The 57671-nt window shown below is 37.6% G+C and carries 60 protein-coding genes and 1 tRNA gene (1 of these 61 only partly in view); 19 read left to right on the plus strand and 42 right to left on the minus strand.

Going from position 1 to position 57671, the window contains the following annotated elements; all coding sequences use genetic code 11:
- Both PCI70_RS02445 and PCI70_RS02450 read left to right on the plus strand, forming a co-directional pair.
- On the plus strand, nucleotides 1-906 hold the 3' portion of the coding sequence (locus PCI70_RS02445) for an SGNH/GDSL hydrolase family protein (protein ID WP_269913767.1). The gene continues 150 nt to the left of window position 1, outside the view; 906 of the gene's 1056 nt are visible here — the last part of the coding sequence; its start codon lies beyond the left edge, outside the window; it ends in the stop codon at nucleotides 904-906.
- Complete coding sequence (locus tag PCI70_RS02450; RefSeq protein WP_269913768.1) at nucleotides 903-2015, plus strand: GDSL-type esterase/lipase family protein; 1113 nt, start codon at nucleotides 903-905, stop codon at nucleotides 2013-2015. Before PCI70_RS02445 ends, PCI70_RS02450 begins: the two co-directional genes overlap by 4 nt.
- Here the strand turns inward: PCI70_RS02450 and PCI70_RS02455 are convergent.
- Together PCI70_RS02455 and PCI70_RS02460 are read right to left on the minus strand one after the other, a co-directional pair.
- Complete coding sequence (locus tag PCI70_RS02455; protein ID WP_269913769.1) at nucleotides 1993-2760, minus strand: nucleotidyltransferase domain-containing protein; 768 nt, start codon at nucleotides 2758-2760, stop codon at nucleotides 1993-1995. The genes PCI70_RS02450 and PCI70_RS02455 overlap by 23 nt on opposite strands.
- 85 nt (nucleotides 2761-2845) lie before the next feature.
- A complete protein-coding gene (locus PCI70_RS02460; RefSeq protein WP_269913770.1) occupies nucleotides 2846-4252 on the minus strand; it encodes an FAD-binding oxidoreductase in 1407 nt (468 codons plus the stop codon).
- Between the two features lie 86 nt (nucleotides 4253-4338).
- On the opposite strand from PCI70_RS02460, the gene serA reads away from it, so the two are divergent.
- Entirely contained in the window at nucleotides 4339-5571 is a 1233-nt protein-coding gene (gene serA / locus PCI70_RS02465) for a phosphoglycerate dehydrogenase (RefSeq protein WP_269913771.1), read from the plus strand.
- A 76-nt stretch (nucleotides 5572-5647) separates the two neighbouring features.
- Complete coding sequence (locus tag PCI70_RS02470; RefSeq protein WP_269913772.1) at nucleotides 5648-6553, plus strand: EamA family transporter; 906 nt, start codon at nucleotides 5648-5650, stop codon at nucleotides 6551-6553.
- Nucleotides 6554-6563: 10 nt separating this feature from the next.
- On the opposite strand, the gene PCI70_RS02475 is transcribed toward PCI70_RS02470, so the two are convergent.
- From PCI70_RS02475 to ispH, 19 genes are all read right to left on the minus strand, one after another.
- A complete protein-coding gene (locus tag PCI70_RS02475) occupies nucleotides 6564-7328 on the minus strand; it encodes a sulfite exporter TauE/SafE family protein (protein WP_269913773.1) in 765 nt (254 codons plus the stop codon).
- 13 nt (nucleotides 7329-7341) lie between these two features.
- On the minus strand, nucleotides 7342-8253 hold the full coding sequence (truB, locus tag PCI70_RS02480) for a tRNA pseudouridine(55) synthase TruB (RefSeq protein ID WP_269913774.1): 912 nt from the start codon (nucleotides 8251-8253) through the stop codon (nucleotides 7342-7344).
- A gap of 149 nt (nucleotides 8254-8402) precedes the next feature.
- Nucleotides 8403-8771: a 50S ribosomal protein L19 gene (rplS, locus tag PCI70_RS02485; protein WP_269913775.1), complete on the minus strand. Its 369-nt coding sequence runs from the start codon at nucleotides 8769-8771 to the stop codon at nucleotides 8403-8405.
- A 105-nt stretch (nucleotides 8772-8876) separates the two neighbouring features.
- Nucleotides 8877-9617, minus strand: a complete 741-nt coding sequence (gene trmD / locus PCI70_RS02490) for a tRNA (guanosine(37)-N1)-methyltransferase TrmD (protein WP_269913776.1) — start codon at nucleotides 9615-9617, stop codon at nucleotides 8877-8879.
- A gap of 15 nt (nucleotides 9618-9632) precedes the next feature.
- Nucleotides 9633-10181, minus strand: a complete 549-nt coding sequence (rimM, locus tag PCI70_RS02495; RefSeq protein WP_269913777.1) for a ribosome maturation factor RimM — start codon at nucleotides 10179-10181, stop codon at nucleotides 9633-9635.
- Between the two features lie 16 nt (nucleotides 10182-10197).
- Complete coding sequence (rpsP, locus tag PCI70_RS02500; protein ID WP_269913778.1) at nucleotides 10198-10455, minus strand: 30S ribosomal protein S16; 258 nt, start codon at nucleotides 10453-10455, stop codon at nucleotides 10198-10200.
- A 119-nt stretch (nucleotides 10456-10574) separates the two neighbouring features.
- A complete protein-coding gene (locus PCI70_RS02505; protein ID WP_269913779.1) occupies nucleotides 10575-10994 on the minus strand; it encodes a type IV pilin protein in 420 nt (139 codons plus the stop codon).
- Complete coding sequence (locus PCI70_RS02510; RefSeq protein WP_269913780.1) at nucleotides 10995-11438, minus strand: type IV pilin protein; 444 nt, start codon at nucleotides 11436-11438, stop codon at nucleotides 10995-10997.
- Between the two features lie 12 nt (nucleotides 11439-11450).
- The gene (locus tag PCI70_RS02515) at nucleotides 11451-14999 is read right to left on the minus strand and encodes a pilus assembly protein PilY (RefSeq protein ID WP_269913781.1); all 3549 of its coding nucleotides are present in this window, start codon (nucleotides 14997-14999) and stop codon (nucleotides 11451-11453) included.
- Nucleotides 15000-15177: 178 nt separating this feature from the next.
- On the minus strand, nucleotides 15178-15948 hold the full coding sequence (locus PCI70_RS02520; protein WP_269913782.1) for a pilus assembly PilX family protein: 771 nt from the start codon (nucleotides 15946-15948) through the stop codon (nucleotides 15178-15180).
- On the minus strand, nucleotides 15948-16832 hold the full coding sequence (locus PCI70_RS02525) for a prepilin-type N-terminal cleavage/methylation domain-containing protein (protein WP_269913783.1): 885 nt from the start codon (nucleotides 16830-16832) through the stop codon (nucleotides 15948-15950). The genes PCI70_RS02520 and PCI70_RS02525 overlap by 1 nt, the downstream gene beginning before the upstream one ends.
- Nucleotides 16832-17356, minus strand: coding sequence for a type IV pilus modification protein PilV (gene pilV / locus PCI70_RS02530; RefSeq protein WP_269913784.1), 525 nt, complete (start codon nucleotides 17354-17356; stop codon nucleotides 16832-16834). Before pilV (PCI70_RS02530) ends, PCI70_RS02525 begins: the two co-directional genes overlap by 1 nt.
- On the minus strand, nucleotides 17353-17646 hold the full coding sequence (locus PCI70_RS02535) for a hypothetical protein (protein ID WP_269913785.1): 294 nt from the start codon (nucleotides 17644-17646) through the stop codon (nucleotides 17353-17355). Before PCI70_RS02535 ends, pilV (PCI70_RS02530) begins: the two co-directional genes overlap by 4 nt.
- A 265-nt stretch (nucleotides 17647-17911) precedes the next feature.
- Nucleotides 17912-21511 (minus strand): PilC/PilY family type IV pilus protein, encoded by a 3600-nt coding sequence (locus PCI70_RS02540; protein ID WP_269913786.1) that lies wholly within the window; start codon nucleotides 21509-21511, stop codon nucleotides 17912-17914.
- Nucleotides 21512-21555: 44 nt separating this feature from the next.
- Nucleotides 21556-22290 (minus strand): hypothetical protein, encoded by a 735-nt coding sequence (locus tag PCI70_RS02545; RefSeq protein WP_269913787.1) that lies wholly within the window; start codon nucleotides 22288-22290, stop codon nucleotides 21556-21558.
- 12 nt (nucleotides 22291-22302) lie between these two features.
- The gene (locus PCI70_RS02550; RefSeq protein WP_269913788.1) at nucleotides 22303-23043 is read right to left on the minus strand and encodes a PilW family protein; all 741 of its coding nucleotides are present in this window, start codon (nucleotides 23041-23043) and stop codon (nucleotides 22303-22305) included.
- Nucleotides 23043-23537: a type IV pilus modification protein PilV gene (gene pilV, locus PCI70_RS02555; protein ID WP_269913789.1), complete on the minus strand. Its 495-nt coding sequence runs from the start codon at nucleotides 23535-23537 to the stop codon at nucleotides 23043-23045. Before pilV (PCI70_RS02555) ends, PCI70_RS02550 begins: the two co-directional genes overlap by 1 nt.
- A gap of 24 nt (nucleotides 23538-23561) precedes the next feature.
- Nucleotides 23562-23978, minus strand: coding sequence for a GspH/FimT family pseudopilin (locus tag PCI70_RS02560; RefSeq protein WP_269913790.1), 417 nt, complete (start codon nucleotides 23976-23978; stop codon nucleotides 23562-23564).
- Between the two features lie 124 nt (nucleotides 23979-24102).
- On the minus strand, nucleotides 24103-25053 hold the full coding sequence (gene ispH / locus PCI70_RS02565) for a 4-hydroxy-3-methylbut-2-enyl diphosphate reductase (protein ID WP_269913791.1): 951 nt from the start codon (nucleotides 25051-25053) through the stop codon (nucleotides 24103-24105).
- A gap of 90 nt (nucleotides 25054-25143) precedes the next feature.
- On the opposite strand from ispH, the gene gmk reads away from it, so the two are divergent.
- From gmk to bfr, 6 genes are all read left to right on the plus strand, one after another.
- On the plus strand, nucleotides 25144-25758 hold the full coding sequence (gene gmk / locus PCI70_RS02570) for a guanylate kinase (RefSeq protein ID WP_269913792.1): 615 nt from the start codon (nucleotides 25144-25146) through the stop codon (nucleotides 25756-25758).
- A 77-nt stretch (nucleotides 25759-25835) separates the two neighbouring features.
- A complete protein-coding gene (gene rpoZ, locus PCI70_RS02575) occupies nucleotides 25836-26114 on the plus strand; it encodes a DNA-directed RNA polymerase subunit omega (RefSeq protein ID WP_269913793.1) in 279 nt (92 codons plus the stop codon).
- A gap of 187 nt (nucleotides 26115-26301) precedes the next feature.
- Nucleotides 26302-28386 (plus strand): RelA/SpoT family protein, encoded by a 2085-nt coding sequence (locus PCI70_RS02580; protein WP_269913794.1) that lies wholly within the window; start codon nucleotides 26302-26304, stop codon nucleotides 28384-28386.
- Between the two features lie 13 nt (nucleotides 28387-28399).
- Nucleotides 28400-28777, plus strand: coding sequence for a RidA family protein (locus PCI70_RS02585; protein ID WP_269913795.1), 378 nt, complete (start codon nucleotides 28400-28402; stop codon nucleotides 28775-28777).
- 113 nt (nucleotides 28778-28890) lie between these two features.
- Complete coding sequence (locus PCI70_RS02590) at nucleotides 28891-29085, plus strand: bacterioferritin-associated ferredoxin (protein ID WP_269913796.1); 195 nt, start codon at nucleotides 28891-28893, stop codon at nucleotides 29083-29085.
- Between the two features lie 88 nt (nucleotides 29086-29173).
- Complete coding sequence (gene bfr, locus PCI70_RS02595) at nucleotides 29174-29647, plus strand: heteropolymeric bacterioferritin subunit Bfr (RefSeq protein WP_269913797.1); 474 nt, start codon at nucleotides 29174-29176, stop codon at nucleotides 29645-29647.
- 4 nt (nucleotides 29648-29651) lie between these two features.
- Here the strand turns inward: bfr and PCI70_RS02600 are convergent, their stop codons facing one another.
- Nucleotides 29652-31301, minus strand: a complete 1650-nt coding sequence (locus tag PCI70_RS02600; protein WP_269913798.1) for a PglL family O-oligosaccharyltransferase — start codon at nucleotides 31299-31301, stop codon at nucleotides 29652-29654.
- A 121-nt stretch (nucleotides 31302-31422) separates the two neighbouring features.
- Here PCI70_RS02600 and PCI70_RS02605 point away from each other — a divergent pair, with 121 nt between their 5' ends.
- A complete protein-coding gene (locus PCI70_RS02605) occupies nucleotides 31423-32106 on the plus strand; it encodes an META domain-containing protein (RefSeq protein ID WP_269913799.1) in 684 nt (227 codons plus the stop codon).
- Between the two features lie 40 nt (nucleotides 32107-32146).
- Here the strand turns inward: PCI70_RS02605 and PCI70_RS02610 are convergent, their stop codons facing one another.
- The 14 genes from PCI70_RS02610 to tpiA form a co-directional block, all read right to left on the minus strand.
- Complete coding sequence (locus tag PCI70_RS02610; protein WP_269913800.1) at nucleotides 32147-33394, minus strand: glycoside hydrolase family 68 protein; 1248 nt, start codon at nucleotides 33392-33394, stop codon at nucleotides 32147-32149.
- 1641 nt (nucleotides 33395-35035) lie between these two features.
- Nucleotides 35036-37447 carry a DUF927 domain-containing protein gene (locus PCI70_RS02615; RefSeq protein WP_269913801.1) on the minus strand — a complete coding sequence of 804 codons (2412 nt, stop codon included), beginning with the start codon at nucleotides 37445-37447 and terminating at the stop codon, nucleotides 35036-35038.
- Entirely contained in the window at nucleotides 37444-37716 is a 273-nt protein-coding gene (locus tag PCI70_RS02620; protein WP_269913802.1) for a hypothetical protein, read from the minus strand. The genes PCI70_RS02615 and PCI70_RS02620 overlap by 4 nt, the downstream gene beginning before the upstream one ends.
- Nucleotide 37717: 1 nt before the next feature.
- Nucleotides 37718-38008: a hypothetical protein gene (locus PCI70_RS02625; RefSeq protein WP_269913803.1), complete on the minus strand. Its 291-nt coding sequence runs from the start codon at nucleotides 38006-38008 to the stop codon at nucleotides 37718-37720.
- On the minus strand, nucleotides 38001-38339 hold the full coding sequence (locus PCI70_RS02630) for a hypothetical protein (protein ID WP_442865148.1): 339 nt from the start codon (nucleotides 38337-38339) through the stop codon (nucleotides 38001-38003). The genes PCI70_RS02625 and PCI70_RS02630 overlap by 8 nt, the downstream gene beginning before the upstream one ends.
- A gap of 375 nt (nucleotides 38340-38714) precedes the next feature.
- On the minus strand, nucleotides 38715-39083 hold the full coding sequence (locus tag PCI70_RS02635) for a hypothetical protein (protein ID WP_269913804.1): 369 nt from the start codon (nucleotides 39081-39083) through the stop codon (nucleotides 38715-38717).
- Nucleotides 39076-39585: a BRO-N domain-containing protein gene (locus tag PCI70_RS02640; RefSeq protein ID WP_269913805.1), complete on the minus strand. Its 510-nt coding sequence runs from the start codon at nucleotides 39583-39585 to the stop codon at nucleotides 39076-39078. The genes PCI70_RS02635 and PCI70_RS02640 overlap by 8 nt, the downstream gene beginning before the upstream one ends.
- Nucleotides 39582-39797 carry a helix-turn-helix domain-containing protein gene (locus PCI70_RS02645; protein ID WP_269913806.1) on the minus strand — a complete coding sequence of 72 codons (216 nt, stop codon included), beginning with the start codon at nucleotides 39795-39797 and terminating at the stop codon, nucleotides 39582-39584. Before PCI70_RS02645 ends, PCI70_RS02640 begins: the two co-directional genes overlap by 4 nt.
- Nucleotides 39798-39799: 2 nt before the next feature.
- Nucleotides 39800-40072, minus strand: coding sequence for a helix-turn-helix transcriptional regulator (locus PCI70_RS02650; RefSeq protein WP_269913807.1), 273 nt, complete (start codon nucleotides 40070-40072; stop codon nucleotides 39800-39802).
- A gap of 156 nt (nucleotides 40073-40228) precedes the next feature.
- A complete protein-coding gene (locus PCI70_RS02655) occupies nucleotides 40229-40819 on the minus strand; it encodes a hypothetical protein (protein ID WP_269913808.1) in 591 nt (196 codons plus the stop codon).
- 118 nt (nucleotides 40820-40937) lie between these two features.
- Nucleotides 40938-42065 (minus strand): tyrosine-type recombinase/integrase, encoded by a 1128-nt coding sequence (locus tag PCI70_RS02660; protein WP_269913809.1) that lies wholly within the window; start codon nucleotides 42063-42065, stop codon nucleotides 40938-40940.
- Between the two features lie 198 nt (nucleotides 42066-42263).
- Nucleotides 42264-42348, minus strand: a tRNA-Leu gene (locus tag PCI70_RS02665).
- Nucleotides 42349-42399: 51 nt separating this feature from the next.
- On the minus strand, nucleotides 42400-42702 hold the full coding sequence (gene secG, locus PCI70_RS02670) for a preprotein translocase subunit SecG (RefSeq protein WP_269913810.1): 303 nt from the start codon (nucleotides 42700-42702) through the stop codon (nucleotides 42400-42402).
- Nucleotides 42703-42721: 19 nt separating this feature from the next.
- A complete protein-coding gene (tpiA, locus tag PCI70_RS02675) occupies nucleotides 42722-43498 on the minus strand; it encodes a triose-phosphate isomerase (RefSeq protein ID WP_269913811.1) in 777 nt (258 codons plus the stop codon).
- Nucleotides 43499-43761: 263 nt separating this feature from the next.
- On the opposite strand from tpiA, the gene pilB reads away from it, so the two are divergent.
- The 4 genes from pilB to coaE are packed head-to-tail and all read left to right on the plus strand — an operon-like array spanning nucleotide 43762 to nucleotide 48162.
- The gene (pilB, locus tag PCI70_RS02680; protein ID WP_269913812.1) at nucleotides 43762-45468 is read left to right on the plus strand and encodes a type IV-A pilus assembly ATPase PilB; all 1707 of its coding nucleotides are present in this window, start codon (nucleotides 43762-43764) and stop codon (nucleotides 45466-45468) included.
- 20 nt (nucleotides 45469-45488) lie between these two features.
- Complete coding sequence (locus tag PCI70_RS02685) at nucleotides 45489-46715, plus strand: type II secretion system F family protein (RefSeq protein ID WP_269913813.1); 1227 nt, start codon at nucleotides 45489-45491, stop codon at nucleotides 46713-46715.
- Complete coding sequence (locus PCI70_RS02690) at nucleotides 46715-47572, plus strand: prepilin peptidase (protein ID WP_269913814.1); 858 nt, start codon at nucleotides 46715-46717, stop codon at nucleotides 47570-47572. The genes PCI70_RS02685 and PCI70_RS02690 overlap by 1 nt, the downstream gene beginning before the upstream one ends.
- Nucleotides 47569-48162: a dephospho-CoA kinase gene (gene coaE, locus PCI70_RS02695; RefSeq protein ID WP_269913815.1), complete on the plus strand. Its 594-nt coding sequence runs from the start codon at nucleotides 47569-47571 to the stop codon at nucleotides 48160-48162. The genes PCI70_RS02690 and coaE overlap by 4 nt, the downstream gene beginning before the upstream one ends.
- A 326-nt stretch (nucleotides 48163-48488) precedes the next feature.
- On the opposite strand, the gene PCI70_RS02700 is transcribed toward coaE, so the two are convergent.
- From PCI70_RS02700 to ppnP, 3 genes are all read right to left on the minus strand, one after another.
- A complete protein-coding gene (locus PCI70_RS02700) occupies nucleotides 48489-49403 on the minus strand; it encodes a DMT family transporter (RefSeq protein WP_269913816.1) in 915 nt (304 codons plus the stop codon).
- Between the two features lie 2 nt (nucleotides 49404-49405).
- Nucleotides 49406-50158 carry a 23S rRNA (guanosine(2251)-2'-O)-methyltransferase RlmB gene (gene rlmB / locus PCI70_RS02705; protein ID WP_269913817.1) on the minus strand — a complete coding sequence of 251 codons (753 nt, stop codon included), beginning with the start codon at nucleotides 50156-50158 and terminating at the stop codon, nucleotides 49406-49408.
- Nucleotides 50159-50233: 75 nt separating this feature from the next.
- Nucleotides 50234-50563, minus strand: a complete 330-nt coding sequence (ppnP, locus tag PCI70_RS02710; protein WP_269913818.1) for a pyrimidine/purine nucleoside phosphorylase — start codon at nucleotides 50561-50563, stop codon at nucleotides 50234-50236.
- A gap of 168 nt (nucleotides 50564-50731) precedes the next feature.
- Here ppnP and recN point away from each other — a divergent pair, with 168 nt between their 5' ends.
- Genes recN through ruvX form a run of 3 tightly spaced genes read left to right on the plus strand, consistent with a single transcriptional unit; the run spans nucleotide 50732 to nucleotide 53351 of the window.
- Entirely contained in the window at nucleotides 50732-52387 is a 1656-nt protein-coding gene (gene recN, locus PCI70_RS02715) for a DNA repair protein RecN (protein WP_269913819.1), read from the plus strand.
- Nucleotides 52388-52390: 3 nt separating this feature from the next.
- Nucleotides 52391-52942 (plus strand): YqgE/AlgH family protein, encoded by a 552-nt coding sequence (locus PCI70_RS02720; RefSeq protein ID WP_269913820.1) that lies wholly within the window; start codon nucleotides 52391-52393, stop codon nucleotides 52940-52942.
- Nucleotides 52935-53351 (plus strand): Holliday junction resolvase RuvX, encoded by a 417-nt coding sequence (gene ruvX / locus PCI70_RS02725; protein WP_269913821.1) that lies wholly within the window; start codon nucleotides 52935-52937, stop codon nucleotides 53349-53351. The genes PCI70_RS02720 and ruvX overlap by 8 nt, the downstream gene beginning before the upstream one ends.
- Here ruvX and PCI70_RS02730 read toward each other — a convergent pair.
- The 3 genes from PCI70_RS02730 to PCI70_RS02740 are packed head-to-tail and all read right to left on the minus strand — an operon-like array spanning nucleotide 53341 to nucleotide 56614.
- Nucleotides 53341-54345 (minus strand): HlyD family secretion protein, encoded by a 1005-nt coding sequence (locus PCI70_RS02730; protein WP_269913822.1) that lies wholly within the window; start codon nucleotides 54343-54345, stop codon nucleotides 53341-53343. The genes ruvX and PCI70_RS02730 overlap by 11 nt on opposite strands.
- Nucleotides 54342-54539: a DUF1656 domain-containing protein gene (locus PCI70_RS02735; RefSeq protein ID WP_269913823.1), complete on the minus strand. Its 198-nt coding sequence runs from the start codon at nucleotides 54537-54539 to the stop codon at nucleotides 54342-54344. Before PCI70_RS02735 ends, PCI70_RS02730 begins: the two co-directional genes overlap by 4 nt.
- Entirely contained in the window at nucleotides 54536-56614 is a 2079-nt protein-coding gene (locus tag PCI70_RS02740) for an FUSC family protein (RefSeq protein ID WP_269913824.1), read from the minus strand. Before PCI70_RS02740 ends, PCI70_RS02735 begins: the two co-directional genes overlap by 4 nt.
- Nucleotides 56615-56785: 171 nt before the next feature.
- Here PCI70_RS02740 and PCI70_RS02745 point away from each other — a divergent pair, with 171 nt between their 5' ends.
- Complete coding sequence (locus PCI70_RS02745; protein ID WP_269913825.1) at nucleotides 56786-57544, plus strand: IclR family transcriptional regulator; 759 nt, start codon at nucleotides 56786-56788, stop codon at nucleotides 57542-57544.
- The last annotated feature ends 127 nt before the right edge of the window (nucleotides 57545-57671 follow it).

Below are 57671 nucleotides of genomic sequence, written 5' to 3' on the forward strand. Positions count from 1 at the left end.
AGCCCTTTAAAAGCACTTGATGATTATGCCGTTTGGCAAATTGGAGGGGAAATTGGCGATTGGCTTTATGTGCAAAAAGATACCATCACCACATGGATAGATAAGCAAAATAACGCAGTTATTGACGCATATAATGCCGACCTGCAACCGCAACCGCAACCGCAACCGCAACCGCAACCGCAACCGCAACCGCAACCGCAACCGCAACCGCAACCGCAACCGCAACCGCAACCGCAACCGCAACCGCAACCGCAACCGCAACCGCAACCGCAACAAGCTATCCAACTTCACCCTCAAGATGAAGTCTTTTTTGTGGGTGATTCTTTAATGCAAGGCGTTGCCCCGTATGTGCAAAAAGAGCTAACGCAAACCCATAACATTAAAACCATTAATTTAAGCAAACAAAGCACAGGGCTTACCTATCCAAAACTTTTTAATTGGCAAAAAACCATTAAACAGACATTGCAAAGCAACCCTAAAATTAAACTAATAGTTTTATTTTTAGGACCAAATGACCCATGGGACATGCAAGACCCACAAAGTCGTAAATACCTAAGCTTTGGCTCAAATGAATGGGCAACATTGTATCAATCGCGCATGCAAGACATTATTACAACCGCACAACAACACCATGTTCAAATTATGTGGCTGACTCCACCCAACATGAAAAAAGATGACCTCAACCAAAAGATGATTTTCTTGCGCCAAACCATGCAACAAGAACTACAAAACAATCATGTTCTTTCGGTTGATACTCGGGCATTGTTAGGCGGTGTCGGCAATACATTTAACGAACATCGTATGAATATTAAAATGAGAACAGCAGATGGCATCCACTTTACTGCCGAGGGGCAAAAAGTAATTGCTCAAGAGGTTTTAAACCATTTAAAGGTCGTACAGCAATGAAACTACTTCCTTTATTGATGCTCGCCTGTTCATTTAGTATTTACGCCACACCCATTGAAAATTTTGGCGAGCCTCAAACCATAGCACTGGTCTCGGCTATTCAAAATAAAAAATTACATGTGATACAGCTAGGCGACTCACATACCGCTGCCGATGTCATGACAGATGCCATGCGTACTTATCTACAACAACAGCTTGGACAAGGTGGACTCGGTTGGTCAATGCCCCTATATATTTCAGGGCAACGACTCAGCCAATACGGTTACGACAATATAGGTTGGCAAGCAACTTCAAGCCGTACTCAACCTACAGGTAATTACACACTCGGTGGTTTTTTAGCAACACCACAATATGCAGGGGCAACCCTAACAATCAAGTCTAGACAAACTGCACCATCTCAAAATATGGTCGTGAGTCTTCGACAAGGTAAAAATGACCAACCCTTACAACTTATCGATGCCAACCAACAACGCATACAACTGAGTGCACCAATAAAAAACAATACATGGCAATTTATAAAATTTAAAGCACAACTGCCCATCACTGTACAAGCACAGCAAGATACACAAACAGCAATTGGCGGATGGTGGGCATTACAACCTACAGGTGCGACTGTTTCTGCCCTTGGTATCAATGGTGCAGAGCTTTCTTATTGGCAACGTTGGCAGTGGCAAAAAGAATTTTCAGAAATTTCTCCACAACTGGTAATTTTGGCATACGGCACTAACGAGGCCTATAACAACCACGACATCAGTACGGCACAAAATGCGCTTATTGATACCATCAATCAAATTCGTATTGCTTCACCACATACCGCTATTTTAATTTTATCTGCACCTGAAAGCCTTAAAAATACTCGTGGTGACTGTGGTACACGTCCAACTTCGCTTAGTGCTTTTCAACAAATGCAACAACAAACAGCACAACAAATGCATACTTTGTTTTGGGATTGGCAAGATGCTATGGGTGGCACATGTACGATGAAAACATGGATGAATAACGGTTTAGCACGGCAAGATGGTATCCACTTTACTGCAGCAGGCTACCAAAAATTAGGGCAAAACCTTGCACAAGCTTTACTTGAGCTTAGCCGTAAAAATGATTTTTAAGATGTACGCTATAATCGGTTAAATACCCTTCTAACATAATACGTTGGGTATTTGATTTCTCCATATCAACCGCTTGTAATGCTCTTATTTTATTTTCAAGCAACGTCACTACTTGTTCTTGCTCTTGTAAACTTAACTGTGATTTTTCATCTTTTTGCTTTTTAATTTCTAAATAATATTCTGCCCACTCACGCAAACCATCATGTTGTTGTATTTGCCCAAACAAACTGCTAATAAATAACTTTGGCATTTCTCTACGCGTTGCAAGTTCAGCCGACATTAATCCACGAATGCAATAAAATACTTTTTTATATGTAAAATTATGATTTTTTTGCATCGTGTGTAAATTGCCCATCGCCAAAGACAAATAGTGATAATGCAATGCCGAGTATTCAATACGCTCAAGCAAACCTTGTCTAAACGTTTGCCATTCTGGTATATGATTTAAATATTCAATATGCGCACGCACCCACTCTAAAGTGTTGGGATTACTTTTTGCTAAAAGTCCAAACATTTTATCTAAATCATAAGAAACAAAATCAAAATCTCCATTCATGATTTCAATTAAATCACGATGGTTTTTATAATCGTAATATTTAGATTTTGACGACATATGAAAGCCACGAACATCATAGTCACTATCTGGGCTTGCCATACCCCATAATCGGCTTCCACTTTCTATATAGAACAGTGGAATATCATCGCGTTGGCAAAAGACAGCTTCAATTTCTTGATTTATATTCATAACTTGGCTTTGTGGATCACAGTCAAATTGTTCGATTTCAATATAACAAAAAAAGCACATCAAGTGATGTGCTTTTTACTGAACTTTAGTCAAACAATTTACCTGGGTTCATAATTTTATTTGGGTCAAATACCTGCTTAAGTGCTTTCATATACGCAATCTCTTCTGCCGATTTTGTATATTCTAAATAAGGCTTTTTGGTCATTCCCACACCATGCTCAGCCGAGATAGAACCATTATATTTTTTCACTGTATCAAACACATGCTTATTCACGACCTGACATTTTTCAAAGAACTCATCTTTGCTAAGGCTTTCAGGTTTTAGAATATTTAAGTGTAAATTACCATCACCAATATGCCCAAACCAACAAATCTCAAAGTCGGGATAGTTGTCTGCCACAATTGCTTCAATATCTTTAATAAAAGCAGGAACATGAGTAATTAATACAGAAATATCATTTTTATACGGCGTAAATGGCGTAATAGATTCAGAAATATCCTCACGTAAACGCCATAAACTTTCAACTTGTTCTAGACTTTGGCTCATTACACCATCAAGTACCCAACCCTCTTCCATACAGTGTTCAAACACTTCCATGGCTTTGTCCATAATTGGCTCGTAAGGTGCTTCAAACTCAAGCAATACATAAAACGGGCACTCGGTATCAAATGGACGTTGGACATGCCCATGATCAAGCACTTTTTGCATAGCCAGCTCACCAAAGAACTCAAATGCCGTTAAATCAATTTTACTTTGAAATGCATGTAACAATGGCATTACCGCATCAAAATCAGGGACACCCAATACCATTACTTGTAAATCTTGTGGCGCACGTTCTAATTTAATTTCTGCTTCGGTAATTAAGCCCAATGTACCTTCTGCACCAATAAATAAATGCTGTAATGCATAACCTGTTGCATTTTTCATCATGCCCTTATTTAAATGCAGAATATCACCTTTACCTGTCACCACCGTCAAGCCCAACACCCAATTACGGGTCATGCCATAACGAATCACTTTAATACCACCTGCATTGGTACTAATGTTACCGCCCATTTGGCTTGAACCTGCCGATGCAAAATCAACGGGATAATACATATCATGTTGCTGTGCATAGGTTTGCAGCTGTTCAGTCACAACACCCGATTGAATACGAACCATACGATCAGCAGGATAAAAATCTAAGATTTGATTCATCTTATCCATGCTCACCACAATCTCACCATTAGAGGCAACAGCACCAGCCGATAAACCTGTACGCCCACCCGATGGTGTAATAGCAATATTAAATTCATTTGCCAATTTTACAATGCATTGAACTTGTTCTGTGGTAGATGGAAATACAACAACAGAGGGATTGGGATCAAAGTGTTTAGTGTAATCTTTCCCCCAATGCACTAGGCTATCTGTGTCTGTTTTCACACGATCTTCACCTAGTAAGTCGTTCAATTGAGTCAGTAAATCCTTTGGTAATGTTACAGCAGCATTCATTTTGCAAACCTGACAAGAAATAAACAAGTTGTTGATCATTATGTTATCATACTGCGACTAACAATTGGCCTTTGTAGGGAGCCGTAATGAGCCAACATCTTTCTCTTCCTAAGGATAAAATTCGTTTCTTGTTACTCGAAGGAGTACACCAAAATGCGATTGATACACTTAACGCAGCAGGGTACACAAACATCGAGTCTCACAAGACCGCTCTAGAGGGAGATGCTTTAAAAGAAGCAGTTAAGGACGCGCATTTTATTGGTATTCGTTCACGTACACAGCTAACCGAAGATGTATTTGCACATGCAAATAAATTGATTGCTGTGGGTTGTTTTTGTATTGGAACCAACCAAGTTGATTTAGATGCTGCAATGCAACGTGGTATTCCTGTATTTAACGCACCTTATTCTAATACCCGCTCGGTTGCAGAACTTGTACTTGCAGAACTTATTTTACTTCTACGTGGCGTACCTGAAAAATCAGCTGTTTGCCACCGTGGTGGCTGGCAAAAAAGTGCGGTGGGTTCATTTGAAACACGCGGTAAAACACTTGGTATTGTCGGTTACGGCTCTATTGGCTCTCAACTTTCTGTATTAGCAGAAAGTTTAGGTATGCATGTTATTTACTATGATACTGTCACAAAACTTCCAATGGGTAACGCACGCCAAGTTGGTTCATTAAATGACTTATTGGCGCAAGCTGATGTGGTATCATTACATGTGCCTGACTTACCTTCTACACGCAATTTCTTTACCAAAGAACAGTTTGCGCAAATGAAAGAAAGTGCTATTTTCATTAACGCTGCACGTGGTACATGTGTTGTGATTGAAGATTTAGCAGAAGCAATTCAGTCTAAACATTTGGCAGGTGCTGCCATTGATGTATTCCCTAAAGAACCAAAAGGTAACAATGAAGAATTTGTATCGCCTTTACGTGGGTTAGATAATGTTATTCTAACACCACATGTAGGTGGTTCTACGATGGAAGCACAAGCAAACATTGGTTTAGAAGTTGCTGAAAAATTTGTAGCATATTCAGACCAAGGTTTAACACTTTCTGCTGTAAACTTCCCTGAAATTGCAATGCCACTTACAGCAGGTAAGCACCGCTTACTTCACATTCACAAAAATGTGCCAGGTGTATTATCTAAAATTAACACCTTATTTAGTGACAATCACATCAACATTTCGGGTCAAAGTTTAATGACCAAAGGTGATGTGGGTTACCTTGTGATGGATGTAGACGCATCTGCATCTTCTGATGCATTAGATACTTTACAATTAGTAGACGGAACAATCCGTGTGCGTGTTTTGTTCTAATTCATTAATTTAGTCTAAATTTTAAAAGCCATAGCCATGCGGTTGTGGCTTTTTTTCATGGTTTAAAAAGAGGCTTATGAACACCAATAAAGATCGTTCTTTTCTTAATGCGATTTTGATGCTGCTGGTTGCCATTATAAGTGTGCAATCAAGTGGCTCTTTAGCAAAAGTTTTATTTCAGTCACATGAGGTGCTTGTGGTTGCCACAATGCGCTTGATGTTGGGTGCAACAATTCTTGCCTTTATTGGTCGGATTTGGCAAATCAACTTTAAAAAAGTGCAATGGAAAACCATTATAGTTTACGGCTTAGCGCTTGCAGGCATGAATGGATTATTTTACCTGTCTTTACAACGTTTACCTTTGGGTATTGCCGTTTCGTTTGAGTTCATTGGACCGCTTACGGTTGCACTGTGCCATGCGAAACAACGCATTGATTTAATTTGGGTAGGTCTTGCTATTGTAGGTATGGCAATGCTGTTTCCATTTGAAGAAGCAAGCTCATCACTCGACTTTGTTGGTATTTTCTATGCGTTAGGTGCAGGGGCATGTTGGGCAGGTTATATCTTGTCTGGACAAAAAAGCTCTGGCGTTTCTGGTAATCATACTGTTGCTTTAGGAATGTTTATTGGGACTTTAGTCCTTATTCCATTTGCAATCCAAACAGGGCAATTTCTCAATGCTTTTGAGCCAACATCACTAATGTACTTTGGCGCATTAGCTGTTTTAGCCAGTGCCTTACCATTTGCCTTAGAGATTATTGTACTTAAACGTTTACCACCTTTAGTATTTGGTACATTAACCAGCCTAGATCCTGTAGTTGCTGCTATTTCAGGTGTATTTTTTTTACAAGAGCATTTACTTTGGTCGCAGTGGTTAGCACTTGCAACCATTATTGTGGCATCTATTGGTTGTACTTATTCAACACATCGTGCCAAGCTAAAAATCGAAGCTAAACTAAAACAACAAAAGCACTCTTTATAGAGTGCTTTTTTTAAAAAAACATTTGATAGCCAATTCTTATAATTAAAATAGTCACGAGTACTAAAAAAATAATTCTAACAAATCCACTGCCGTATTTTAACGCCACACGTACACCCACAATAGAACCAACCACATTGGCAACTGCCATGGTTAAGCCAATTCCAAGCAATACATGCCCTGTTGGAATTAAAAAACTGAGCGCTGCAAAATTAGTCATAAAGTTGCCAATTTTAGACAGTGCCGAGGCATGAATAAAATCGACACCTAAAAATCGAATAAAAAAGAAAATAAAAAAACTGCCCGTACCTGGACCAAAAATACCATCATAAAACCCAATAGCTAAGCTCCCTAAACCCGCAAGAACTAACATTTTAGGGGTTACAACAAGTTGAGTATGTGATTGACCAAAGCTTTTTTTCATAAATGTATAAAGCGCAATCACTATCAGCATTACAAATACAAAAGGTCTTAAAAAAGATTGGGGAATTAAAGACAAACATGCAGCACCTGCAAATGAGCTGACTAAAGCACAACCTGCGATTACAGCTAATAACACCCATGGCAGTTTTACACGCTTAAAAAACGTCAGTGCAGCAGAGCCTGTGCCAAAAATTGAAGAAAGCTTGTTTGTACCAATCACAGTAGCAGTCGATACCTGAGGCAGTGTACTCATCAAGCCTGGAATTTGAATCAGCCCACCTCCGCCCACTGCTGCATCAATTGCACCTGCTGCAAAAGCGAATCCAACTAAGGTTAATAGCGTTAAAACATCCATGTTTGTTATATCCTTAATTATCTAAATTTAAAACCCTTTTGGGTACAAGTCGCTTTTTATCTGTGATATGTGCAAGTCCTAAACATTTTTCACCATCAAATACCAACACTTGTTCTTCAGCTTGATGATCAATATTGCTTTCTAAACCATTACAAAAATACTTCGTACGTCCCTCAGGAATTTGGACACGTGGTAAATGCTCAACAGGTGCATATACAGGCAATAACAATGCTTCTCTTTCTTGTTCCGTTAAGCTTTCTAATTGCTCAATGGTATATTCAGGAATTAAATCAAAATGCCCTGTTGCTATACGATGTAAAGCACTCAAGTGCCCGCCACAACCCAATGCTTCGCCAATATCTTCACCCAATACACGAATATAAGTTCCTTTAGAACACGTCACATCAAGCGTTAAGCTATTGGATGTAAAACTTGTTAAAGTGAGATCTAAAATTTGAATAGGACGTGGTTCACGTTCAATCACAATACCTTGACGTGCCAACTCATATAGTGGTTTACCATGCTTTTTGAGTGCAGAATACATCGGTGGAACTTGTAAAATATCGCCACGGAACTGAGCAAGCACTTGTTCAATTTTTTCTTGAGTTAGTTCAGGCACAATGCGTTCTTGTAAAATATCACCCTCTACATCACCCGTTGTGGTGGTTTGTCCAAGTTTGACAGTAGTTTGATAACGCTTTACCGAATCTAAAAGATAATGAGAAAACTTTGTTGCTTCACCCAAACAAATAGGCAATAAACCTGTCGCAAGTGGGTCTAATGCCCCTGTATGTCCTGCTTTTTCTGCACGAAATAACCAACGCACCCGCTGTAATGCACCATTGGAACTGATATCTAAAGGTTTATTTAAGAGAAAAACCCCATGAACAGGGCGACGTTGAATTTTTTGCTTTTGACCAGCCATATTTAAAAAATATAAAATTTACAATAATAGGCATATTAGCAAAATAATTAAGCTTTTCCATTTTTCTTATTTATTTTCATTATTTTAGTCATAAATTTCAAATGTAAAAATGCGCCCAATAGGACGCATTTTTTGTATCACTTAAATAATTAAGCTTTACGTGCTGGTAACTTCTCACGGATACGCGCAGATTTACCTGAACGCTCACGTAAGTAGTAAAGTTTCGCACGGCGTACATCACCACGACGTTTAACTTCAATTTTAGCAACGATTGGAGAGTGAGTTTGGAATACACGCTCAACACCAACACCGCTAGAGATTTTGCGAACAGTGAAAGCAGAGTTCAAGCCACGGTTTTTCTTCGCGATTACCACACCTTCAAATGCTTGAAGACGCTCACGCTCACCTTCTTTTACTTTTACTTGAACAACAACTGTGTCACCTGGTGCAAAAGCAGGAATATCTGATTTTAACTGTGCATTTTCAACAGCTTGTACTAAAGGATGTTTACCACTCATTGTGGGAATCTCCAATAAATGCGGTGAATACCGCTGGGGATAGAGGCTTTAACGCGTATCGACCCGTTTATCTTTCCCTTCACTACGAAATTGTAAGTAAAGAGCCTATCTGTTTAAATCTTTTAGCCATTTTTCTTGCTGTTTAGTCAATGTAGCTTGTTCAACCAACTCTGGTCGACGTGCAAGCGTACGTTGATAACGCTGCAAAAAACGCCATTTCTCAATATTGGCATGATGTCCCGATTTTAAAATTTCAGGCACATCCAACCCTTCAAAATGGTCAGGCTTTGTATATTGTGGGCAGTCTAATAAACCATCCACAAAAGAATCTTGCTGTGCTGATTGTTCATCAGACATCGTATTCGGCAAACGACGAATAATACTGTCTAATAACACCATTGCAGGTAATTCCCCGCCTGATAAAACGTAATCGCCTATTGACCACTCTTGATCCACATAGGTTTGAATTAAACGCTCATCAATGCCCTCATAACGTCCACACAATACAATTAACCCGTCGTAATTAACAAAGTTTTGTACTGCAGGCTCATTCAAAGTTTTCCCTTGAGGTGACATATACACCACAGGTACTTGAGTACACCCTGCTTGCAAAGCAAGTTTTTTAGCATGTTGGATTGCTTTTGCCAAAGGCTCAGCCATCATTACCATACCAGGACCACCACCAAATGGACGTTCATCCACTCTTTTGTAGTTTCCCTCAGCAAAGTCTCGTGGATTAATACAATTTACTTGTACTATGTCACGCTTTGCCGCACGCCCGCTAATTCCGTAGGCTGTAATCGCTTCAAACATTTCAGGAAAAAGCGTAATAACTGCAAAAAACATCGCAGAGTCCTTTACCTAAAAGTCTACGCCCCAATTTACGTAGATACGACCAGCTTCTAAATCAACGCGTTGTACCACATCTTTATGCCATGGAATCATTCGCTCTTCAGAGTCAATGCTGTTTGGTGTTGCGCGAACCACCATCACATCATTAGCACCTGTTTCAAACAACTCATGGATTTTACCAAGATTTACTTCTTGTTCAGATTCATCTAGACCTAACACTGTTAAACCTTTTAAATCTGACCAGTAAAACTCGTCCACACCTGCTTGAGGAAGTTGCGATTTTGAAATCCAAATATTAGCGCCAACTAAATTTTCCGCTGCTGTGCGATCTATTGCACCTTTTAGCGAAACAACTAAGCCTTTGCCATGCGGTTTCCAACGTTTTACATCTGCAATTTGCCAACCTGTTTTGGTTTCAATATACCAAGGTAGATAGTCAAATATGTTGCTCATTGGTTCTGTATTGGAATAAACCCAGAGCCACCCATTCAGTCCATAAGCTGAACGTAGCTGTCCAATCTGGATACGATCTTCAGGCACATTCTGTGTTGGTGTCATGGGTTACCTACTACGATTATGCAGCAGCTACAGCTTTTTTAGCTTGAGCAGCTAAAGAAGCAACACGTTCAGACGGTTGAGCACCTTGAGCAACCCAGTGTGCATAACGGTCTGCGTCTAAACGGATTTTTTCCGCTTGACCTTGTGCAGTTGGGTTAAAGAAACCAATACGTTCGATGAAACGACCATCACGTGCATTGCGGCTATCAGTTACCACAACTTGGTAGAACGGACGTTTTTTAGCACCACCGCGTGCTAGACGAATTACGACCATGTTAATACTCTCACATGTTAGAAAAACTTTTTAAATTCGGTTGAACCTAAAAAGGCGGATATTTTACGATATATTCGCCTTAAGGGAAAGATCAAAATTTGAGTTGTAGAAAATTAGTTTTAATTATCCCAAGTTGATGTTGCAGATACAGGGCACGTTGTTGCACCTTTACTCCAACATTTTTGCCCTTCATCGTTTAACACAACTATTCCATTACCGTTTTGGCTATTTTGAGGTGTAGCAGTTAATGTATAGTCTGTATTATTGTTACCAACAGCTAATGCAATAGCATAGTAGGTTGTACCTTGAGTAGGAAAGTTAGCATCGCCACCCACACCCTCTAAAGTTGCATTTGCATAACTATGATTCACTGTTTTATATTTTTGTAACTCTCCAGCAAGACGCAATAATTCCGCCTGTACATCTGCGCGATGTGTGCGAATTATATATTCTTGATAAGATGGATAAGCAATTGCAGCAAGTATTCCAATAATTGCAACTGTGATCATAAGTTCTATCAGTGTAAAACCATTTTTCATTTACCAACTCTCCGAACCTGTACCACAACCTGAATATGTCACATTCGCAGCAGTTGTATTTTTACAACGCACACCTGTACTTGTTAATAATAATGTAAAGTTTTTAGGGTCAGTCGTTGTTGCTTGGATTGCCCATGTTCTCCCCAATGCATTAGCATCACTTAACGAAACATTATTAGCCAATGGATCAACAATCGTAATAGTATAAGGAAATGTAGAGTTCGCTGCTACGGTTGATGAGGCTGTAGGAAAATTTAAATAATTAAAGTTACGTGCTTTATACCGCTCTAACAATACAGAAAGACGTTGTATTTCTTGCATTGCTTCTGACATATGCGTACGTCGTATATATTCTTGGTAACTTGGAATCGCAATCGCTGCAATAATTGCAACAATTACGACAACGATCATAAGTTCTATCAGTGTAAATCCTCGAGATTGCATTCTTATTTCCTATTATTTCATTGTCTCATACCAACGCTTAGAGACTAATTCTAAATTTGATGTATAAGATTTAGAATCACCTTGTGCTCCTCCGCCCTTGCCTGTAGAGGTTATAAGAACTCGAGTTGTACCATCTGAATCTGTAGAACCAACACTCGGCGCCACAATACCGGCACCAATTGCTACATGAGATAAAAATTTTGAGCTTGAACCAGAGCTTGAACAAACACCATAAGGCATACAAAATTGAGTAGTGTAAGTTTGACCCTTAACACCAGAGCCACAATTTCCAGAAGATCCATCTTTACTGCCATCAAATGTAGTTACATATAAGTCTGAATCTAGTACTGTCGGCGTTGCATTAATTAGTTTTTCATCTTGAATTGAAGAGGAAGCAAAAACATAATACCAACCAGCATAATTTGCATACGGTGCAAAGGATGTTGTGTTTGTATTTGATGAAAGTTTTCCTAATTTATTTAATACAACATCTTGGGTATTTAAATTGCCTTTACTATAATCTAAAGTATACGCAGAATTGCTTATGGTAAATAATGAAGTAAGTGCTACATCTTTATCGTAAATATTATAAATTGCATCATTTTTATAATTAGTATCAGACGTATTAAATAATGGCGAGCTTTTGTTACCACTTCCTATACTAAGTACGCCAAATTTTGCTCCATTTTCACTATAAGTTGAAAATGCAGGTGTTTCATAAAAGCGTGGGCTATATTTACCATTATTTAAATTTAAAAGTCTCACAGGTGTTTTTGAAAATAGTGATGTATCCGTAGTAGAGGTCAAGCTGTTATTTAAATCTACTCGCCAAACCTGTCCACCTAAATCACCAAAATATAAATGATCAATTAGACCGTCCGAGTTACGATCTACCGTTTTAATTTCACTTACCACGCTATATTGCATATTGTTTGAAGTCGTGTACTGTACACCAGATGTTGTATTTGTACTTGTTGCATTAGCACCTGCCCACCAAAGTAAATCACCTGTTTGAGCATCAAACATATAAACGCCAGAGCCTATCTTGTTGTTCTGTGAATATTCATCTTCATAGCCTGAAAATGCAGTGCGCTCACCTGTTGTAGAACTAAATGAACCATCTCCATTGTCGCCACCTGCATCATATCCTCCTCCTACAAACATTACTAGGCGTTTAGCTCCTTTCCATTTCACCCAACCAATACTTGGTTTTGACCAACTCTGTCCCATAAAAGCAAGTTCTTTATAGACTTTTTTAGTGTTTGTACAGACTTGAGATTCGCTATTACAAAATACAGTTTTAGTATTAGGGTCAATATGAAACGCGATCTGAGGCTTGCTAATATCTTGAAGATTTAAAGCATAATAGCTACGTCCTCCCATACGTAATCCACCATATACCATTTGCATTCCACTAGCAGATGAACCAGCAATATCTGATGTTCCTACGGTTAAAGAACCATCTGCTTTTACAACGTAATTTGTATAAGACGTCCAAGCGCCATCTATACCGTAATACAGTGGTTGATAGGTTGAACTACTAAAACCATGAGTAGCCGTATTTGTTAAAAATGCACTTTTTTGGTTTGTAATCAATTCATTTGGAACAAACGCAAAATCTTCTAAACCATTTTTCGCATTTACTACAGATAAAACACCTTGAGTTGTTCCAAATAAAATATGGTCATCACGATTCGATGTTGTCGTAACACCATTCGTTGTTGTAATTTTACCTGATTGAGTCAGTAAGATTGGTGTAGAGTGCATAACAGCACCAACTTGTCTTAACGAGGCAAGACTTGACAGTTGGCTAATACTTGTTGGCAATGTACTTGTATTACTTGGATCAGTAATACTATATCCAAGTAAAGAAAGTAAATAACCACGATCAGTATCTGTTGTATTTGTTACGTAGTTAGCGCCGATTTGATTAAGTTTAGTATCGGTCTTTATCCCCGAAGTATTGCGATTTGTTAATAGCTTACGATTAGCAATGTCTGACGTTGTACCAATAGGTAAAACACCTTTTACACCACCTGTTTCTTTTAAGGCTGTTTCAGCATTTTGCGACCAGATATCATAATTAGTTACATAAGTACCTGTACTATCTACAATATCGTTATTTTGGATATCTTTAATATAACCATCTACTACATTATATTTTTTTAAGTTACCTGCCCACAACTGATAAATCTCTGCAGGTGTAGGTTGAAATTGTGCTGAATAAGCATAATTTTGTACTACACTTGGATTAAGTGCATCTGTCGGAATATAAGATGCACCCGTTGTTACTGCTGGAATATCTGTCGTTAAATTTGTAATAAAGTTATTAACACTTTTAACTACATCTTCAGAACTACTACCAGAATACCAACCACCACCTCCATAGACACCTAATTTAGCTGCATTTTTTACATTTTCATCTGCAGAAGATGAGTTAATATTTTCAATATTTTTTGTCTGTGTTAAAGCACGATCATAAGATGTAATGCCATTAAAACTACTTCCAAAACCTACTACTGCTGTTTTAATATCCAGACCAAGTGGATTCATTTTATTAGTAGTTGTAGAACCAGAAACTGTTCGATTACGTAATAACTGTGAAAAATCTCCAATACAAGACCAACCTGTCTCACTATCTCCTGATGCTAACAACCCGCCATTACATGTTAAATTATTACTATATGTGCTTGTTAATGCTGTTTGCATTAATCCTTTGGCAATTGAGGTACTAGAAACATTCGGTTCACCATCTGTTAGTACATAGATGCCTTGTCCACTACATTGCGTCGAATTTGTACTTAATGGTGACATATAAGCATTTTGGGCAGTATTTTTTGTCTCTGATGCAGAATAAGGAAAACCACTGTAAGGGTTGACACCAATATAATAGTTACCAGCTAAATTATTTAAGGTTGTACTCGTCCCTTTAGTATGACTAGAAGTATTAGAAAATCCAGTATACCAAGAGTTACCAGAAGGACTCCATGTTGTACATGTTGAGTTATTCCACTCTAAGCATATTTTATAGTATCCACTATATCTAGAACTACTAGCTACAAAATATGCTTGTAAATCATTTCGTTCTGCTGTAGTTGTTCCCAACATATATGAACCAACCTCAGTATAAGATTGTGCTGTTGGTGTGTTCGTTGTAGCAGAGAAAGTTTTTACTTTGTTTAAAATAGCTTGTCGTTGCGTTATTCCTGTACTTAAGACTGTGCTCAAAGCACGTGCAGGTACTAGTACGGCCCCAGTATTATGATATGTAGTATCATAAACACCCAAACTAGCCAATCCAATAACTTTTTCATCTGATAGAGCAGCAATACTTTTTTCAGTATTACCATTTAATAAGTCAAATACACCATCTTTCAAACGATCTATACGTGAATAGCAGTAATAATTTGAGCCCGATAAAGTACATTGTTCTTTAATATCATTGCTTGCTGTTCTACTTGCTATTTTGCAGTAGCTTCGAGTATATCCTCCAGATGCAGTATCTGTTCCAGATGAGCAACTTGATAAATTATAGTCTGTTTTAATACTAGATGTACCCATACTTCCGGATATATCCAATAACAGCATGAGTGTAGTTGAACCTGCTGTTGCTTTCTTATAAATTTCAATATCACTTGCATTTGATACGGTAGTCGCTAAACCTAATATCAGTACAACCTGTCCAAAATGATAACTTTTTCTTTTTACTTTATTTAATAAATTCATCATCATTTTATCCTTAACTTGTACCTTTAAGATTTTGTACTAAATTGTATTCAGATATATGTGCTATAAAAGGTACGCTCAAATCATTAAGACACTTTACAACACTACTACTTGCACTAGCTGTGGCTACTACACCTGCTGGTACCTCAGGACTATTCATATGTGTGGACAAACAATTATAAATATCTGATTTAGATGCTGCAGATAGTTGAGGCATAAATGAAACGGCATGAACAATTACTTTTTCTGCTTCAACTACCTTTCCTGAAGTAGCATCAGTACCCTCTGGCATACCACCAAAAGGTACATCATCTGAACTACTTGTCGTTGCAAACTGTACAGAGATTTGTGTCATAACAGCTTGTCGACCACTTGTATAATCATTTGTGCTACTTGTTGGATTACAATATCCAGCAACGCCAATTTCCTTACCATTTGGTGCACTTGCACCATTTTCCCATTTCATAATACTGGCATTAGTTAGCGTAAATAAATTTTCGTTTTTACCCTTATAGCAAAATACAATTTCTTTACCTTTATTATTTGCTGTCCGGATATAACCAAACATCCCACTTCCTGTCAGTTCAGCTTTAAGCTTATTAACATCTTCTACACTAAATACAGCCACATCTGAATTTTGGAACATCAATTGTTGTGCCTGTGCACCGGTTGCAATATCAAGAGAAACAATACTATAACGTATAGCTAAAGCTCCAATTACAGTCATAAAGAGTAAAATTATCAGTACAATAAATAAAGTTGCACCCCTTTGAGATTGTATCATTACCGATCTCCTAACCCATTACGAACGGCTACTGTCTGTAAAATTACCTCTCTTAAACTTTTATTATTATTAGATTGAATTGTGCTATTCAAAGTGACTGATTGGTCTAATACAGAAAATGGCTGCGCAAGATTAATAGTCGCATCAGAACCTAATGTTTGTGATGATCGAGCTAAAATGCCTAATTTCACACCTAAAATTCTTGGATGAGAAGTATCAGCAATATAATCTTTAATCGTAATATCTCTAAGATTTCCCGCACTATTTTCTACAACTAAAAGAACATGGAAGTAATCCACTCGCTTCATTACAATTTGTCCGCTATTTTGCTCAAAACTTGCAAGGTTATTTGAGCGTCCTGCAGCGCACGCTAACGCTAATGCGGTATCTGTATTTTCATTTGTTGCAACAGCTGCATCTCTACGTACAAAATACTTTTGTAAAACAATCGTAGATGTACTCGTTATTTGAGTTCCTTCACAATCAAATAGGCCCTCATCCACTTGCGTTTGTGTCGGTCTATACTGAATAACGAGTTGATCACTTCCTATATTTACATTTGATGTATTACTAACAGTACTAGCACTTATTGGTGTTTGAGATGTTGCACCTGTTATATTGTTTTTTGATAAGACAATTCCACTATTAGCGGTATTACTATTCATAGTTGCCGTTGAATTATCAAGATTTGCCATTCGAATATCTTTTGTAATGTAATTAAGTGCAAAATTTGCATTTTCTTGGATATCACCTGAACCTTTTTGTAAAGCAAGACTCTTTTGTCCAGATAAAAATAACATCATTGCTGCTGCAACAATAATAAGCCCTAAAACTAGTGAAATCATTAGCTCTACTAGCGTAAACCCCTGTTGAGTAGATGTCATTAATAGGTCTCCATCACAACACAAGTTGAATCGTCATTATAGCTAAAACTATTAGCTGTACTTTTTGTACACGCAATATTCCCTGTTGTTGTAGGTGTATTATTAGTTGGATCAGTTTTATCCCATGCAATATAAATACATTGACGACCATTTGAAGTTGATGGACAGGTTTGCATTTGTATACGCATTCCTAAACGACTTGCTTCTACATAAGTTTGGTGAATATCAAATTGTGCTTTTGTCGCGGGGGAACAATAGTTTGTATAACATTCATATGAAGTTGTTATCTGTGTCGATTGACTTTGTAGATTTGTCTTATAACTTTCAATGGCAGTTGTACTATTATTAATACGTATTTTTTCTGATAAATCTCTAGCTAAACTAATTGCCTGTACACGGTTTGTAGCCTCAGCTGTTGCTGTAACTGCCCGATACTGCAAAGTCACAAAACCTAAAACCCCCACTGCAAGTAGAAAAATTACAACTAAAATTTCAATTAAACCTACACCCTTTTGTTTTATCATGCAGTGTAGCCCTCTGTACTTTCAATTACTTCTCGTTGATCTAAAGAGCGTATTGAAATTTCATCAGAAAAAGGTAGATTATGATTGGCAAAGCAAAGTCTTAGTTGCTTTATAAAAGATATAAGCAAAAAAAGAATGACATAAAATGTATTTTTAATAATCAAAAGAACAGCTATGTTGATAATTTTCACGTATTTTTCTTGATAAAGAAAAAGTAAAAATTCTTCAAAAGTTTTTTTTTGCAGTATCTTTTTTAAAAAAACGATTGGAATACTAAAAATTATTTTCATAATATTATTATTCTTTTATGACTATATGTTAGCTGTAAATATAAAGTAGAAAGGAGATTAAATCTGGTCATACTTTGTTTTTTAAAATACATAATACTACCCCAAAAAAGCAAAATAATATAAAAATCACATTTAAAATATGATTAAGGAGAAAATAATAAATTTAAATTTTAGCCGTATTTTATTATTAAATACAATAGAAGCTGATGTAAATTTATAAGTCAAAGAAGAAAGTGAAATAACTCACTTTCTCTTATCACGCTATTTATTCTTCATACCACTGCGTGCTTGTAAATGACAATGTTGTACGTTGCTTTGCCAATAAATTAGAAGATGAACTTGGCAAAACAGGAGCTAATATGTTATTGCCATCTGCATCTTTATAGCCGCCCATTACTAAGGATTGTACACCAACACCAACAACTGTTGCGTTTTGGGTATACACCCCACCATAGCTACAGTCAGAACCATAAGGTAAACAATATGTTTTAACATGTGTTTTACCTTTAATGCCCGCTTTACAAGTCGTATGTGTCCCAGCATCCATAGTGTCATAATAGGTAGTATAAAGTGTATTATTTAGTGCTTCATAATTTTGTAATACTTTATTTTGAGTTATTGATGTATTCCCAAGATTATCATACCAACCTAATGCGTTGTCTAATTTTATATTATCAGCAAAACTTGTAGAGCCAATTTTTAATAAGCCAGTTAAATTAAGATTTTTAGTGGTAAGTTGTTCTAATGTCTTATTAAACAGTGCTGCCTTAGTGATGTCTTTGTCAAAGATTGCATATACTTTATCAGTTGTTGCTTTTTCATCAGTAATATAACGTGCAGGTGAACTCACATCTCCAGAACCAATACTCACTACTGCGTGATATATGCCATCAATTTTAGTCACTGTAAACGTTGGCATTGTATAAAAACGAGGAGCTACCTTATTACTTTCTTGAAAAGATGCCAATGTAACAACATTAGGTACGGCAATATTAGGAGTACTGTCTTTTCCTGAACTTGAATTATCAATATCCACGCGGAATAGTTGTCCACCTAAATCACCAAAATACAGATTGTCTATAAATCCATCTGAATCACGATCAATCGCTTTGATTTGACTAACTACACTATATTTTAAATCAGTAACAATTTTACTTTTGTTATCTTTGCCATCTGCAACACTACTTGCCCACCATAATAACTCACCTGCTTCAACAGAATTAGATGACTCTGCGGCAAAAATATATACCCCATTTCCTTTCGATGTTGTTGGATTATAATTTGGATCATCATAAGCACTATCATATCCCCCACCCACAATCATCACCAACTGCTCTTTACCCTTCCACTTAATTTTACCAATGGTTGGTTTAGACCAGCTTCCTCCCATTTCAGGGCGACCCGCAGTTTGAAACATAAATTTAGGTTTAATCCCATCAGAATTATCTGATAAATCTAATCCGTAGTAACTACCACCACCACGGCGCATTCCGCCATAAGCATATAAAGTAGAAGCACGTACGTGATTAAGCGACTCAGATGTGTACGATGTATAAACTGTCCATGGAGCATCTAACCCTTCATAATTGGGAAGACTAGTTTGATTTGCTTTTGCAACAAATGATTTTTTTTGATCATTGACAATATCTTGAGGTAAGAATGCGAGTACTTCTTTACCGTTATCTGCATTTACAATCTGTATAAGACCCTGTTTTGTACCAAATAACAGATAATCTAATCTGTCGCTATAGCTGCCATCTGAAAAACTCGCTTGTGTTGTAAAAAATACAGGTTTTGAATAAATACTTGCACCCATTTGCTGTAAATCACTCGCTGTACTTAAGTCATAATCCCCTGTAATTGGAACATTATAACCAAGCAAATTAAGCAAATATCTGTTATCTGTTGTATCCTTATCTTTAAGCTGATCTACATCTAATTTTTTTAATTCAGAATTATCTTGTAAGTAAATACTACGATTCTTTTTGATAGGTAAATGAGACAATGCACCACCTGTAAAAGGATCTGCCGTATCATCAGTACCAGACGTATTCCAATAATCTTGTGTACTATTAAAAATACCGTCATCGTCAAAAACTTTTTGATTGTTCTTATCTTTATAAATATTATCCACAATCATATATTTTTTAATGTTACCTAACCATAAACCTACCCCTGCACCTCCTGTGCCATTTACGTCTGGTTTAAACATTGTAAAATAAACTTGGCTCATTTTTTGTGTGGTATTGAGTGTATCCACAGATGTACTTGCAAGCCCAACCGATATAGTCAGATTGTCAGTCAGCTTTTCAAGAAATTTTTGGGCAGCATTACTCAAATCATATTCACTTACAACAGGATATAATCCTCCCTCGCCAAAGCCACTACCATAATTACCTAAGTAACAAGCATTTTTAATATCCTGTACCTCTTCGGGTTTAATGGTATAAGTTTGCGGAGTTGTTGTTCCGTAAGGTGTATATGGAAATGAACCTGCTTTAATTGACTTACAGTCATAATATGTTTTTCCGTCCTTAATTATAGATTTATCACTTTCTAAATAAGGCATGAAGTTTTTACCAAACCCAGCAACTGCCAATTTAATATTCTGATCTTTTGCACGTAACTGCTTGGCAAATTTTGCCATACACGTCCAGCCATAGTCGGCATTTACATTTTTTCCTGAATCGCTCTCATTTAATCGTAACCAATGTAATTTTTTTGTAGCAACAATCGGTGCTTGATCATCATCGCAAGTAAAGCTTTGATCATTTAAAGCATTACGCATCATTTGTTGTGCAACATCGCGTGGTGTTTCAGATGGTATGCCATTAGTGACTAAGAATATGCCATTTGTATTGCATTGCCCTGTCTCATCAATAGGTGATTTGTATTTAGAGCCTGTTTTTGCATCACTATTAGATTCAGCAAAACCACTATAAGTATAAGGACCTTCTGTATTGCCATTTGGTGAATAGTTTTGATCTGTAATTGCAAAAGCTTCTACAATTTTTGCCCAGTCAGGATCTGTCGGAATTGGACTTGTACCATCAGTATTTAACGTCGTTGTTCCAAGCATATAAGCACCCGATTCTGCTAAAGCACTTGCAATTGGAGCGGCACCGCCACTTTCCATGGCTGTAACAGCAACACGTTCCTTATAACGTTGGCTATTATCTAATGCTTTAGCAGGTAGCAGAATTTTTGCTGAAATATCATTACCACTAATGTGTCCATAGCCTGCCAACTTTGCTACTCGGCTATAAAAGCTTTGATAACCGGGATAAAACTGAGGATATGTTTCTTTACTTACCCCATCTGCATATTTGTTTGGTTCAGCTATAATATTGTTAATAGTATCCTGCCAACCTTTTTTATCAGTTGTATAGTCATTGGCATATTGCGCATTGGAGTGCGTAGAAAATTGTCCTAAGCCCATAACAATATCAGAAGAGACATCATTAGACCCAAGTAAACGTGACATAGCGAGCTTCATACGGTCCATACGGCTATAACCAGCACCATCTACAATTTCACTGTCTTTAAGATCGTGATCTAATAATTTGCAATAAGGAAAGTTCTGAGCAAATGTAGAACGCTCAATCACTGTTTTTAGATTATTTTCTTCTTTTTCTAAAAGTACTTGTTTGGAATAATATTTATCTAGATTTAACCGCAACATTGCAGCAAGGCTCGCCCCATTACAACTTGTTGGATAATCTTGTGCAATAGAACGCTTTGCTGTATTTCCATCATCATCCATGGCAGAGGAGCTTTCCAACATCATTAATAATGTTTTTTTACCCTGAGTTGGTTTGGTATAAATTTCTGTTTCATTAGAAGCGTAACTTGTTGCACAAGCCATTAATATACATAAACTAATGATATTTTTTTTAAATTTATTTGGCATTATTGCGTACTCGTTAAACTATTTTCTTGCTTATAATCAGAAACTTGTGAGCTGTAAGGGATGCGATAAAATTTCAAACAATCTACAACTGTATTTGCACCTAAACTATCATCAAAATTTGCAGGATAATTACTCAAACATTCAGGAATATGATCTGAATTAGATGCAAGTGCAGGAATAACTGAAATAACATGAATACGTACAGACACAGGTTTAGATACCGATTCGCTATCTGTACCATCTGTAAAACCTGCAAAAATATTTTGCGCTGTCGACTTTAAATAGACCTGAGTCATTACTGCGTTACGACCACTTGTAAATTGATTGTTACAAAATCCTTTTATTAGTTTTTGTGTTGCAATTAAATTGGTATTTGGATTTGTACCTACAACTACATTTGTATTCACACCCACCTGTTGTGGATCAAAAGAACTTGTCATATTTTGGTCATAACAAAAAGTAACTTCATGACCTATGTTGCTATCTTGAGTGGTGTATCCGACTAAACCAAATACACTGGCATTATAAATTTGCTCAGTCGTAGTTAAATTATTAAGTCTTAATAAATATGCTTCAGAACTTTGAAAAGTTAGATCTTGTGCTTGTTCACTTGTTGCAATTTTTAAAGAACCTACACTCTTTCTAACCGCAACCGTACAAACTATTAACACCAGAAGCAATACAATTAGTACAACGATTAATGTTGCTCCTCGCTGTGTATTTATTTTCATCATAACTTCCCCAAGTTACTGCCGTAATGCAATTGTTTGTACAAAAAGTTGCTTTAAATTATGTGTAGCTATTTGTCTTAACTGTATATTTTGATCAATAACATTTACAATATTTGTATTATTAAGATAGGTTGCCCCTTGTATTGCACTATCAGAATGTAAGATAACACCCATTTGTAGACCAACAATTGCCTCGCCATTAACACCTGCCAAGTTTGTTTTTCTAAAATTTGAATTATTATCTTGAGTAATCAGAACAACATGAAAATAATCAACATTAGGTACAATTTGCGTCCCGGCGGATAATTGATTATTTAAAGTTGATTGACAAAAAATTCCGCCATTTTGTACAAAGTAACGCTCTCTAACATTATCATTTGCATTCAAAATACGACCATCACATGTCATCAATTGTGATCCATCACCATTTTGATTATGTGCTCGATTGGCATCAAACCGATCTTGGCTTACAGTATAAGTAATTGTAATTTCGTCATTATTTACATTTGAAGTTGTAGATTCTGTTGTACTTAACGAATGGGCAACGATACCCCCATTAGAAGCAATCAAACGAAACTTATGAATAATATAATTTAGACCTGTTCCGCCGTTTTTTTCTATTTCTGAATTTGCTTTTTGTGCACTATAAGTTTGAGAAGTTGATAAAAAAATCATCAGGCTTGCAGCAGTAAGCAATAATCCCAAGACAAGTGCTACCATAAGCTCTACTAAAGTATAACCGCGTTGAGGTTGCATTACATTACCTCCATGACAATACATGTAGAGCCAGCACGGTAATGAAAAGTATTTCCTACCGTTTCGGTACAGCTTGACGCTCCCATATTTGTTGTATCCGTTTTATCCCAAGCAACATAAATGCATCTTCTTTGGTTAGGTGTATTTGGACATTCATTCACTGCAACTTGCATACCTAAATTCGCAGCATAAGCCTGACTCTCACTTAAATCAAAACGTGCCTTTTGTATATCGGTACATGTTTCCGTATTACAATTTTTTGATGATGTATCTGTCGTTTGCTGTGTGTAAATTTTAATTGCATTTTTAGAACCATTAATTCTTATCTTTTCTGCAATATCACGTGCGATTTCGCTGGCAATAACGCGACTAGATGCTTCATTACCTGCTTCTGCTGCCCGATACTGCAATGCAACAAATCCCAAAACTGCTATTGATACCAATAAAAGTGCAACTAAAACTTCTACTAGCCCAACCCCTTGTTGGCTCTTCATTCCACTTACTCATTAACATTTTTTTTATGAAACTGTAATATTTCCTAAAGGCGAAACTGTAATTCTTTTCGACTTATTTGAATTTGTTAAAACAATAACGACATTGATGTTAGGTGTACCTACTCGTGTATAGGTAATTTGATTAATAGGTTTATTATTAGATGTATCTGTAATGGTGCCAATAACTGTATCATTAGGCGATGTCCAGCTGATATTTGGTGCTGTCGCCGCAGAATTTAATCCTACTATATAGTTTTGATGTGTAAGCACAGCTTCGCTTCGTGCTTCTTCTAAAGTTGTGACTAAAGATTCCGTACTTGCATTTAACCTTTGATTTTGCATCATGGTTGTAAAAGAGGGGGCTGCTATTGTTGCAATGATTGCTAAAATTGCAATCGTCACCATAAGTTCAACTAATGTAAAACCTTTGACTGACTGCATTTCAACTTACCCCAAACCACATTTTATCTTGTTAAGAATTATAATTTTATAGTACATAAAAGCAATAAAAAAAGGACAAAAAGTAGCAAAAAACAGATGAACTTCACCTGTTTTTTGTTTTTTATTAAGCCTGAGTGACTGGAATTCTCAATTCTTTAGGTAAACTAAACGTAATATTTTCTTCACGCCCTGCTAACTCTTGGGGGATTGTTGCACCCCACTCTTGCAAGCGTTGTATTACTTGTTTAATTAAAATTTCAGGTGCAGAAGCACCCGCTGTTACCCCAATTTTACTATTAGAGCTAAACCATTGTTTTTGTAACTGATCGGCATTGTCTACTAAATATGCAGATTTTTGCATACGCTCGGCAAGCTCACGTAAACGATTTGAATTTGAAGAATTTGGTGACCCTACGACTAGCACAACATCTGCTTGAGTTGCTAAATCACGTACAGCATCTTGACGGTTTTGAGTGGCATAGCAAATATCATCTTTACGTGGCCCTTCAATTTTAGGGAACTTTTCACGTAATGCTTCAATTACTTTGGCAGTATCATCAATAGAAAGGGTGGTTTGCGTTACAAACGCCACATGTTCAGGGTCTGTCACCTGTAAATTTAAAACATCTTGCTCATCTTCAACTAAATAAATCTTACCACCATAAGATGTATCATATTGCCCCATTGTTCCTTCTACTTCGGGGTGTCCATGATGTCCAATCAAAATAGCTTCACGTCCTTCGCGCGCATATTTGGTTACTTCAATGTGAACTTTAGTGACTAAAGGACAAGTAGCATCAAATACTTTTAACTTACGGCGTGCAGCTTCATTTTGTACCGCTTTAGACACCCCATGCGCACTAAAAATAACAATATTATCATCAGGTACTTCATCCAGTTCTTCTACAAAAATTGCACCACGTTGACGCAAATCATCGACTACGAATTTATTATGCACAACCTCATGACGCACATAGATTGGATGTTCAAAACATTCAAGTGCACGGTTCACAATCGCAATGGCACGATCGACGCCAGCACAAAAACCTCGTGGATTTGCCAATACAATTTCCATAAATTCCTCGGTTGAACAAAATAAAGTATTCAGTTTAGATGCGCGGTACTTTAAAATAGAGAAGATATTTTAACATATCAGGAAAATATCATGTCGGGTCTATTGTTTGTCGTTTCTGCTGCATCAGGAACAGGCAAAACTTCTTTAGTTAAAGCCCTGCTCGAACGTGTGACTAATCTTCATGTTTCTGTGTCACATACCACGCGTGGACAGCGTACAGGTGAATTAGACGGCGTTCATTATCATTTTACCACTAAAGAGAACTTTCTTGCACAAGTACAAGAAAACGGTTTTATTGAATATGCCGAAGTGTTTGGAAATTATTACGGCACATCACAAAAAACGGTAAAAGAACAGCTCGCTCAAGGACATGATGTTTTACTTGAAATTGATTGGCAAGGTGCCCAACAAGTTCGTAAACTGTTCCCAGAATCAAAACAAATTTTTATTTTACCGCCAAGCCAATACGATTTACGTCAGCGTTTATCAAACCGTGGTACAGACTCGGTTGAAGTGATTGAGCACCGTTTAAGCTGTGCAATTGAAGATATGCAACAATATGTAAACTTTGATTATGTCATTATCAACGATGACTTTAATAAAGCATTACATGATTTAGAATCTGTAATTCATGCAAATCGCCTGCGTATTAGACAACAAGCAGCACGTCATGAGGCATTAATTCAAGATTTGTTACGTCCGTGATTAAAACTTGAGTCTGTGCTTAAAGCATTTTATACTGCACAGTCTAGTTAAATTTAACTTATTTTAAGAGATTTGTTATGGCACGCGTAACTGTTGAAGATTGTTTAGACCATGTAGACAACCGTTTTGAATTGGTTCTTGTGGCAAGTAAACGTGCGCGCCAATTATCACGCCAAGGTATGGAACCTACTGTTGAGTGGGATAATGACAAACCAACCGTTGTTGCGCTACGTGAAATTGCAGAAGGTCATGTGAATAAAGACATTTTGAAACAGCGTGATCAAGATTATCAAACATCTAATCTTGATATGGCACTTTCTGCAAACAACTTGAATTTAGATGGTTTTTCTTTCTAAATTTAAGTTTAAAAAAAGCCTAGTCTGTTGCTAGGCTTTTTTTTGTTCAACTTAAACCCAATATTGGTTTAAAAGATCATCCTTATTGAAATTTTCTTACTTTTTTTTAACAGAAAATTTGACAATAACTTTAGAATGCTTTTCATTAGAGTAATAATATTCTGTCATTCAACGTAAAGGTGTTTATATGCCAGGTGAAGTTGTCAGCCAAGCGAAACAACAGTTAAAAATGATTATTGACGTTTATTTAAATGAAATAGACGTTGAACGTGTGCTGGCTGCCTGCGATTTTGCCGATCTTGCACATGATGGGATCACCCGTAAAAGTGGTGAACCTTACATTTTGCATCCTATTTCTGTCACTTGTATTTTGGCACACATGCGTTTAGATGCCGAAACACTTATGGCTGCACTTTTACATGACGTCATTGAAGATACCGACTTTACCAAAGAACAAATTACAGAACAATTTGGTAAAACCGTTGCAGAATTGGTTGATGGCGTAACTAAACTGACCCACTCAAGTGACAAAGAATTTAACAAAGCTGCTTCTTTTCGTAAAATCTTTCAGGCAACCTTACAAGATCCACGTGTCATTATTATTAAATTAGCTGACCGCTACCATAATATGACTACGTTAGAATCACTACGCCCAGAAAAACGCGCACGTATTGCACAAGAAACGTTTGATGTATTTGTCCCTATGGCACGTATCGTAGGTATGAATGAAATGGCAGATAATCTAGAACATCTTTGCTATCAAAATCTTGATTTAGACTTATTCAATAAAGTTCAAACCGCATTACAACAAACCCGTGCTCAGCGATGTGAATATCAACAAGTCTGGGAAAAAAAACTCCATCAACTGTTACAAGATCATCATATTCAAGGTCGCATTAAAAAGAAAAATAATAATATTGAACTCCTCCGCCATTTCTTAAAAAACAAAATCAACTTAGAAGAACTTACCCGCAGCCATAACTTTAATATCATTTTGACCTCCATTGCCGACTGCGATCGCTTAGTTGATATCTTACAAGAAGGGTTTCAAGTTTTACGTTTTAAAGACAACATTCGTCGTCCATTACCAGGTGGCAATCAGTCCTTAAAAGTAAAGCTCAAAGGAGATGAAACGACACTGTCTTTGACTATTCAAACAGAATTAATGCGTAAGGCTGCACGTTTAGGGGTAGTGCTTGGCGATAATGCACCACAAGCCTGTCGTTCAGCTATTCAAGCATCTATGAAAAACTTGAATACCCTTATGGACAATGAGTGTGCTAAAACGACATTTAATGAGTTACTAGATTATCTACATCAAGAAAAAATTTGGGTGTATACCCCTCATGGACAGCTACACGAACTACCACAAGGCGCAACTGCAGTAGATTTTGCCTATTCAGCAAGCCTCTTTTTAGGTAATCATGCTATTGGGGTAAAAATCGATAATGAACATAAACCACTTTCAACCCCTTTAGTAAGTGGTCAAGTGATTGAAGTCATTACAGACAAGATGGCAACGCCAAACCCTGATTGGCTGAGTTTTGTGAATACACAAAAAGCGCGACGTGCCATTCAAAATTTATTACGTGAACAATCTGTTGAACAGCAACGAGTTATTGGTCGTCAAGCATTAGATCGTGCCTTTAGTCTTTTTAATATTTCTACAGAAGATTTAAATACAGAAGATTGGCAAAATATTTTACAGTGGCGTCATATAGAAGATCAAAATTCACTATACGAACAAGTAGCGGTAGGTGATTTATTACCTCAACTTGTGGCAAACCATGTCTTTAACACCAATACACCTGAAGAAGAACACCGTCTTATTCATGGTACAGAAGGGATTGACGTTAAATATGCAGGTTGCTGTCATCCTGTTTTAGATGACCCAATTCAAGGACATCTCTCTAGACGTGGATTGATTGTTCATCGTACGCGTTGCCATAATTTATTACATGAACAAAATCTGCATCCTGAAAGCATTATGCCTTTAACATGGAATGATGATGAAAACTCAGATGCAAATTTTACCGCGTATTTATGTGTACATATGCATTTAGACGATGAGCAAATTTCAGAACTCATTTACGAGTGCCGTAAAGCCAAAATTGGTGTAGAGATGGTACAACCACATGATGGCAAAACCTACGTTAATATTGTCGTTCATAATCGTCAAGAAATTGCACAAACGATTCGTGATTTACGTATGAAATTTGGTTTTCCAAGAATCTTACGTTTAAAAACCCCTGTCATTATGGAAAAAGAATAAAGAGGAATACATTATGTCACGCCAAGTGATTCATACAGACTTAGCGCCTGCTGCAATTGGGACATACTCTCAAGCCATTACTGTTAATAATACAGTTTATCTATCAGGACAGATTGGATTAAACCCAAAAACTATGGAACTTGTAGAAGGCATTGAGGCACAAATTCGTCAAGTATTTGACAATGTAAAAGCTGTTTGTGAAGCATCTGGTGGTTCTTTAGCACACATTGCCAAACTCAATATTTTCTTAACAGACCTATCGCACTTTCAACTTGTAAATCAAATTATGGGTGAGTATTTTTCTCAGCCATATCCTGCCCGTGCTGCTTTAGGAGTTGCAAGTTTACCTAAAGGTGCTTTAGTGGAAATGGATGGAATTGTTGTTTTATAAATAGACCACCTTCGGGTGGTTTTTTCGATTAGACTTAACAAAAATCTCGTTGACAAATGATAATAATTATCACTAATATCTTTATTATATTTTAGCTAATCCGAGCCATACCTATGTACGTATGTTTATGCCGTGGAATAACTGATCAAGATATTAAAGATGCCGTTACAGGTGGTGCAGAAAGTTTTCGTGAAATTCGCGAACAGCTTGATCTTGCCACATGTTGTGGGCGTTGTGCCCCTGAAGCACGTAATATTATTAATGAAGAATTAGCACTTATTGCAGCAAAAATTTCTGTGGCTGCGTAATTAATTGTCATTTGCTGTTCTATAAATTTCTCGCATCAAGATAAAGAGTTGTTTAACATACGCATATTGATTTTTGCGGAGTTTTACAATGAAAGGCAATCGTGATGTTATTCAACACTTGAATCAGGCACTTTACCACCACCTTACAGCCATTAATCAATACTTCTTACATTCAAGAATGTTTAATGATTGGGGCATTGAAAAATTAGGGTCTTTGGAATACAAAGAATCTATCCGCCAAATGAAACATGCTGATAAAGTAATTGAGCGTATTTTATTTTTAGAAGGCTTACCTAACTTACAACATTTAGGCAAACTTTATATTGGTCAGCATACTCAAGAAGTACTGCAATGTGATGTACGCAAAGTCAAAGAAAATATCGAAACTATTCAGCATGCGGTTGCTGTATGTGAAACCCATCAAGATTATGTATCACGCGATTTGCTTAAAAAGATTTTGCATTCAGAAGAAGAATATTTAGATTGGGCTGATACACAGCTTGACCTTATTCAAACTGTATCTATCGAAAATTATATTCAAGAAAACATGCAAAAAGACTAAGCTGTCATTTGACAGCTTCATCAATTAAATTTCCATCTTTATCGCGCTTTTTAAGCAGATTTTCGTAAAAATGGTTTAAGTTGTATAACGCTTTGATTTGAAAGAGTTGTTCTTTTGCCAATGTTTCATTGCCGTTATACGCTTGTAATTGCGCATATTTAAATAAATCGTAATGCGATGGTGTGGTTTGTACTACATGTTCAAAACGTTGCATCTGTTGCACATCTAAATGACTAAAACGATTAAGTGCATACCACTGCGCACGTTCAGAAAACTGATCAAGTACTAAAATTTTTGTCTTATCTACGAGCCCTTGATCTGACTTCTCTTTTGCATCAAACAATGTATTTACAGACACAATATAATCACGCCAAATTAAGCCATATAACAAAATACTACTTACCAAAATAACCGTAGTAACACCACTTTTTAGCGTTCCATAACGTTGATTTGGAATATAACTTTGAATAAATCCAAGTAAAAAGCCCACAGGAAGTAAAAAATAAGCATAATTTTGTGGAAATTCGAGCATCATATGCAATAAAACACCGACCACCATTAAGGTTGCAATCACTGTTTCTTTGCTTTTTACCACCTGATTTAAGCGATAAATCCAATAACTTAAATAAGTAATAATTGCGCCGCCTAAAATAACGCCATTCCAAACTAAAAGCTCTAATACAAGATTATGTGCACTATTAGTACGTTCGGGGTGGATATAAAATTTTGCAGCATCAAGTTGAGCAACACTAGTTTGGTTCCATCCATATCCCCACCAAGGCTGTTCATTGATGGCATATAACATTTGCGTCCAAATACCCAACCTTGAGTGGCTAGAATTGGCACGCGCCACAATATTACTCATCTCTGTATGGGCAAACCCAAACTGATACAAAAATTGATTTAAATATGGCACAACGAGTAAACATAAAATATAAACTAGAGCCCACATCACTACGGTTAATTTTCTTAAACGGTAATCATCGTAACGATGCTTTAAAAGTAAATAACCTGTTAGAATAAAACATGCAATCCATGGCGTACGTGACTGACTCAATGCAATGGTAAATAGTAAAATAAAAGCGCCACCTGCTAGTGCCCATGTTTTTAATAATCGTTTTTCAAATAAGTAAAATGCGCCCATTAAACTCATGAGCAAAAATGTTGCCATATTATTGGGTTGGGCAAAATTGGCGTAAGGTCGGTTACCTCTTAATGGCATTAAACCCATTACATGTTTTTCAAGTTGTAGCCACTGTAATAAAGCAATGATTGCTGTTGCAAGTCCCGCAAAAAATACAACTAAAGAAAAATAATTAAGAATTCGACCGCGCTCAAAATCTTTTGCAAGATTAACTCCCAATAGAGTAACCATACCAAAAGCAAATAAATACAAACTCGCTAAAAGCGCTTTACCAAAATAAAACTCTAAGCCAAAACACCACTGTACTAAAGGAATAAGACAAACGACTCCCCAAAACCACTGCATTTTAGGAATGAGTAAACTTTTATCTAAATATAGTGCAAGTAAACACATTGCACTTGCAAAAGTGAGTAGTTCACTTGAAAAGGTGAGCCACGGTGTATAATGATCGGGTGACAACCATGCCAAAATAAGTAAGGCACTTGCCATGAGTAAAAGCAAACGTTGCATAGCTGCTTGAGGCGCAAAAATAAAGCGACATTATAGGCTATTAAAAATACATCGTTACAACAATACGTATTAATTTAACTTTTATAATCTAATAGCACTCAAATGATAGAGATTTAAATTAATGAACAAAAAATTATTGATGATTGCATGTCTGCCTATTTTTTTACCTGCTTGTCAGCACATTATGCCTATGCCTAAATCCAATTCTAATGCTCATGTTTTATCAACTTATCAATGGCAAAATAGCCAACAAAATATTACGCTTAACTTTGATCAAAAACAGCACCTACATATTGAAACAGGATGTAATGCACAAAACACATCTTGGAACTTAACAGATCAAACACTCCAAACATCGCGTTTGATGTCAACTATGAAAATGTGCTCACCTGAAAAAATGCAACAAGAACGTTTTGCACAACAATTGTTTGATAACACTGCTTTAAAGATCAATATCGATCAGTCTAATCAAAATGCGCCTCAGCTCACATTAACCAATCAAGCGGGGCAAACTTTTAAATTTGCAGGGCAAATTACCCCTGAAGCACAATATAATAGCCAACCCACAATGGTCTTTTTTGAAGTTTCGCCTCAATCACAAGGCAATGCTTTACAAGTACGAGAAATCAAATATAACGATGCTGGGTTAAAAACTCAAACTGATAAAAACTGGCGTACAGTTACTATTAAAGGATTTTCGCCTGTCTCCAATACACGCAATATTATTCGAGTAAAGGGTTTTAATTTAAATACTGCACAACCTGTTTATATTTATGATATGACGGTTGAACAAGAAACTCTCTAAAATAAAAAAGGCTCAATTCTTGAGAACTGAGCCTTTTAAATTATACTTTAATATTACGTGTTGGTGGAATATAACCATAATCAAACGTTTTAGTTAAAAAGGTTTGATCATTTTTTAATTGAATACGAACTGTTGGTGCTTCTACACCGCCAATACGGTAATCAGTCCCATTTGCTGCAGGAATCGTATCAATAAAAGAGGTCACTAATCCATTTTTCATTACTAAATGCGAGTATGTTTGCAATGGTTGAGCAGACGGATTGCCCAATACTAAACCTGAACCATTTAACGGACGATAAGGACCTGTTAAACTTTCGCTCACAAATCCATACACACCATCAGGGCCAGTTACACCTTCAGCATATGTACTTTTATGGCTAATTGTGAATAGGTAATATTTTCCATCTTGATAAATATAATGTGGACGTTCTGTTTGGTCATTAACACCAATCGCTGTCACCAATGGTGGTAACATTTCCCATTTATTACCTGTCATATCAGTGGCAACAGCCAAGCCAATACAACCCACTCTTAGATTCGCTTTTGCTGGAACGGCAGCTGTACCTGGTGGTACCAAACCAATATCTGCTTCTCCAACGACATGACTACCCCGCTTTCCTGCAACATTCCCCTCAAAGAACATATACAATTTGCCATCTTTTGGATCAATAAATGGACTTGGATCACGAAAGTTCACACCACCATTTTGAGCTTTAGTTTGGTAATATTTTCCATCTGCATCAAATAGTTTTTTAACTTGAGTAAAACCTTGTAACGTTACACCTGTATCAGATGTAACAATTTTACCTGCTACTTTTGCAATTGTAGCGCTTTTAGAATCCACACATGTGTAATAAAGATCAATACTACCATCATCTTTAGTTAAAATTGGTGTGCCCGCCCATTCTGCTTTGGTTGGAGAAACACCTTCTGCCATTACACGGCCACCGTAAGTCCAATTTTTACTGTCTTTACTGTACCAATAAGCGAAGAATGCACGTCCATGACGGCTATTCCAATCCGTTACAATATCGTAGTTACCATTTTTGTCTTTTATTTCATTAAAGCGACGTGTTGCTGTTAATGTAAAGATAATTGACCAGCCATTAATTGAAATAATTTCATTTTTTAAATCACGTATAGGCATTGTGTCCCAAACAAAGACATTTTTATTACTCATTCCTTTGAATTTATACGGGACAATGGGTTGGGTTGTTGTAGGGTTATCAGCTGTAACTTTAATAGCGTCTGCACGAGTCCAAGCTGTAGGTTGATAGTTTAAAGTCATTTACTTTCTCTATTCGTTAAAATTGAGAAATGAATATAAAATAAAGAATCAAAACAATATATTTAATAGTAATGTGTTGTTGATAGCACAACATTACTAATTATTTTTACATATAAATCAAAAACTTATATAGTATTTTTATATGATAGATATAGAAAAAAGGAGCATTCATTTTAAATTTTCATATATTTTTATCAGAAACAAAAAAGGCTCAATTCTTTTAGAATTAAGCCTTTAAAGTATGTTCCAACAGTGCAAGTTATTGCATTGTTGGTGCGGAAGGGGGGACTATTTTTTCTTATCTAAGTAATTGGTTTTGAAATTTAATTTTTCCCTTTTGATATTTTAACCTCTCCCCTAACCTCTCGTATTGGAACTATTCTTATTGAGAAAAAAGAGGGTCACATTTTAAATGCTACCCCTGCTCACTCTTGAGTAAGATTTAAAACTATATTTTATCACTCGTCTTTTTTAACGAATGAGCCTCACGCGCGCGTAGTTGTCGCGAAACTCAAAATTTAACCACTACAACGGTGAGATTACGGTAAGGTTTGAATAAATAGAACGGCAAGATTACGGCAAGTTCAAAACTGTAAATATAGAGTTTAGATAACACCTTAACGTGTCTATATAGGGCAATATCTCCTATTAATTTACACTTTTTTATGCCTTTCTATGCTGTATTTATCAGGTGCGGTCTATTTTGACACTGTAAAGCAATAACAGATACTCACCCTTTGATTAGATTTTAAATCTCAGCAAGTCTAGTGCTTTGGGGTATCACGATTTCCATGATAGTTGCTCAAACAACCCCAAGATTACCCCTAGTTTCTTTGACCTACTTTGCCGTACCTAGACGAAATGAAACCCTAAAATGCACTGTAAGCCTTATATAGCCTCACTTTTGAGGGCATCTCAATATATAGGCTGTCAATGTAATTAATGCCCCTATGTCCGTCCTCAAATTGAGTAAGAACCTGAGGAAACCTGAACCTTAACTAAGTGGCTGTTATATCAGGTAAACGCAGATATGCGTTGACGGTCAGACCTGTTAAAACCTGTTGCTTAGTAAATCACTGTTAAATAAGCAAAACGCAATTTTGAGTTTTGTAGAACCTTACAAAACCTGACATTCAAAACCTAACCTTTACTGGTTCATTAAACTTCACTTTGATCAGGTGTTGCGATAATTGAGTTATTAACTTGAGAGGTGTCCGAGTGAGATATGGCATGTATATGGAGTGATGTACTACACTTTTAAGGTAGTGATTAGATCGGCATTTAAAATGCGGAATTAATAAAAGGGATTACATGGAATGTATACGCTATTATTTTTTGTTTTAGCTATTTTGGCTTTTATTGTATTTCACCTATAAGTCATGTGGCTTATAGCATTTTTAGTTAAACCTCTCATATTTCTAGCGGTTACACAGGTTACAACGGTTACAGCCTTGCTACACAAGGGTTTCAGCCTGATTTTTTGTAACCGTTACGGTTTTTCATTTTGGTTACAACGGTTACAAGATGCTAGAAGCTCTGTTTTTGTAACCTGTGTAACCGTTTGGGTTTTGGCTAACGGTTACAGATATTTCCTATATATTTCAATGCTGTAACCTGTGTAACCGTTGTAACCTGTAATATTTACCCTATATGCGTAAATACTTGCTCATTAAACACATACATAGGGATAGCCTTAGCCTGTCCATCAATCCCCCGAATAAGTTTAGTTGCCTTATCGTTGTTTAAATGGTCTAGCCACCCATACGCTTTAAGTACCTTTGCCACTTGCTTAGGGTTAAAGCCTTGGCAGATTTCCTTTTTAAACTGCTCAGGGAATACCAGGTACTTCTTCTCATTGCCCTCTATCTTCCAATACCCCACACGATTAATAATACGTTCAGGTCTATCAGGGTCAGGCGTAATACACTCAAAACGGCTCGCCCCATGTGCTTCAAAGAACGCTTTAACGTGGTTGAGTATCTCTCGTTCTTCAAAGTTGCCTACATGGTCAAAACCGCCTAACCATTCATTAAAGACTTGCTGTACGGCTTTAAACGCTGTGCCACATTGCCACCCTGTAATGTCGGCTTGTGTCGCAAGTTCTCCTGCAACGGCTACCAATGCAAAATGGTGAGCTACACGCTTAATATGTCCTTGTGGTTGATCATGGGCAAGTGCTTCACTGTACTGCTGTAACAAGTCCTGTGCCTGCTCTGTTTGCTCTGCCTTATGATGGGTCAGGTATTCAAGCCACGCTTCGCCTGCTGTACCGTAATGAGTGTTTGCACGGTTCACAATCTCCATTGATTGCTTTGCCCCACTGTCTGCAAAATCTAGCCCATCAAATACCCCATACGGTGATGCGTCTATATCAATATCAGCAAGGCGGACTTCTTGACCTAGTTTGGTTTTTTGTCCTTGCTCTTGCATGATTTCTTTAAGGCTCTTTTCACCACTCGATAAAAAGATGAGTTGCCATTTATGTGTGGGCTTGGCTGTGATGTTGCGTGTTAATCGGGCTTTACTCTCACCATTGGCAAGCATATAGATGATGTTGCCTAATTCTTTAGGATTGGGTATTTCTCCAATTTCATCCAACACAATAAAGCTATCATTGTGCATATACGCCGTATGTTCTAAGGCATTGCCTGTTGCTCGCCAAGTGCGATAAAACTGTGATGGTTTGCCCCATACAGAACACGCCACATATAACGCCGTACTTTTACCTTTAGACGAACCACCACGGATATGAAAGCCACCACCTTTAAGGTTAAGTGGTGCAAGTAACTGCCCTGCAAACGCTGTACATAATGCAAATACAAGTTTGCTATGCCCTGCAATGGTTTTAGATACTTGGTCTTGCCATAGCTGTAAGGTGCTTTGCGTTTGGTAACGGTTATCTAAGCCATGGTTTGCCTGATAAACAATCAGCTCGTTACTTTGACCAATCTGTTTATGAGGCAGAATGAATACATCATCATGCCACCCCACACGTTCTACACATGAGGCAATATTCTCTGCCTTGTATGCAATTAAATAGCACTGCAATAAATCCCTAGCACGTCTATTAGGGGCGATATTTACCCCTTGATAGGCTAAGGCTTTGCGGAGGTCTGCCCCATCTGTTTGAAATAGCTCTCTAGATAAGGCTTGAGTATGCTTCACACCGCCGTCATCATGCCATTCAAGCAATACACCCCAATTATTACTGGTGTTGTCTCTTGTCTTGGCTAGAACCAAAATAGGGCTTGAGATATAGCGTTTATATTCATTCTCGTTCTTGTCTGTTTCTATAAAGAAAATACCATCTTTAAGGATATGAAATACGCCGTTTTCCCAACGCATTGGCTTGGCTAAATGCCCTTTAGGTAATAGATCTATTTCAGGCAGTAAGTCTATCGCTTCATGGATAAAGGCATAAACTTCTTCCGCATCATCTTCCTTATTCAGCTCAGTTAAAAACTCACTTTCACCCACTTGGGTATGTTGGTTTAACAGCCGTACAGCCGTCTTTTGTTCTAGCTGTTGGTATGCCTCTAGCTCGATGTTTTCGGGGCGTACAGGCATATACAGCTTGTTGTAGCCTGCATCAGATAATTGATTAATTACGGCGTGTATCTGCTCAAAATCAAAAGGCTTTAACACGGCGTTACGGCATAGGTGAGGCAATGGCACAAGCACCACAGGCACACCACTAGAAGCCACTTTAAAAAACACCTCTAGGTTATGGGTAATGATGATGGGTTTATCTTTTTTAAGCTCACCCAAATAAGCAAAACCCCGAGCAATCCCATAAGGCACAATTGCCACAGGTTTAGCATGTTGCAATACAGCACATTGCACAACTTGTAGCTGTCCATCAACCAATGGAAGCACCACAGGGCAATCATAGTTAATGCCGTTTAGCTCCACATTGGTATCGCCGTATAGAGGCTTTTGAGGGTTACCATATTGCAAGGTTAAAGCATGTTTTGATGGGTCGATTTGCACACACTGTGCTATAATTTGCTCAGGGTGTTCTATCTCTGTGATAGGGGCTTCTTGGTCGTTCATGCTTGCCCCTCATCTTCTAATTCTTTCTTATACGCATGTGCTTCATTAACGTGATGTTGCTCTCGTTCTTCGGCAATAAACTCATACATCTCAAGTATCTTTTCTAATGTCTTAAAACGATACTGGCTAGATGGGGCTATCTCTGCCACTTCTTTTTTGAGTTCGCCCAAGCGTTTACGCACATCTGTTAAAGCAATGCTTAACCATTCAAGGTCTGCTTGTGCAAGGGTCGCCATATCGTACATATCAAGGGAATTATACTGCTTCATGTTAGATGCTCCCCTCTTGTGTCGCTTCGTAGTCGGCATCGTACTTATTTTCTAATTCTTGGTAATGGTCACAGCGTACATCTGCAAATTGCTCATAAATATCTAACATACGCTCTAAGGTTAAAAAGTGCATATCGAGCTGAGGATTTACATGGGTTACAGTGCGTTTAAGTGTGCTGATACGGCTTTGAACGTCAATTATCGCCGTGTGTAAGAGGTTTAAATCTGTTTTGAATGATGCGTGAACGTCAGCTAAATCGTTAGCAGTATAAGTTTTATTTTGTTTAGGCATGATTATGCACTCCTAGTAGTTCAGGAGCTTTGCCAATTACGACCAAGTAACTTTGGTGGCAAAGCTGTAAAGGGTTGGTCGACAGGCCTACTAGGTTACCTGCACACTCGAAAGTGTCCCTCCACAGCTTCGCCGTAATGATATGCGAACGCATAGAAGTGTTACGTACAAAAAAAGCCCTTGCGGACTGTACGCCTAGTAAGAAATCATAGCCGACCAAAGCTAACTTTAAGATTTTGCTTAAAGCACGGCTAGGATAATAGCTGCTGCATAACTTTGCAATAGGTTTATGATTAGACGCTTCCCCCAATGGGGTAAATGGTGCTTCCATCATCGGTGTAAACGACTTTTCCGTCATTGGTGTAAAGCCCCCAACCTCAGTTTGAGGATAGACCTTTTCCTCAATTTGAGGAGATACCCCTAAGAGATTGATATTCTCTGTTTCCTCAATTTGAGTAAACGTCTGTAAGTGTTTGATATTTTCGGAATCCTCCATTGGAGGAAGTTGAGTTTTAATATCCTCAGCTTGAGGACATCCAACCATCATTGGTGGTTCGACCCCCATTGGGGGTTGTATCTGTTCCATCAATCGGTGGGATAGGTATGTAGGTACAGGTTTTAAATCTAACCCATTAATACGCTCAGACTTGCTCACATTGTTGTTTTTAAAGGTGAATCCAAAAGTGGTTTTAGTCATATCTTCACTCTACTGCACAAGATTGATATTGATGTTTGGATTGATTAAAACTCCATCGTTGGATAGCCCGACCTTTTGGCGGTTATCCAGTAGTTCTAACAAGCGTTGTTCTGCATCTTCAATGCTCATGCCTAAATGCTTGGCAACGTCCTCTAGGCGGTACATCGGTTCGCCGTCATCGGTGTAACCACTTGGCGGTGGTAGTAGCTTCATCTCTTTGGCTTTAGCGTCCATTTCTGCCTTAATATGCTCAGGCGTGTAGTGCATCGTTAAAAGAAATGCCTGTTCTGTTATTGGGTGCTTATCGCCGTACTGCTCTACCATTGCCTTGTAGTGGTCAAAGGCTTTGAAAAACTCAGGGTTTACATGCTTAGTCATTGGTATACCCCTGATCAAAACTTAACTGTAAATTAGCCTTGCATGTGTTGATACGTAAGGCATTTAAACGCTTTTCTTGCTTTCTTCTGTGCATACCATGACTATGAAATGTACCTTTTTCTTTAGATACTTTTTCTTGCATGTGGAGGCGGTTTAATTCTTCGTATGCTGTCTGACGTGCTGAGTAAGACCCTGTTTTGCGAATAGATGGTAATACCTCTGCAAATACCCAATTTTGAAAGCTCAGGGCTTCGGGTTTGGTACTTCTAAATACAATACGGTATAGGTTTTCTTCACTAATGAAAGTGAGCTTTTGAGTACCGCCAATCGTAGGGGTACACAAAACATGTGTCCCCTTTGGATTTAACTTGAAGCGACTTGCATTGGGTCTTTTGATATCCAGTGCCTTACATACATCAGCTAGGCAAAATAAAGGCTCGTTACGTTTATCAAAAGCAAGGCGTACGTTTTGATCTTTAAAGTTATAGGTTGATAGGTTCATGCCATAGCCTCCGCTAGCTCATAACGTGCATGTGAGCCTTTATTTTTGGTATTGGATTCTTTATGGGTAACAACGTCATAGCCTGCCTTACGCAAGCGATTAACCACCGCACTTAAACGGTAGCAACTAAAAAGGTTTATGGCTTGGGCTTGAGTTAAAGACTTACCCTGTTGCAGATATGCAAGGACTTGAGCTTGATGATTAGTAACCATGATTAAGCCTCCGCCTTTGCTTCAATCCACTCTAAAACCTCATTCGCTCGCCATACAGTGACATTACCGCTTAGACGTATTGGCTTAGGGAATTTCCCATCTTTAACCCAACTCCATAGGGTTTTTTCAGAAATAGGAAGCAAGCCTGTACGCTGTGGCTTGGCACGGACTAGGCGTTTTTTGCCTTGATTGATACCGCTTTTATAGACGTGGACTTTCTCGGCTGTTGCCGATGATGATGTGATTTGTTTAGCTCTAAAGTATTGGGGTTGCATACTGCACCGTTTGTATTCTTTGTTGGTGTGTGCAGTATGTTTATGTTTTTTATAGTTATAAAATCAGTTGCAAGCTCAAATCTTTTAATGCTAGCTTTAAGATTTTATAGCTAGCAATAAATGTTTAATGCTAGCTATTAGCGATAGTTGCTAGCACTAAGCACTAAGCTTTTTATCATACTTACTTATATGACGAGTTATCATATTAAAAGAAATATTCTCTACCAAATCGTTATAAATGACATGATTGGCAAAGTTATTATATTTTCCTCTCCCTTCGTTTTTCCAATTACCTTTATCCCAAAGCTTTTCAAGTTTTTTTAACTCATTAATTTTACTTTCATTCTGATGTCTATCATGTGATTTTGATGCATACACAGATTTAAATAGTTTGTTATGCCGAATAGTTTCACTTTTATGCATGATATCAGCCAAGCTAGCGATAGCTCGGCTAATTACTGAGCCTTTTTCTATTTCTTCTATTTGATCTAAAGTAGAAAACGCTAGAGAATACAGATTAATAATTTGGTTGAGTCTTTTACTATTACTTCGTGTTTTTTCAGATACGCCCACTATTTTAAAGAGCTCAATAAATTCCTCTAGCGTTATTTCTCTTTTTAATTTTTCTTTTACGTGTAATTCTATTAAAAATTTATGTATTTTTGCCTGCTCAAGCATTTCTTTTCTCAACTTCTCTCCATTTTCTTTGCCAATAGAGTCAAAAGTTAGAATTTCATTTACAGCCATATCGCCTCCCACAGCACCCCAATAAAGGTACTAGATCGGCACATTGGGTATGTGTTTTCGGTAGCGAACCTAGACCTAGCACAGTCATTATATCAGCTTGCTAGGTTATTGCATGTAATTACAACTTAGGTTTATTTGCCTGATTTATACGGTCTGCCAACTCTGTAGCAGTGGGGTTGTAATAACGCATTAGCATAGATATATCTTTATGCCCTGATACCTTTGCCAAGTCATGCACAGGTAGCCACTGAGCTAAACGAGTACATGCCTCATGCCGTGTATCGTGAAAGCGTAAATCTTGTATGCCTAGCTCTTTTATTCTTTTGGTAAACCCTGTTGATAGGGCATCAGCTTTGATGGTCATCACCTGAATATCGTTTATACCTTTCATCAGTGCCAACAGCTCTACAGCCCGATGCGATAGAGGTACTCGTCTTGCTGTACCGTTTTTGGTGTCAGGTAATAAAACATGATCTTTAAATACGTTATCCCATGTTAAACCTGTTATTTCCCCTGCTCTCATGGCTGTTTCTAGGGCAAACATAAACGCCCATGCGGTTTGTTGTCTTTTATTGAGTGGGGTGAATGTTCCATCATAAGCATAAGAGGTTAAAATCTTCTGTACCTCTAAATCTGTGATACGCCGTTCTCGATGGGGGTTGTCTTTGGGCTTGTCTACTTCTGCCAATGGGCTAGTTTTAATTATTCTTAACTCTCGTAAAGCATAACGAAAAACACCACCTAATAACTGCATTTCACGACTTACAGAAGAACCCTGCACATGCTTGAGCCGTTCATTTCTAAAGTAAATCATATCTATCTGATCTAGGCTCTCTACAGGCTTTACCATTAATCTAGGAAAGTCTGCCATGATTTTATTCAGGCGGATTGTTTCCCATCTTGCCCCTTTATGCCGAGGCACAATCTCACAAATATAGCTGTTAATTAACTCTGCAAAACTCATGCTCGCAAGTTGTTTTATTTTATCGGCTTGTTTCTTTTGAGTGGGTGTCATGCCAGTAGCAAGCATGGCTTTAACTTCGTCACGTTTTAATCGTGCTTCTTTTATAGAAAGGTTGGGATAACTCCCTAACGTCACTGTGCCTTTTTTACCTTCAAAGGTATAAAGGACTTTCCATACTTTCTTACCTGTGGGCGATGTAAACAAATACAGCATATCGCCGTCACATTTCTTAATCAGTTTATCTGCAGGCTTAATTGCCTCTACCTGTTGCTTTGTTAGCATTTAACCACTCACCTATACAGCTTAAAGAGGTTAAAACTAATGATATGGAGGTTAGAAAAACTTAACCTCTCATTTAACCTCCCATTATTGGGTGTTTCTAGGTTATTGCATTACATTCCTACAGGCAACAAAAAAGGCTCAATCCCTTTAGAATTAAGCCTTTAAAGTATGTTCCAACAGTGCAAGTTATTGCATTGTTGGTGCGGAAGGGGGGACTTGAACCCCCACGCCCGAAAGCACTACCACCTCAAGGTAGCGTGTCTACCAATTCCACCACCACCGCATTTGTGGGCATTTTATGCTTTAATACAAAAAAAGAAAAGTCTTTCTTGTATTAATTTGCACTTTTTGGTGCAGTTGTCGAAGTTTCAGTCGTTTGAGGAGTCAAACTATATGCATCGGCAGTTTGTTGCTTAGCAAAAATTGCAAGCGTCATACTAGTCACAAAAAATAACGCAGTTAAAATACCTGTTACACGCGTTAAAAAGTTACCAGAGCCAGATGCACCAAACACCGTTGCTGCACCACCGCCACCAAAAGATGCACCTGCATCTGCGCCTTTTCCTTGCTGGACTAAAATTAATAAAATCATGAATACAGCAAGTAAAACATGGACTGTTAGCACAAAAGCATGCATAAATAAGACTCCTTAAATCTTAATTTTCGGCAAATGCTGCCGCAATTTTATAAAATGAATCTGCTTGTAGTGAAGCACCACCCACCAATGCACCATTAATATCTGGGCAGGTAGCCAAATCTACGGCATTTTCAGGTTTTACACTACCACCATATAATAATGGAATATCTTGAGAGGTTAATTGTTTAAGACCTGCACGAATTTTTTCATGCATTGCTTGAGCATCTTCTGGTGAGGCAGTTTTACCTGTACCAATCGCCCAAATTGGCTCATAAGCAACTAGAATTTGTGCCCATTGAGTTTCGCCAACTGTACTTGCAATATCACAAATTTGTTGTAAAACTATTTGTTCTGCTTGACCATCTTCACGTTGCTGCAATGTTTCGCCAACACAGTAAATCACCGTTATTCCTGCTGATAAGGCAGACTTCAACTTAGCTTTAAGTACATCAATGTTATCATTTAACAGTTCACGACGCTCTGAGTGACCAATTAAAACGTAGTCAATTTGATAATCTTTGAGCAACTCTGCACTCATTTCTCCTGTAAATGCACCTGTCCCACTAAAACGAGATACATCTTGCGCCACAGCATGAACATTACGATTAAATTTATGTGCTTTTAGTTCACTTAATGCCAATGCCGTTGGTGCAATACCTAAATGACATTTTTGTTCATCAATAGGTGAGTTATTTAGTGCTGTATCAAACTGTGAAATCCATTCAGTCACTTTTTGTTGTTGTGGATTCATTTTCCAATTGCCTACGACCCATGGCGTAATTTTTTTTGCAGACATATCCTTTTCTCTTTAGAAATGAACTAATTTGGTGTATTTTACATCGTTTTTTTTAAATTGCTCATTTTTTTGTGATGGAATACATATTTCTTACAGTTTGATTGTTTCATCATTTTTAACATTCGATCACTAATATTTAAATTATATTTATAGTCTATTACTTTTTGCTAAAATACATAATTTCCATATGGCTTTTTACTGCCATGAACGTATAATTTGATCATTTATTGTAACCTAATCAATAACGAATAAGGCGGAATCTTATGGCAACTCCCTCCATGACGCCTCGATTAACAGGCTTTTCTCGTCGCCTTGTTGACGAGGGATATATATCTGAAGAAAAAGCAATCAGTGCTTTAGAAAATAGCAAGAAAAACAAACAAGATTTAGTGCCTCATCTCATTGAGCAACATGCACTTTCTGCACTTACAATTGCAGAAGCAATCTCTCGTGAGTTTGGAGAGCCTCTCTTTGATTTATCAGCTTACGATAGTGCACAATTACCTAAAGAACTCGTTGATGAAAAGCATATTCGTCAGCATCGCGTTGTACCCTTATTACAACGTGGCAATAACATTATTATTGCAACCAGTGATCCAACTAAACTCGAAGCATTAGATGCCATTCGTTTTAATAGTAAATTAAGTCCTGAAGTTGTTATTGTTGAACATAACAAGCTTATTCAATTTATTGAAGCAAATTTTGCTCATGACACTTCATTTGAATTTGATGACGAAGATCTAGACATCAGTTTAGATGATGATCCAAGTGAAGATAGTTCAGCAGAAGAAAATAAACAAGACGAAGCACCGATTGTTAAATACATTAATAAATTATTAGTAGATGCTATTCGTATGGGCGCTTCAGATTTACACTTTGAACCCTATGAAAAAACATATCGTGTGCGTTATCGTGTTGATGGTGTTTTACGTGAAATCGCCACACCCCCTATTCAACTTGCTAATCGCCTAGCTTCGCGTTTAAAAGTCATGTCTCAAATGGACATTTCTGAAAAACGTGTACCACAAGATGGACGTATCAAGCTGAAACTCTCTAAAACGAAAGCAATCGATTTTCGTGTAAACTCATTACCCACCCTATTTGGCGAAAAAATTGTATTACGTATTTTAGACCCTTCTAGTGCTATGCTCGGTATTGATGCTTTAGGTTATGAAGAAGAACAAAAAGCGCTATTTTTAGAAGCGCTACATAAGCCACAAGGTATGGTACTGATTACAGGTCCAACAGGTTCTGGTAAAACAGTATCCCTATATACAGGTTTAAATATTTTAAATACCGAAACAGCAAATATTTCAACTGCCGAAGACCCAGTGGAAATTAACCTTGAAGGTATTAATCAGGTCAACGTTAATAATAAAGTCGGATTAAACTTTGCTGCGGCACTACGTTCATTTTTACGTCAAGATCCAGATATTATTATGGTCGGTGAGATCCGTGACTTAGAAACAGCCGAAATTGCGATTAAAGCAGCACAGACGGGTCACATGGTACTTTCTACTCTGCATACCAATAGCGCACCTGAAACACTGACGCGTTTGCGTAACATGGGTGTTCCTTCTTTTAATATTGCAACTTCGGTCAACTTAGTGATTGCACAGCGTCTTGCACGACGCTTATGCCCACAATGTAAAATACCCGCTGATATTCCAAAAAATAGTTTATTAGAGATGGGATTTACCGAAGCAGATTTGAACAATCCAGAGTTTGAAATTTATCAGCCTGTTGGATGTTCACAGTGCCGCGAAGGCTACAAAGGACGTGTGGGGATTTACGAGGTCATGAAAATTACCCCTGAAATTTCCAAACTGATCATGGAAGATGGCAATGCATTACAAATTGCACAAACCTCTGAGAAATTAGGGTTTAATAACTTAAGACGCTCTGGACTTCGCAAAGTCTTGCATGGTTTAACTTCTCTTCAAGAAGTCAACCGTGTAACGAGCAATTAATATTATAAAAGGATAACACTGTGGCAGTTAAAAAAGCAGAGACAATGCCTACCTTTGCCTATACTGGGGTTGATCGCAAAGGCTTAAAAATTAAGGGGGAAATTCCTGCACGTAATATGGCACTTGCCAAAGTAATGCTACGTAAACAGGGTATTAACGTTCAAGCCATTCGTGAAAAACGAAAAGATCTTCTTGCAGGTGTATTTAAAAAGAAAGTCTCTACGCTTGATATCACCATTTTTACTCGCCAATTAGCCACCATGATGAAAGCAGGTGTACCACTTGTACAAAGCTTTGAAATTGTGGCTGAAGGCTTAGATAATCCTTCGATGCGTGATGTGGTGATGGGCATCAAAGGAGAGGTTGAAGGCGGTAATACGTTTGCAGGGGCATTGAAAAAATACCCACAATATTTTGATCGTTTATTTTGCTCTTTAGTTGAATCAGGTGAACAGTCGGGTGCATTAGAAACCATGCTTGATCGTGTGGCAATCTATAAGGAAAAAAGTGAGCTTTTAAAGCAAAAAATTAAAAAAGCGATGAAATATCCAATTACGGTTATTTGCGTTGCGATTATTGTTACCATTATTTTGATGGTCAAAGTTGTCCCTGTCTTCCAAGACTTATTCTCATCATTTGGCGCAGAACTGCCTGCTTTCACACAGCTGGTCGTGAACATGTCTAAATGGATGCAATCGTATTGGTACATTTTGATTGCCTGCATTATCGGTACAGTCGTTGTTATTTCACAAGCACATAAACGTAGTGAAAAGTTTCGTGATTTTTTAGATAAGCTTTTTTTAAAACTGCCTATTTTTGGCGATTTGGTTTATAAAGCCATTATTGCACGTTACAGCCGTACATTAGCCACTACATTTGCTGCGGGTGTTCCACTTATCGAAGCATTAGAATCAACAGCAGGCGCAACCAACAACATTGTATACGAGCGCGCAGTAATGCAAATTCGAGATGATGTTGCAACAGGTCAACAATTACAGTTTGCTATGCGTGCCACGGATCGTTTTCCTGCTATGGCAATTCAAATGGTGTCTATTGGTGAAGAATCGGGTGCCCTTGATACCATGCTTGATAAAGTTGCCACTTACTATGAAAACGAAGTGGATAATGCCGTAGATGGTTTAACTGCCCTGATGGAGCCTTTAATTATGGCAATTTTAGGTGTACTTGTGGGTGGTCTTGTTATTGCCATGTACTTACCAATTTTCCAAATGGGTTCTGTGGTTTAATGCAAGAGTTAATTCAATACTTTATCCAAAATTCAACAGCGCTTTATGTTGCTGTTGGATTACTTAGTCTGTGCATTGGTAGTTTTTTGAATGTCGTCATCTACCGTACACCTAAAATCATGGAACAAAATTGGAAACGTGAATATCACGAATATTTTCATGCAGATCAAGAAAGAGAAACTGAGGAAAAAATAACACTCAGCTCTCCTGCATCTACCTGTCCAAAATGCAAAAGTCATATTCGCTGGTATCAGAATATTCCTGTCATCAGTTGGCTGTTTTTAAAAGGTAAGTGTGGAAGCTGTCAAAATCCGATTAGCATCCGCTATCCCTTTATTGAGCTTTTAACTTGTGTTTGTTCTTTAGTCGTGGTTGCTGTTTTTGGGGCATCACTGCAAATGGTGTTTGGCGTTATTTTTACATGGGTACTTATCACGCTCACCTTTATTGATTTTGATACACAACTCCTGCCCGATCAATTTACCTACCCATTAGCAGTGCTAGGTTTAGCTGTAAATAGTTATGCACTTTATACCACAACCACGAGTTCTATTTGGGGTTTAATTATCGGCTTTTTATGCCTATGGATTGTGGCAAAAATCTATACCCTTTTACGCAAACAAGAAGGCATGGGCTGTGGCGATTTTAAATTGCTCGCAGCGCTTGGTACATGGATGGGACCTTTCATGTTACCGCTTATTATTTTGCTATCTTCTTTATTAGGCTCAATTATTGGGCTCATTCTTCTTAAGAAAAATAAACAAAGTAACGCTTTTGCATTTGGTCCATATATTGCCATTGCAGGATGGATTGCATTACTTTGGGGTAATGAGATTATGAAGGCATATTTAGGATGATTATTGGGCTAACAGGTGGAATTGGGAGTGGTAAATCAGCCGCAAGTGATTGGTTTGCATCACAAGGTATCACTGTAGTCGATGCAGATATCGTTGCGCGCGAAGTTGTACAACCTCACCAACCCGCTTTAGCCCAAATTATTAAGACCTTTGGTCATTGGACTATATTGCCAAGTGGTGAGCTTGACCGTAAGGCATTACGTAATTATATTTTTAAGTATCCAAAAGCACGTAAACAACTTGAAGCTATTACCCATCCACTTATTCGACAGCGTATTATTCAACAACTTCAAGAATCCAAAAGCCCATATACTATTTTAGTTTCTCCATTACTTTTGGAAACTGATCAATATAAATTAGTCGATCGTATTTTACTAATTGATACGTCTGTTGAGTTACAACAAGAACGTACAACCTTACGTGATGGTCAAACAAAAGAGCAAATCCAAACTATTATTGATGCACAAATGTCTCGAGAAAACAAACAGCAACGCGCAGATGATATTGTTTTAAATGATCAAGATTTATCGTATTTATTTGCACAATTAAACATATTGCATCAACATTATCTTAACCTCGGCTCTGTTTAATATCTGAGAACAATCTATGGTTTTATCGTTATTGAACTATATAAAAAATGTGACAAATTTAAAACACTCTATATCTATTAGATCCATTTTAACTTTTACTTAAAGATAATTATAAAAAGTAGCTTTCTATTACAGATGATTTTTTATTAAATATTTAAAAGAATGAGATAAGACCAAGAACCTATGGAAGTTTGTGCAGAGTATATGAACAGCTTCACACAATGTTCAAAAACTAGTTATTCTAATTAAAACTCTAATAAACTAAAAAAGTTAAGATTTTTCTTAGTTTCACAATAACCTCACTATTATTTGAAAAGCAACTCTAGTTATTTTTTAGAAGAACGTTCTAAACGTGCAGTAAGTGCATCTTTTCGATTTATCCAACGCCATGGCTGTAGTGCACCAATTGCCATACCAATTAATCCAAGCCCCATTGCACTATTTAAAGGCTCATTCAGTAAAGGTACAGCCACAATCGCTGCAATAAATGGCGCGAGTGTCACAATACTTCCCGTTTTAAATGCCCCTAAACGCTCAATGGCTGCAATATAGCTCATGGTTGCAATAATCACCACGAATACGCCGTGAAAAATGCCTTGCGCGAGCAAATGTGGTACCGCAACATCTTGTAAGTGATGTGGCATAAACAATAGATAAATAGGCAAATAAATGATTGCTGACCAAATTGCAACACTGGTCATGTTTTGCCATGCAGTCAGTTTCCACTGCTTCACTAAAACGGTGAATGTTCCCCACCAAATAGCAGCCAAGAAAAAGAGTCCGTCACCAAGCCCAAGCCCTACGTGCGTTTTTTGATACATTAAATAGGTCATACCAAAAATAGCCAATACCATAATGGTTAAGCTAATCCAAATATGACGATCAAAGGGTTCTTTAAATAGCACATATGCCATTACCGCGGTACATAATGGAATACATCCATTTAAGAACATTGCACCATGTGCAACAGGGGCATAAAAAAAGGCAGAATAAACTGTAATACAATACGCAACGCCACCCAATAGCCCTAAAATAAACGGCTTGATATGCCACAAAAATGCAGTTTGTTTTTTATAAATTAAAATGGGCATCAGCAATATAAAGCCAATGCTAAAGCGTAAAGCCACCACATCCCATGCACTAATATGCCAAATTGCATTAAGACGTGAAAAAATACTGAAACCACCCCAAATACACATGGTGATGATCACAAACACATATCCTTGTGTACGTGGGGTCATACTTACTCCTGAGTAATACGCTGACGGCAAGCCTCATACAGTGCCATACCTGTTGCAACGCTCACATTTAAACTTTGCAGATTGCCTGACATTGGAATATAAACGGTTTGATCACATTGGCTTTGTGTAATTGGGCGCAATCCTGTGTCTTCTGCACCCATCACCACCACAACACCACCTGTAAAATCACATTTTTGTAAAGGTAATGCTTGCTCATCTAGCATAGTACCCAATACACGATAATGAAATTCTTCTTTTACATGTGCCAAAGTACGTGCCAAGTTAGTTACCTGAATAAACTGTACTTTTTCTGCACCACCTGCCGCTACTTTACGTGCTGTTGGCGTTAAACTTGCCGAACGATCACGCGGTACAATCACAGCTTCAACCCCCATTGCTGCAGCGGTACGAATACATGCACCGAGGTTATGCGGGTCTGTCACTTGGTCTAATGCAAGTAGCAAACTTTCAGGCTTTTGTGTCAAAAGCTGATCTAAATCTTTTTCATTTAAAACAGGATGTGGACGAACTGCTGCCACTACACCTTGATGATAAGGTAAACCTGCCATTTTTTCTAAACGGTCACGGCTGGCTTGTTGCACACTAATACCAAACGGCTCTGCCATTGCCAAAACATGCTTTAAACGCTGATCATCCTTACCTTTTAACGTAAATAAAGTGAGCACCCGCTCAGGCTCAAGCTCTAATAAAGACTCAACAGAATGTACACCATAATAATATTCTGGTTTCGCCATGAACGTCGTACCTCAAACAAACAAAAATAAAAATCCTGCCACAACATGTGAGCAGGATAAATTGAGTTTAGCGGTTTACCCTTCTAAGTGGCAAACATAATCGACAATTTCGTCTGCAACTACTTTAAATGTACTGTTTGCAGGTACATAAAATGATTGACCTGCACGGAATAACTCCCCATCTTGCTCATCTGCAATCCACACATGACACTCGCCTGAAATAATTTCCATCCGTTCAGTTACATGCGTTTCAAAGATAAGCGGATCTTTATTGGTGGTAGGTAACATCACACCCAATGTTTTTTTGGTGCCATCTGAAAACTGCACAGTATGGCTAATACAACGCCCACCAAAATATACATTTGATTTTTTTATCACAGACACATGATCAAACTGTAACGACATACGGTTTCTCCAAATTATTATATTTACCGAGACTTCACACAGTCTATGCGAGCCTAAAAAAGAGTACAATTCTTTTCTTGAGATAATTTTGATATAAAAACATGATTAACATATGACAGATTTTCTGTATCATCATAGCAAACAATATTGGGCAGTTTGGACGCATATATGCTGACTCATCTAACACTTATAAATTTTGCTTTAGCAGAGCATTTGGCTTTAGACATAGAGTCAGGATTTAACGTACTCACAGGCGAAACAGGTGCAGGTAAGTCATTGTTATTAGATGCACTTTCTGCATGCTTAGGTGAACGCACAGATACCAGCTTAGTCCGTTTTGGTACAGATAAAGCCGATGTAACCGCCGTTTTTAGTTATACAGCAGACTCTATAGAAGCACGTTGGCTACAACAAAATGAACTAGAAGATGAATCAGGTGAAATTCATTTACGGCGTGTTATTTTTTCCACAGGTCGTAGTAAAGCATGGATTAATGGACGCCCAAGCAGTTTGGCTGAGCTTAAATCAATTGGTCGCCTATTGGTTCAACTCTATAGTCAACACAGCCAACAACAACTCTTAGATGCACCCTATCCACGCCAATGGCTTGACCGATATAGTAACTTGACCGCATCTGCTCAGGAAGTAAAAACGGCTTATCAGACTTGGCAAAAAACTATGCGCTTGCATGAAGAAGCACTGCAAGCACAAGCAACTCGTCAACAACAGATCAGCACACTTGAACTGCAAATTGAAGAAGTTGAAGAAATTGTTGAACAATCTTACATTGACCTTGACCAAGAGTATGACCGTTTAAGCAATCATGAAAGCATTATGCAAGATTGTAGCTATAGCTTAAATGTCCTTGATGAAGCAGAAGAAAACTTATCTCAAGCATTGGCAGGGGTTATTAAGCGTCTAGAAGACCATATAGAGCGTAGCCCACAACTTACTGATGTGTATAACACTCTCATGAATGCGCAAAGTGAAGTTGACGAAGCCACAGCAAACTTGCGTAATTTTGCAGATAATCAAAGTTTTGACCCTGAACGTATGGAACAGCTTAATCGTGAGCTTGAAGTATTCCATCGTCTTGCACGTAAATACCGTGTACAGCCTGAAGAACTCAAAGCCGAATATGACACATGGCAACAAGAGCTTGAACACTTGCAAGCACTTGAAGACCCTGAAACTCTTGCAGAACAAGTGAAGCAAACCGAGCAACTATTTTTGGTAAAAGCACAACAACTTGAGCAAGAACGCCAACACGTTGCCCCATCTTTAGCAAAAACCCTCACAAGCCAAGTTAAACAACTTGCGCTACCTGAGGCAAAATTTGAGTTTGAATTTGAACCACTTAAAGAACCCAATGCCGATGGGTTGAGTTTCATAAAACTTCTGTTTACTGCCAATAAAGGTATCCCACCACAACCACTGTCACGCGTGGCATCGGGCGGCGAATTGTCACGTATTGCATTGGTGATGCAAGTAATGAACTCTGAAAAGACCGAAGCAGATGTGATTGTATTTGATGAGATTGATGTTGGGATTAGTGGCGGTACAGCTGAAATTGTAGGACGCTTACTTTCTAACTTAGGGCAACATGTTCAAGTGCTCTGTATTACCCACCAAGCACAAGTTGCTGCACAATCAGACCAACATCTTTTAGTACAAAAACAGCAAACTAATCCTGCAAGTAGTACCATTTTTGCATTATCTGAAGATGAGCGCATCCAAGAGCTTGCCCGTATGACAGGTGGTTTAGAAATTAACGAAACCACACGACAACATGCCAAACAACTTCGACAAATGAAATTTCAATAAACTATGCCTAAACTCACACACCGCTGTTTAATTGCACCACCCCATTTAGAAGAAGATGATTTTTTTAGCAACAGTGTGATCTATTTGGTTCGCCACGATGATAAAGGTGCGCAAGGTCTGATGATTAATCGCCCAAGCATCCTCGAAATTAAAGAACTACTCAATGATTTAGATATTGATGCCGATCATGTGCAACCTCATGCTGTATTGCAGGGAGGTCCATTACGCCCCGAAGCAGGCTTTGTTTTACATACAGGTCAGCCTATTTGGCAATCCTCTATGGCAATTGGCGACAATATTTGTATTACAACCAGTAAAGATGTTTTAGATGCCATTGCCCATAACGAAGGAGTAGAATGCTACCAACTTGCTTTAGGATATGTAGGTTGGAGCGAAAATCAACTTGAAGAAGAAATTAACCAAGGTGATTGGCTAATTTGTGATGTGGATATGGATTTAATTTTTAATCTGCCTTACGACGCACGTTGGCTTGCAGCATTTAATAAAATTGGCGTTAAGCCAGATTGGTTTTCTTCGGAGGTGGGACATGCCTAGCATGATTATGGCATTTGATTTTGGTACACAAAAAATGGGCATGGCTGTTGGACAATCTACCATTGAATCTAGCAATCCATTGGCGTTGTTTCCCATGAAAGATGGTATTCCACAATGGGATCAATTGCTTAAAATTGTGAAACAGTGGCAACCCGATTTATTTTTAATCGGTTTACCTCTCAACATGGATGATAGCGAGTCTGAACTTTCTGCACGGGCACGTAAATTTGCACGTCGGTTGCGCCATCAAACTAATATTGACACATGGATGGTAGATGAGCGATTGACCACACGCGAAGCGCGCGACTTACAAGATCAAGGACGAGGTAAAAAAGTCGCAGCAGACTCACTAGCTGCTGCGCTTTTTATAGAAAGTTGGTATAGAGAACCATATGGCATTAAGCCTTAGGCTCAATGATTTTTACTGTTGCTGTACGCCCTGCAACAAACGAGATTGTATTTTTTGGCATTTCATCAAGTACAATTTTCACAGGAACACGCTGTGCTAAACGTACCCACGTAAATGTTGGGTTTACATTTGCCAATAAAGAAGAACTACTGCTACGTTCACGATCTTCAATACCTAAAGCAACCCCTTGTACATGCCCACGTAAGCGTTGATTGTCACCCATTAATTCAACTTCTGCTTGATCGCCTACATGAATACGATTTAATTTTGTTTCTTCAAAATAGCCCACTACATAAAGCTGACGGCGGTCAATCATGGCAGCAACTGCTTGCCCCGTTTTAATATAATCACCCACACGCATTTCAAAGTTCGACAATGTACCATCTGCAGGTGCAACGACTTGCGATCGGTTCATGTTTAACTGAGCTAGATGTAAATTACTTTTTGCCACCTCAATTAAAGCTTTTTGTTGCTTAATCGTCGCTTGTGCTTGCTCAATATTAGCTTGCGCTTGTTCATGATCAGCGCGTGCTTGGTCACGCGTTGCGTAAACCTGATCTTGTTCCTGTTTAGAAATTGCACCTGCCATAATATTGCTATAACGCACCGCATTTTTATCTGCCAATTGAATGGTTGCTTGCGATTTAATTAAACTTGCTTTGGCTTGTGCTAACCCTGCATCTGATTGTGCTAAACCTGCTTGAGCTTTGGCTAAATCCGATTTGGCTTGTTCAACATCTAACGCTTGGCGTGCGGTATCAATTTCAAATAGAACCTGCCCTTTTTTGATGGTTTGGTTATCTTGCACCATCACTTTTGTGACTAAACCCGATACATCGGAAGACACTTGCATAATATCACCACGTACTCGTCCGTCTCGTGTCCACGGTGCAGCATGGTAATAATTCCATAAATGTATAATGGTCAATATCGCAATAATTAACATCACCACCATGACCAGTGGGCGTACTAATTTTCGTACATCAATACTCATTTATTTATCTCCACAAATACTTGATGCACAAGTAATAAACACACTAAATAAAGGCACAGCTTAAACAAGCCTGTCCAACCTTGCATATCTAACCGATCTGTTAGATAACTCATTAACACAAAAACGAAATACGCTAAAATTGCTTGAATTAAAAAACTAGGAACAAAGACACCATATAAATCAAAATCACTCATATTAATGCTCCTTGATCTTTAAGTGGCGTATTTGGACAGTCATGAAACATACTATGACGAATATTATTTGCACTAATTAATGTTCTATTCTTAATTTCTTGATTCGGTTGTTGCTGTGCTTGGTGATTCACATCATCTAAACAACTCAAAATACGTTGTTTAAGTTCATCACTTAAAAATAAGGTTTTTTCTTGTTGTTTAAATACGTTATACAATTGAGTCTGCAAGTCAATAATGGTGGTACGTAATTCTGCTGTCATATCAGGACGCTGTGCCAACTCTTGTAAACGACTAAAATCTACAATTGCACTAGTTTCAACTAAAGCACGGTTCATGGCTTGCTTTAAATCTTCCGACTGCACTAGCTTAGTATTCAGCACACCAATGCGGTCTAGCATACTGCGTAGATGAACTTTTAAACCTGTATTATAGTTTAAAGAAATCGCATAACGCATTGCACGATAATGCTGTGAAAGCAAACGCCCTACCGTGGTATCTTGTGACATCGCACGAATAAAATATAATGAAATTAAAGCAGATAACACACCTAAAATCATTGCAATGGCGCCTTCTAAAAATGAAACAGCATCCATTGCATAACGATTTTGTAAGTTCATGCCCATAATCGACATAATGCCCATAACAAGCCCCAATGGCATGAGATTTGGTGTAGGGAGCAACAACATAAATGCAATAATGGTTGGAGCTAAAACCACGGCAAGTTCCCAAAACTCGGTAATATTGGGGAAAATGCCAAATGCATAAATAAACACCACAATATTAGATAAAATACTTCCCCACAAAAAGATTTTCAGCTTAGGTACAGGATCATCAATCGCCGTTAAAATACAGGCACAGACTGCGCCCATTTGCGCCATCATATAACCTGCTTTCCATCCTGTAAAAATCCAAACACCCATCGTAAAAAAGGTACTTAAAACTGATGCCAAACCACCACGCACTGCGACCCCATGGTCACGGTGTAAACTTGGATATTTAGTCGTAATAGGCTGAATACTTTCGGGTAATGTTTTTTGTCCCTTTTGGATAAGTTGCCAAATAAAGCGCACTGTACGCACATTCTGAATATAGTGGCGTACATCCATTTTTAAACTATTTAAAATTAAACATTGTTCAGTGGTTGCATGTGTAAACATCACCTCAAATTTTTGCTCAAAATCTATAGGTAAATCTTTTAAATAGGCATCTGAAATTGCATCTGTATTTTTTAAAAAACCAAGAACACTTTGTTTAAGTTCATCTAAATGCGTATTAAAAAGTTCACTATGTAAATTTAGCTGATTTAAACGTTCTGACATTGCCACTAAATTTGCAACGGCTAAAGAAAGCTGATGCAACATTTCTTGTAACGGCTTAGTCATGCCTCGTAAATCAGACTTTTCATAAGACAGATGCACTGCCATGACATGAAGTTCACTCATATCACGCGTGATATTTGCTAGCGTCTGAACATAGTCATTAGATTCATTGCTTAAAATCTTTTCAAACAATGCCTCAACTGTACTTACATTTTTTTGTACACGCTGCTGAATAATAGGACCAATGTGCATGGGCAAAATCACAGACGATACAACTGCAGAACAAATTACAGCAATCCCAATTTCTAAAAAACGTGCCAAAGCAATATCAAAAATATTATGCGTATCAATGTTATTAATCGCATTAAATACAATCATGGCAGCGGTATAACCCGACAGCATCAACATATAACTGCGTGGTGTTCTATCTAATAAAGACACATATAAACAACCACCGACCCAAAGTGCCATAATTACAGAAAACAACCACGGTGTATCAATAAAATTAGGCATTAAAATAATGGCAACTATTGCACCTACAATTGTCCCTGCAAGCCGATATAACGCTTTAGAAGACACCATACCTGCAAATGGATTTGCCACAATAATGACTGTACCAATCGACCACATTGGGTTAATTAAATCTAGTTCAAACGAAATAAACAGCGCAAGCATGGCAGCAATATACGTTTTTACTGCAAAGATAAAATCCATCTTGCTTGGTCTAAATGCAAGAAGCTGTTTAATTAACTCCATGGATACTCTCGATGATTAATATATATAGATCAGAAATGATCTCTCTTATTTTGATATTAATTCTACACTTTTAGACAAAAAATAAAACCAAAATATCTTAATATGATAATTTTTTAATAAAAACGAGATTATGATAAGATAAATATCACATTGAGTAAGTATGAATACAGTATGGCGATTACAAGTTTTGGGAAAATTTTAACCGTTTTAAATTTATTTTCTATTTCTCGCCACATTATTGATGTAGACATCATTAGTGAAGAACTCGGTTTATCTCGTCCTACAAGCTACCGCTATTTAAAAGAACTTGTTGCCGCTAATTTATTACAACGTATTAGTGGCACATCGGGAGATTATACGCTCGGTCCTAAAATTGCTGTATTAGATTACATCTCAAGAACAACAGATCCTTTAGTTCATCTAAGTACACCTTTTATGAAAGAAATTGTGGAGAAAACTGAACTTAATTGCCTACTCACTTTTTTAAATCATGATTATTGTATTGATTTGCATGATGAGACATTTAATAACAGCCCACTTGCCTCTTATGGACGTGGCAACCCTCGACCTGTGTATCTAGGTTCTTCACCTAAAGTCATTGTAGCATCGTTTAATAAACAACAATTACATGAATTTTATACGCACTATGCCAATCAATTACATGAGGTTCAATTTGCCACATCTGAGGAAGAATTTGTGCAACGTATGAAAAAAATTAAAAAACAAGGCTACTATTTTTCACAAGGTGAAGTTAACCCCCACTATTCAAGCTTATCCGTTCCAATTCAATATTCATGTAAAGCGGTTGCCCCTGTATCGCTTACTATTGTAGGGTCTAAAAATCGTTTCGAATATTTAGATATTGCTAAGCTCACTGCAAAATTACAAACCACTGCCGACAAAATTGCACAACAATTTCAGCAAGTCTAAAAAGAGAAAATTTAAGATGACAATAGAAAGCTATAAAAATTTATTGAATGATCTCATTTCAGAACTGTTAGAAAAAAAGATAGCTCAAAATCTAGCTGACTTTTGCACTTTATGAAATAGTGTCGTT

The sequence above is a fragment of the Acinetobacter sp. HY1485 genome (assembly GCF_027568475.1).
GTDB lineage: Bacteria > Pseudomonadota > Gammaproteobacteria > Pseudomonadales > Moraxellaceae > Acinetobacter.

Coding starts and splice junctions, on each gene's coding strand:
- bfr (WP_269913797.1), top strand. CDS start 29,174: ATGAAAGGCAATCGTGATGTTATTCAACACTTGAATCAGGCACTTTAC.
- recN (WP_269913819.1), top strand. CDS start 50,732: ATGCTGACTCATCTAACACTTATAAATTTTGCTTTAGCAGAGCATTTG.
- gmk (WP_269913792.1), top strand. CDS start 25,144: ATGTCGGGTCTATTGTTTGTCGTTTCTGCTGCATCAGGAACAGGCAAA.
- PCI70_RS02520 (WP_269913782.1), bottom strand. CDS start 15,948: ATGATACAATCTCAAAGGGGTGCAACTTTATTTATTGTACTGATAATT.
- PCI70_RS02655 (WP_269913808.1), bottom strand. CDS start 40,819: ATGGCTGTAAATGAAATTCTAACTTTTGACTCTATTGGCAAAGAAAAT.
- rplS (WP_269913775.1), bottom strand. CDS start 8,771: ATGAGTGGTAAACATCCTTTAGTACAAGCTGTTGAAAATGCACAGTTA.
- PCI70_RS02550 (WP_269913788.1), bottom strand. CDS start 23,043: ATGCAACCTCAACGCGGTTATACTTTAGTAGAGCTTATGGTAGCACTT.
- PCI70_RS02505 (WP_269913779.1), bottom strand. CDS start 10,994: ATGAAAAATGGTTTTACACTGATAGAACTTATGATCACAGTTGCAATT.
- PCI70_RS02630 (WP_442865148.1), bottom strand. CDS start 38,339: ATGGAAGCACCATTTACCCCATTGGGGGAAGCGTCTAATCATAAACCT.
- PCI70_RS02540 (WP_269913786.1), bottom strand. CDS start 21,511: ATGGCTTGTGCAACAAGTTACGCTTCTAATGAAACAGAAATTTATACC.
- PCI70_RS02580 (WP_269913794.1), top strand. CDS start 26,302: ATGCCAGGTGAAGTTGTCAGCCAAGCGAAACAACAGTTAAAAATGATT.
- PCI70_RS02605 (WP_269913799.1), top strand. CDS start 31,423: ATGAACAAAAAATTATTGATGATTGCATGTCTGCCTATTTTTTTACCT.
- PCI70_RS02535 (WP_269913785.1), bottom strand. CDS start 17,646: ATGAAAATAATTTTTAGTATTCCAATCGTTTTTTTAAAAAAGATACTG.
- PCI70_RS02625 (WP_269913803.1), bottom strand. CDS start 38,008: ATGCCTAAACAAAATAAAACTTATACTGCTAACGATTTAGCTGACGTT.
- PCI70_RS02470 (WP_269913772.1), top strand. CDS start 5,648: ATGAACACCAATAAAGATCGTTCTTTTCTTAATGCGATTTTGATGCTG.
- PCI70_RS02720 (WP_269913820.1), top strand. CDS start 52,391: ATGCCTAAACTCACACACCGCTGTTTAATTGCACCACCCCATTTAGAA.
- ispH (WP_269913791.1), bottom strand. CDS start 25,053: ATGGAAATTGTATTGGCAAATCCACGAGGTTTTTGTGCTGGCGTCGAT.
- pilB (WP_269913812.1), top strand. CDS start 43,762: ATGGCAACTCCCTCCATGACGCCTCGATTAACAGGCTTTTCTCGTCGC.
- pilV (WP_269913784.1), bottom strand. CDS start 17,356: ATGATAAAACAAAAGGGTGTAGGTTTAATTGAAATTTTAGTTGTAATT.
- PCI70_RS02700 (WP_269913816.1), bottom strand. CDS start 49,403: ATGACCCCACGTACACAAGGATATGTGTTTGTGATCATCACCATGTGT.
- PCI70_RS02660 (WP_269913809.1), bottom strand. CDS start 42,065: ATGCTAACAAAGCAACAGGTAGAGGCAATTAAGCCTGCAGATAAACTG.
- rlmB (WP_269913817.1), bottom strand. CDS start 50,158: ATGGCGAAACCAGAATATTATTATGGTGTACATTCTGTTGAGTCTTTA.
- PCI70_RS02730 (WP_269913822.1), bottom strand. CDS start 54,345: ATGAGTATTGATGTACGAAAATTAGTACGCCCACTGGTCATGGTGGTG.
- PCI70_RS02600 (WP_269913798.1), bottom strand. CDS start 31,301: ATGCAACGTTTGCTTTTACTCATGGCAAGTGCCTTACTTATTTTGGCA.
- truB (WP_269913774.1), bottom strand. CDS start 8,253: ATGGCTGGTCAAAAGCAAAAAATTCAACGTCGCCCTGTTCATGGGGTT.
- PCI70_RS02525 (WP_269913783.1), bottom strand. CDS start 16,832: ATGACATCTACTCAACAGGGGTTTACGCTAGTAGAGCTAATGATTTCA.
- PCI70_RS02560 (WP_269913790.1), bottom strand. CDS start 23,978: ATGCAGTCAGTCAAAGGTTTTACATTAGTTGAACTTATGGTGACGATT.
- PCI70_RS02635 (WP_269913804.1), bottom strand. CDS start 39,083: ATGACTAAGCATGTAAACCCTGAGTTTTTCAAAGCCTTTGACCACTAC.
- PCI70_RS02745 (WP_269913825.1), top strand. CDS start 56,786: ATGGCGATTACAAGTTTTGGGAAAATTTTAACCGTTTTAAATTTATTT.
- PCI70_RS02740 (WP_269913824.1), bottom strand. CDS start 56,614: ATGGAGTTAATTAAACAGCTTCTTGCATTTAGACCAAGCAAGATGGAT.
- PCI70_RS02545 (WP_269913787.1), bottom strand. CDS start 22,290: ATGATGAAAATAAATACACAGCGAGGAGCAACATTAATCGTTGTACTA.
- PCI70_RS02615 (WP_269913801.1), bottom strand. CDS start 37,447: ATGAACGACCAAGAAGCCCCTATCACAGAGATAGAACACCCTGAGCAA.
- PCI70_RS02460 (WP_269913770.1), bottom strand. CDS start 4,252: ATGAATGCTGCTGTAACATTACCAAAGGATTTACTGACTCAATTGAAC.
- PCI70_RS02455 (WP_269913769.1), bottom strand. CDS start 2,760: ATGAATATAAATCAAGAAATTGAAGCTGTCTTTTGCCAACGCGATGAT.
- PCI70_RS02645 (WP_269913806.1), bottom strand. CDS start 39,797: ATGGTTACTAATCATCAAGCTCAAGTCCTTGCATATCTGCAACAGGGT.
- rpoZ (WP_269913793.1), top strand. CDS start 25,836: ATGGCACGCGTAACTGTTGAAGATTGTTTAGACCATGTAGACAACCGT.
- PCI70_RS02515 (WP_269913781.1), bottom strand. CDS start 14,999: ATGGGTACATCTAGTATTAAAACAGACTATAATTTATCAAGTTGCTCA.
- PCI70_RS02590 (WP_269913796.1), top strand. CDS start 28,891: ATGTACGTATGTTTATGCCGTGGAATAACTGATCAAGATATTAAAGAT.
- serA (WP_269913771.1), top strand. CDS start 4,339: ATGAGCCAACATCTTTCTCTTCCTAAGGATAAAATTCGTTTCTTGTTA.
- PCI70_RS02585 (WP_269913795.1), top strand. CDS start 28,400: ATGTCACGCCAAGTGATTCATACAGACTTAGCGCCTGCTGCAATTGGG.
- pilV (WP_269913789.1), bottom strand. CDS start 23,537: ATGAAGAGCCAACAAGGGGTTGGGCTAGTAGAAGTTTTAGTTGCACTT.
- trmD (WP_269913776.1), bottom strand. CDS start 9,617: ATGTTTTTTGCAGTTATTACGCTTTTTCCTGAAATGTTTGAAGCGATT.
- PCI70_RS02510 (WP_269913780.1), bottom strand. CDS start 11,438: ATGCAATCTCGAGGATTTACACTGATAGAACTTATGATCGTTGTCGTA.
- PCI70_RS02620 (WP_269913802.1), bottom strand. CDS start 37,716: ATGAAGCAGTATAATTCCCTTGATATGTACGATATGGCGACCCTTGCA.
- secG (WP_269913810.1), bottom strand. CDS start 42,702: ATGCATGCTTTTGTGCTAACAGTCCATGTTTTACTTGCTGTATTCATG.
- ruvX (WP_269913821.1), top strand. CDS start 52,935: ATGCCTAGCATGATTATGGCATTTGATTTTGGTACACAAAAAATGGGC.
- rpsP (WP_269913778.1), bottom strand. CDS start 10,455: ATGGTCGTAATTCGTCTAGCACGCGGTGGTGCTAAAAAACGTCCGTTC.
- PCI70_RS02690 (WP_269913814.1), top strand. CDS start 46,715: ATGCAAGAGTTAATTCAATACTTTATCCAAAATTCAACAGCGCTTTAT.
- PCI70_RS02475 (WP_269913773.1), bottom strand. CDS start 7,328: ATGGATGTTTTAACGCTATTAACCTTAGTTGGATTCGCTTTTGCAGCA.
- PCI70_RS02450 (WP_269913768.1), top strand. CDS start 903: ATGAAACTACTTCCTTTATTGATGCTCGCCTGTTCATTTAGTATTTAC.
- tpiA (WP_269913811.1), bottom strand. CDS start 43,498: ATGTCTGCAAAAAAAATTACGCCATGGGTCGTAGGCAATTGGAAAATG.
- ppnP (WP_269913818.1), bottom strand. CDS start 50,563: ATGTCGTTACAGTTTGATCATGTGTCTGTGATAAAAAAATCAAATGTA.
- PCI70_RS02735 (WP_269913823.1), bottom strand. CDS start 54,539: ATGAGTGATTTTGATTTATATGGTGTCTTTGTTCCTAGTTTTTTAATT.
- rimM (WP_269913777.1), bottom strand. CDS start 10,181: ATGACACCAACACAGAATGTGCCTGAAGATCGTATCCAGATTGGACAG.
- coaE (WP_269913815.1), top strand. CDS start 47,569: ATGATTATTGGGCTAACAGGTGGAATTGGGAGTGGTAAATCAGCCGCA.
- PCI70_RS02640 (WP_269913805.1), bottom strand. CDS start 39,585: ATGAACCTATCAACCTATAACTTTAAAGATCAAAACGTACGCCTTGCT.
- PCI70_RS02610 (WP_269913800.1), bottom strand. CDS start 33,394: ATGACTTTAAACTATCAACCTACAGCTTGGACTCGTGCAGACGCTATT.
- PCI70_RS02650 (WP_269913807.1), bottom strand. CDS start 40,072: ATGCAACCCCAATACTTTAGAGCTAAACAAATCACATCATCATCGGCA.